This is a genomic window from Dysgonomonadaceae bacterium zrk40 (assembly GCA_016916535.1).
GTDB lineage: Bacteria > Bacteroidota > Bacteroidia > Bacteroidales > Dysgonomonadaceae > Proteiniphilum.
In genome coordinates, this window is record CP070276.1 from 57,672 (window position 1) to 115,342 (window position 57,671).

Annotated in this window: 49 protein-coding genes, 1 tRNA gene and 1 riboswitch; of the genes, 32 read left to right on the top strand and 18 right to left on the bottom strand. The window is 50.0% G+C overall.

What is annotated here, in order from left to right; all coding sequences use genetic code 11:
- Positions 1-34 precede the first annotated feature (34 nt).
- The 8 genes from JS578_00285 to tdh all read left to right on the top strand — a co-directional run bounded on the left by JS578_00285 (position 35) and on the right by tdh (position 10,949).
- Positions 35-1,417, top strand: a complete 1,383-nt coding sequence (locus JS578_00285) for an MFS transporter (protein ID QRX63741.1) — start codon at positions 35-37, stop codon at positions 1,415-1,417.
- 97 nt (positions 1,418-1,514) lie between these two features.
- Positions 1,515-3,497, top strand: coding sequence for a glucosamine-6-phosphate deaminase (locus JS578_00290; GenBank protein QRX63742.1), 1,983 nt, complete (start codon positions 1,515-1,517; stop codon positions 3,495-3,497).
- Between the two features lie 128 nt (positions 3,498-3,625).
- Positions 3,626-4,015 (top strand): hypothetical protein, encoded by a 390-nt coding sequence (locus JS578_00295; GenBank protein QRX63743.1) that lies wholly within the window; start codon positions 3,626-3,628, stop codon positions 4,013-4,015.
- 121 nt (positions 4,016-4,136) lie between these two features.
- The gene (locus JS578_00300) at positions 4,137-6,110 is read left to right on the top strand and encodes an LptF/LptG family permease (protein ID QRX63744.1); all 1,974 of its coding nucleotides are present in this window, start codon (positions 4,137-4,139) and stop codon (positions 6,108-6,110) included.
- Positions 6,111-7,331, top strand: a complete 1,221-nt coding sequence (locus tag JS578_00305) for a bifunctional 3,4-dihydroxy-2-butanone-4-phosphate synthase/GTP cyclohydrolase II (GenBank protein ID QRX63745.1) — start codon at positions 6,111-6,113, stop codon at positions 7,329-7,331. It begins immediately after the preceding gene.
- A gap of 57 nt (positions 7,332-7,388) precedes the next feature.
- Positions 7,389-8,645 carry a DNA recombination protein RmuC gene (rmuC, locus tag JS578_00310; protein QRX63746.1) on the top strand — a complete coding sequence of 419 codons (1,257 nt, stop codon included), beginning with the start codon at positions 7,389-7,391 and terminating at the stop codon, positions 8,643-8,645.
- A 62-nt stretch (positions 8,646-8,707) separates the two neighbouring features.
- Positions 8,708-9,895: a glycine C-acetyltransferase gene (kbl, locus tag JS578_00315; protein ID QRX63747.1), complete on the top strand. Its 1,188-nt coding sequence runs from the start codon at positions 8,708-8,710 to the stop codon at positions 9,893-9,895.
- A gap of 28 nt (positions 9,896-9,923) precedes the next feature.
- Positions 9,924-10,949 carry an L-threonine 3-dehydrogenase gene (tdh, locus tag JS578_00320; GenBank protein QRX63748.1) on the top strand — a complete coding sequence of 342 codons (1,026 nt, stop codon included), beginning with the start codon at positions 9,924-9,926 and terminating at the stop codon, positions 10,947-10,949.
- A 4-nt stretch (positions 10,950-10,953) separates the two neighbouring features.
- Here the strand turns inward: tdh and JS578_00325 are convergent, their stop codons facing one another.
- Positions 10,954-11,778 carry a DUF4230 domain-containing protein gene (locus JS578_00325; protein QRX63749.1) on the bottom strand — a complete coding sequence of 275 codons (825 nt, stop codon included), beginning with the start codon at positions 11,776-11,778 and terminating at the stop codon, positions 10,954-10,956.
- Positions 11,779-11,919: 141 nt separating this feature from the next.
- On the opposite strand from JS578_00325, the gene JS578_00330 reads away from it, so the two are divergent.
- Positions 11,920-12,408, top strand: a complete 489-nt coding sequence (locus JS578_00330) for a histidine phosphatase family protein (protein QRX63750.1) — start codon at positions 11,920-11,922, stop codon at positions 12,406-12,408.
- A gap of 24 nt (positions 12,409-12,432) precedes the next feature.
- Here the strand turns inward: JS578_00330 and JS578_00335 are convergent, their stop codons facing one another.
- Positions 12,433-13,617 carry a putative sulfate exporter family transporter gene (locus tag JS578_00335; protein QRX63751.1) on the bottom strand — a complete coding sequence of 395 codons (1,185 nt, stop codon included), beginning with the start codon at positions 13,615-13,617 and terminating at the stop codon, positions 12,433-12,435.
- Positions 13,618-13,887: 270 nt separating this feature from the next.
- Here JS578_00335 and JS578_00340 point away from each other — a divergent pair, with 270 nt between their 5' ends.
- The 3 genes from JS578_00340 to JS578_00350 are packed head-to-tail and all read left to right on the top strand — an operon-like array spanning position 13,888 to position 18,497.
- Positions 13,888-16,671, top strand: a complete 2,784-nt coding sequence (locus JS578_00340; protein QRX63752.1) for a TonB-dependent receptor — start codon at positions 13,888-13,890, stop codon at positions 16,669-16,671.
- A 31-nt stretch (positions 16,672-16,702) separates the two neighbouring features.
- The gene (locus tag JS578_00345; GenBank protein ID QRX63753.1) at positions 16,703-17,809 is read left to right on the top strand and encodes a histidine kinase; all 1,107 of its coding nucleotides are present in this window, start codon (positions 16,703-16,705) and stop codon (positions 17,807-17,809) included.
- On the top strand, positions 17,784-18,497 hold the full coding sequence (locus tag JS578_00350) for a response regulator transcription factor (protein ID QRX63754.1): 714 nt from the start codon (positions 17,784-17,786) through the stop codon (positions 18,495-18,497). The genes JS578_00345 and JS578_00350 overlap by 26 nt, the downstream gene beginning before the upstream one ends.
- A gap of 108 nt (positions 18,498-18,605) precedes the next feature.
- Here the strand turns inward: JS578_00350 and JS578_00355 are convergent, their stop codons facing one another.
- Entirely contained in the window at positions 18,606-19,079 is a 474-nt protein-coding gene (locus tag JS578_00355) for a DNA starvation/stationary phase protection protein (protein ID QRX63755.1), read from the bottom strand.
- 145 nt (positions 19,080-19,224) lie between these two features.
- Positions 19,225-21,444 (bottom strand): patatin-like phospholipase family protein, encoded by a 2,220-nt coding sequence (locus tag JS578_00360; GenBank protein QRX63756.1) that lies wholly within the window; start codon positions 21,442-21,444, stop codon positions 19,225-19,227.
- A gap of 158 nt (positions 21,445-21,602) precedes the next feature.
- Between JS578_00360 and JS578_00365 the strand changes: the two genes are divergently transcribed.
- The 3 genes from JS578_00365 to JS578_00375 are packed head-to-tail and all read left to right on the top strand — an operon-like array spanning position 21,603 to position 24,503.
- A complete protein-coding gene (locus JS578_00365; protein QRX63757.1) occupies positions 21,603-22,535 on the top strand; it encodes an aldo/keto reductase in 933 nt (310 codons plus the stop codon).
- Positions 22,536-22,560: 25 nt separating this feature from the next.
- Positions 22,561-23,577 carry a zinc-binding alcohol dehydrogenase family protein gene (locus JS578_00370; protein QRX63758.1) on the top strand — a complete coding sequence of 339 codons (1,017 nt, stop codon included), beginning with the start codon at positions 22,561-22,563 and terminating at the stop codon, positions 23,575-23,577.
- On the top strand, positions 23,574-24,503 hold the full coding sequence (locus JS578_00375; protein QRX63759.1) for an amidohydrolase: 930 nt from the start codon (positions 23,574-23,576) through the stop codon (positions 24,501-24,503). Before JS578_00370 ends, JS578_00375 begins: the two co-directional genes overlap by 4 nt.
- Positions 24,504-24,526: 23 nt before the next feature.
- Here the strand turns inward: JS578_00375 and JS578_00380 are convergent, their stop codons facing one another.
- Together JS578_00380 and JS578_00385 are read right to left on the bottom strand one after the other, a co-directional pair.
- Positions 24,527-25,555 (bottom strand): LLM class flavin-dependent oxidoreductase, encoded by a 1,029-nt coding sequence (locus tag JS578_00380; GenBank protein ID QRX63760.1) that lies wholly within the window; start codon positions 25,553-25,555, stop codon positions 24,527-24,529.
- A gap of 336 nt (positions 25,556-25,891) precedes the next feature.
- A tRNA-Val gene (locus tag JS578_00385) sits at positions 25,892-25,966 on the bottom strand.
- Between the two features lie 280 nt (positions 25,967-26,246).
- On the opposite strand from JS578_00385, the gene purB reads away from it, so the two are divergent.
- From purB to JS578_00410, 5 genes are all read left to right on the top strand, one after another.
- Positions 26,247-27,590 (top strand): adenylosuccinate lyase, encoded by a 1,344-nt coding sequence (gene purB, locus JS578_00390; GenBank protein QRX63761.1) that lies wholly within the window; start codon positions 26,247-26,249, stop codon positions 27,588-27,590.
- 181 nt (positions 27,591-27,771) lie between these two features.
- Positions 27,772-29,007: an RNA-binding S4 domain-containing protein gene (locus JS578_00395; protein ID QRX63762.1), complete on the top strand. Its 1,236-nt coding sequence runs from the start codon at positions 27,772-27,774 to the stop codon at positions 29,005-29,007.
- A gap of 94 nt (positions 29,008-29,101) precedes the next feature.
- A complete protein-coding gene (asnS, locus tag JS578_00400; GenBank protein ID QRX63763.1) occupies positions 29,102-30,499 on the top strand; it encodes an asparagine--tRNA ligase in 1,398 nt (465 codons plus the stop codon).
- A 16-nt stretch (positions 30,500-30,515) separates the two neighbouring features.
- Positions 30,516-32,303 carry an elongation factor 4 gene (lepA, locus tag JS578_00405; protein ID QRX63764.1) on the top strand — a complete coding sequence of 596 codons (1,788 nt, stop codon included), beginning with the start codon at positions 30,516-30,518 and terminating at the stop codon, positions 32,301-32,303.
- 47 nt (positions 32,304-32,350) lie between these two features.
- Entirely contained in the window at positions 32,351-32,761 is a 411-nt protein-coding gene (locus JS578_00410; GenBank protein QRX63765.1) for a hypothetical protein, read from the top strand.
- A gap of 118 nt (positions 32,762-32,879) precedes the next feature.
- Here JS578_00410 and JS578_00415 read toward each other — a convergent pair whose 3' ends face one another.
- The 4 genes from JS578_00415 to JS578_00430 form a co-directional block, all read right to left on the bottom strand.
- On the bottom strand, positions 32,880-33,962 hold the full coding sequence (locus JS578_00415) for a hypothetical protein (protein QRX63766.1): 1,083 nt from the start codon (positions 33,960-33,962) through the stop codon (positions 32,880-32,882).
- 13 nt (positions 33,963-33,975) lie between these two features.
- Complete coding sequence (locus JS578_00420; GenBank protein ID QRX63767.1) at positions 33,976-35,970, bottom strand: TonB-dependent receptor; 1,995 nt, start codon at positions 35,968-35,970, stop codon at positions 33,976-33,978.
- A 136-nt stretch (positions 35,971-36,106) separates the two neighbouring features.
- Positions 36,107-36,313: riboswitch (cobalamin riboswitch) on the bottom strand.
- A gap of 34 nt (positions 36,314-36,347) precedes the next feature.
- Complete coding sequence (locus JS578_00425) at positions 36,348-36,821, bottom strand: hypothetical protein (protein ID QRX63768.1); 474 nt, start codon at positions 36,819-36,821, stop codon at positions 36,348-36,350.
- 142 nt (positions 36,822-36,963) lie between these two features.
- Entirely contained in the window at positions 36,964-37,776 is an 813-nt protein-coding gene (locus JS578_00430) for a hypothetical protein (protein ID QRX63769.1), read from the bottom strand.
- Positions 37,777-38,002: 226 nt separating this feature from the next.
- Between JS578_00430 and JS578_00435 the strand changes: the two genes are divergently transcribed.
- The 7 genes from JS578_00435 (at position 38,003) to folK (ending at position 43,891) form a co-directional block, all read left to right on the top strand.
- Complete coding sequence (locus JS578_00435) at positions 38,003-39,439, top strand: HD domain-containing protein (protein QRX63770.1); 1,437 nt, start codon at positions 38,003-38,005, stop codon at positions 39,437-39,439.
- A 110-nt stretch (positions 39,440-39,549) separates the two neighbouring features.
- Positions 39,550-40,428: a cell division protein FtsX gene (locus JS578_00440; GenBank protein QRX63771.1), complete on the top strand. Its 879-nt coding sequence runs from the start codon at positions 39,550-39,552 to the stop codon at positions 40,426-40,428.
- 12 nt (positions 40,429-40,440) lie between these two features.
- Entirely contained in the window at positions 40,441-40,680 is a 240-nt protein-coding gene (locus JS578_00445; GenBank protein ID QRX63772.1) for a DUF3098 domain-containing protein, read from the top strand.
- A gap of 41 nt (positions 40,681-40,721) precedes the next feature.
- Positions 40,722-41,603 (top strand): undecaprenyl-diphosphate phosphatase, encoded by an 882-nt coding sequence (locus tag JS578_00450; GenBank protein QRX63773.1) that lies wholly within the window; start codon positions 40,722-40,724, stop codon positions 41,601-41,603.
- Between the two features lie 4 nt (positions 41,604-41,607).
- Positions 41,608-42,324 carry a tRNA pseudouridine(55) synthase TruB gene (truB, locus tag JS578_00455; protein QRX63774.1) on the top strand — a complete coding sequence of 239 codons (717 nt, stop codon included), beginning with the start codon at positions 41,608-41,610 and terminating at the stop codon, positions 42,322-42,324.
- A 9-nt stretch (positions 42,325-42,333) separates the two neighbouring features.
- Positions 42,334-43,386 (top strand): tRNA preQ1(34) S-adenosylmethionine ribosyltransferase-isomerase QueA, encoded by a 1,053-nt coding sequence (gene queA / locus JS578_00460; protein QRX63775.1) that lies wholly within the window; start codon positions 42,334-42,336, stop codon positions 43,384-43,386.
- Position 43,387: 1 nt separating this feature from the next.
- Positions 43,388-43,891, top strand: a complete 504-nt coding sequence (folK, locus tag JS578_00465) for a 2-amino-4-hydroxy-6-hydroxymethyldihydropteridine diphosphokinase (GenBank protein QRX63776.1) — start codon at positions 43,388-43,390, stop codon at positions 43,889-43,891.
- Here the strand turns inward: folK and JS578_00470 are convergent.
- The gene (locus JS578_00470; GenBank protein ID QRX63777.1) at positions 43,885-44,733 is read right to left on the bottom strand and encodes a pirin family protein; all 849 of its coding nucleotides are present in this window, start codon (positions 44,731-44,733) and stop codon (positions 43,885-43,887) included. The genes folK and JS578_00470 overlap by 7 nt on opposite strands.
- A gap of 169 nt (positions 44,734-44,902) precedes the next feature.
- On the opposite strand from JS578_00470, the gene JS578_00475 reads away from it, so the two are divergent.
- The 4 genes from JS578_00475 to JS578_00490 all read left to right on the top strand — a co-directional run bounded on the left by JS578_00475 (position 44,903) and on the right by JS578_00490 (position 49,098).
- On the top strand, positions 44,903-45,775 hold the full coding sequence (locus JS578_00475; protein ID QRX63778.1) for a patatin-like phospholipase family protein: 873 nt from the start codon (positions 44,903-44,905) through the stop codon (positions 45,773-45,775).
- Positions 45,776-45,785: 10 nt separating this feature from the next.
- Complete coding sequence (locus tag JS578_00480) at positions 45,786-47,480, top strand: alpha-amylase family protein (GenBank protein ID QRX63779.1); 1,695 nt, start codon at positions 45,786-45,788, stop codon at positions 47,478-47,480.
- Positions 47,481-47,588: 108 nt separating this feature from the next.
- Positions 47,589-48,524: a ribose-phosphate pyrophosphokinase gene (locus JS578_00485; GenBank protein QRX63780.1), complete on the top strand. Its 936-nt coding sequence runs from the start codon at positions 47,589-47,591 to the stop codon at positions 48,522-48,524.
- A 166-nt stretch (positions 48,525-48,690) separates the two neighbouring features.
- On the top strand, positions 48,691-49,098 hold the full coding sequence (locus tag JS578_00490) for a DUF4332 domain-containing protein (GenBank protein ID QRX63781.1): 408 nt from the start codon (positions 48,691-48,693) through the stop codon (positions 49,096-49,098).
- A 68-nt stretch (positions 49,099-49,166) separates the two neighbouring features.
- Here the strand turns inward: JS578_00490 and JS578_00495 are convergent, their stop codons facing one another.
- On the bottom strand, positions 49,167-49,679 hold the full coding sequence (locus JS578_00495; protein ID QRX63782.1) for a low molecular weight phosphotyrosine protein phosphatase: 513 nt from the start codon (positions 49,677-49,679) through the stop codon (positions 49,167-49,169).
- Positions 49,680-49,885: 206 nt separating this feature from the next.
- Here JS578_00495 and JS578_00500 point away from each other — a divergent pair, with 206 nt between their 5' ends.
- Positions 49,886-50,395, top strand: coding sequence for a YbaN family protein (locus JS578_00500; GenBank protein QRX63783.1), 510 nt, complete (start codon positions 49,886-49,888; stop codon positions 50,393-50,395).
- Between the two features lie 11 nt (positions 50,396-50,406).
- Here JS578_00500 and JS578_00505 read toward each other — a convergent pair whose 3' ends face one another.
- From JS578_00505 to JS578_00530, 6 genes are all read right to left on the bottom strand, one after another.
- A complete protein-coding gene (locus JS578_00505; GenBank protein ID QRX63784.1) occupies positions 50,407-51,630 on the bottom strand; it encodes an HD domain-containing protein in 1,224 nt (407 codons plus the stop codon).
- A 192-nt stretch (positions 51,631-51,822) separates the two neighbouring features.
- The gene (gene pyrF, locus JS578_00510) at positions 51,823-52,650 is read right to left on the bottom strand and encodes an orotidine-5'-phosphate decarboxylase (protein ID QRX63785.1); all 828 of its coding nucleotides are present in this window, start codon (positions 52,648-52,650) and stop codon (positions 51,823-51,825) included.
- Positions 52,651-52,653: 3 nt separating this feature from the next.
- Positions 52,654-54,402 (bottom strand): hypothetical protein, encoded by a 1,749-nt coding sequence (locus JS578_00515; protein QRX63786.1) that lies wholly within the window; start codon positions 54,400-54,402, stop codon positions 52,654-52,656.
- A gap of 7 nt (positions 54,403-54,409) precedes the next feature.
- The gene (locus tag JS578_00520) at positions 54,410-55,126 is read right to left on the bottom strand and encodes a hypothetical protein (GenBank protein ID QRX63787.1); all 717 of its coding nucleotides are present in this window, start codon (positions 55,124-55,126) and stop codon (positions 54,410-54,412) included.
- Between the two features lie 18 nt (positions 55,127-55,144).
- Complete coding sequence (gene prfA / locus JS578_00525; protein QRX63788.1) at positions 55,145-56,230, bottom strand: peptide chain release factor 1; 1,086 nt, start codon at positions 56,228-56,230, stop codon at positions 55,145-55,147.
- A 34-nt stretch (positions 56,231-56,264) separates the two neighbouring features.
- Entirely contained in the window at positions 56,265-57,434 is a 1,170-nt protein-coding gene (locus JS578_00530) for a phosphoribosylformylglycinamidine cyclo-ligase (protein ID QRX63789.1), read from the bottom strand.
- Between the last annotated feature and the right edge of the window lie 237 nt (positions 57,435-57,671).

The window sequence follows — 57,671 nt, forward strand, 5'->3', positions numbered from 1 at the left end:
AATCATGGACACCTAACTAATAATATCCCCGCCGATGGTTAAATTTACAAAACCTTTCTGGGTAGCCAACTTCGTGGAGCTGCTCGAACGACTGGCCTATTATGCCGTATTCATCGTCATCACCCTCTACCTCTCCAACGTGTGGGGTTTCTCCGATATCGAAGCAGGAGTCATCGCCGGTATCTTCTCGGCCATGCTTTACCTGTTGCCTCTCTTTGCCGGTGCCTATGCCGATAAGATTGGCTTTCGCTCTGCCATCATTTTAGCATTCGCACTGCTCACCGTGGGCTACGCCGGACTGGGCATCCTGCCCACCATGCTGGAAAGCGCAGGGCTGGTGAATTATGAGATGACCACCACCTACACGGGGCTGCAGGAGAGTTATCTCCGCTGGTCGATCATCGCACCCCTGGTATTGGTGGTGATTGGCGGGGCTTTCATCAAGTCGGTCATCTCCGGCACGGTAGCACGCGAAACCACTCCCGAGAACAGAGCACGTGGTTACTCCCTCTTTTACATGATGGTGAACATCGGCGCCTTCACCGGTAAGACGGTGGTGGACCCACTCAGAAGAAGCATGGGCGACCAGGGACTGGTTTACCTCAATTATTTTTCTGCAGCGATGACCCTCCTGGCGCTGATCGCCGTTTACCTTTTTTACAAGTCCACTAAAACAGAAGGCAAGGGCAAGAGCTTCCTGGAGATAGGCCGCTCCATGGGCAAAGTGTTGCTCAACGGGCGACTGATGCTGCTGATTATCATCGTGAGCGGCTTCTGGATGATACAGAGTCAGATGTACGCTACCATGCCCAAGTATGTGATCCGCATGATCGGCGAGAGCGCCTCCCCCGGATGGTACGCCAACGTGAATCCTCTGGTGGTCTTCCTGACGGTCAACTTTGTCACTTCGCTGATGAAGAAACGGAGCGCCATCACCTCCATGATGATTGGCATGATTATCATCCCCTTTTCGGCACTGTTGATGTCGCTCGGATCACAGGTGGGTGAGGCATACATCCTGGGGTTGCATCCCGTGGCCTTTATGATGATCGTTGGCATCGCCTTTCAGGCACTGGCGGAGTGCTTCATCTCACCCCGCTACCTGGAGTATTTCTCCTTGCAGGCTCCTACCGGAGAAGAGGGACTCTACCTGGGCTTCAGCCATCTTCACTCCTTTTTCTCCTTCCTCTTCGCCTTCGGACTCTCCGGCTTTCTGCTCGACAGGTACTGCCCTGATCCAAGGCTTTTCATGAATGAGGCGGGTGTCGTGGACAGCGTTGCTTATGCCGCTGCTACAGAACACGCCCATTACATTTGGTACGTCTTCGTGGGGATCGGGGCCATTTCGGCTATCGCCCTCTTCTTCTATGCCCGCATCACCAGGAACATGGACCGGAAAAAGGAGGCAGCAGCCTGATCAATATTTTAGATAAAAAGGATTCCTGTAGGGAAACAACTCTCCCTGCAGGGTGTTAATGAAACAGTAGAATCAATCATTATAAAAATTAAAAATCATGAGACTGGATTTAAGTTCGCATATTACGCTTGATCGCGTTCCAAAAAAATATTACAAGCCTGAGAACGATTTTGAGGAGTATAACCTCTCACGGTATGAAAAACTGGCCATTGAAATTTATGAGGAGCCGCAGTGGGCTGCCATGAATGTTGCCGAGGAGATCGTCCGTGAGATGTTGCAAAAACAGCAGGAAGGGAAGCCATTTGTGCTGGGCATCAGCGGTGGGGCATCGCCGATACCAGTCTACGAAGAACTGGTGAGACATCACAAGGAAAAGGGAGTAAGCTTCCGCAACCTGGTGGTGTTCAACTCTTACGAGTTTTACCCGGTGCTCGATTTCGCTTTTAGCAACCTGCAGATGTTGAAAGAGGTGTTTCTTGATCACATCGACATGGAACCTGCCAATATCTTCTCTCCCGATGCCACCGCCGAGAAGGATTTGATCGGTGAAAAGTGTGAGGAGTATGAGGAGAGACTCCGGCAAAAGGGAGGGCTCGATTACCTGTTGCTGGGACTTGGCAGCAAGGGAAATGTAGGCTTTAATATGCCCGGCAGCAGCCTCCACTCGCAGACACGCTTGGTGATGCTTGATGGTGACTCCCGTAAGGACATCGCTCGCAACTTCGGTTCGCTCGACAAGGTTCCGGTGAGCGCCATCACCATGGGACTCTCTGATATGATGAACGCCCGCAAGATTGCACTGATTGCCTGGAACGAACAGAAGGCAGAGAGCATAAGCCACATTGTGGAGGGACCCGTGAGCGACATGGTGCCGGGGTCCATATTGCAGACACACCCTGAGACTAAGGTTTATGTGGACCTGGCAGCGGCTTCAGCGCTGACACGCATCAGCCGTCCCTGGCTGGTGACCAACTGCGAGTGGACCAGTAAGCTGATCCGCCGCGCCATTGTTTGGCTCTGTGAGGTGGTGGACAAACCAATCCTGAAACTCACCAACAAGGACTACAATGACAACGGCTTGAGTGAGCTGATTACCCTCTACGGCTCGGCATACAATGTCAACATTAAGATATTCAACGACCTGCAGCATACCATCACCGGCTGGCCGGGGGGTAAGCCCGATGCCGACGACACCTACCGCCCCGAACGGGCCAAGCCCTATCCCAAGCGGGTGATCATTTTCAGTCCCCATCCCGATGACGATGTGATCTCAATGGGTGGTACCTTCCAGCGACTTGTGAGCCAGGGACATGAGGTTCACGTGGCCTACCAGACATCCGGCAACATCGCCGTGGGTGATGAAGAGGTGATTCGTTACATCTCCGTACTCAACAGCCTGCGCAAGAAGTTCACACCCGAGAACAGGGATCTGTTGGAGAAGTATGAAAGCATCCGCAACTATCTCTTGTATGAGAAGACCAACGAAGATTTTGATACCCCCGACGTCCTCTTCATCAAGGGACGGATCCGTCGTGAGGAGGCCCGTTCAGCCGATCGTTACGTGGGCCTTCCTGAAGAGAATGTTCATTTCCTGGACCTTCCCTTTTACGAGACCGGCAAGGTGAAGAAGAACCCCATCAGCGAGAAGGATGTGATGATTGTGAAGGATTTCATCGAGACCATTAAGCCTCATCAGATCTATGTGGCGGGTGATTTGGCCGATCCGCACGGCACTCATAAGGTTTGTCTCGACGCCATCCTTGCGTCCGTAGACATGATCAAGGAGGAGGAGTGGTTCAAGGATTGCCGCGTATGGATGTACCGTGGTGCATGGATGGAGTGGGAGATAGACCATATTGAGATGGCGGTGCCCCTTTCACCCGAGGAGTTACGCCAGAAACGCAACGCCATCCTCCGTCACCAGTCGCAGATGGAGAGTGCACCCTTCCTGGGCGATGATGAACGGCTCTTCTGGCAACGCTCTGAAGAACGCAACCGCACCACGGCCGATACCTACTGGAAGCTAGGATTGGCTTCTTACGAAGCCATTGAGGCTTTTGTGGAGTATCTCCCGGTGTGATGTACCGGTGAACGTTCCTTACCTCCCGGAGTGTGAGGCTACTCCCCGCCATTGCCTTTTTTATACATGCGTTTCTATGGTGATCCGGAAAAATGTTGTATATTGTGGCCCATATTTTAACAAGACTAATGGCGAAAGAGAAGTTTCATATCGAGTTCCTGATGGGAAACGCTACCCTGAATAGTTTATGGCGCATGATAAGCCAGATAGATGGTCTCTCGGAGTGGTTTGCCGATGAAGTGCTGATGGATGAAACGGAGACACGCTATACTTTCCTGTGGGGTAAATCGTCGAACGACGCACAGATCGTATACAGCAAACCCCAGTCACTCATCAGATATCACTGGTTAGACGAAGAGGATGAAAACATCTATTTCGAATTTATCCTGCGTAAGCTTGATCTATCCGGCGAGATGACACTCGAGATCACCGATTTCACCGAACCGAATGAAAAGGGAGATGCCATCACACTCTGGGAATCACAGGTAGAGCTGCTCAAAAGGCGCCTTGGCGTTTGATGTGACTCGTCATACCAAACGAGTTGCTTTAATCATCTTTACATTTTTGAAACCACAATTCTCCGTTTGATTTTACTATCTTTGTGATCAAAACTGACTGATCTCTTTTTGTGCGAAACGGATGAATAGATTTGCCCACATAAAACGATTGTACAGGTATATCCTGACCACTTTCATCCCGCTTTTCCTGATGACCTTCGTCATCTGCCTCTTCCTGGTGCTGATGCAGTTCCTGTGGAAGTATGTGGAGGACATGGTGGGCAAGGGACTGGAGCTGAATGTCATTGGGGAGATGTTTTTTTATGCTGCCCTCAACCTGATTCCATTGGCACTCCCACTGGCTATCCTGCTGGCATCGCTCATGGTTTTCGGGAACCTGGGGGAGAACCTGGAGCTGCTCGCCATCAAATCGGCCGGCATCCCCCTGCTCAAGACCATGAAGCCGCTCATCATCCTCATCGCTTTCATCAGCCTGGGTGCTTTCTTCTTCCAGAACAATGCACTCCCCAGGATACAGACCAAGTTTTACTCACTGCTGATATCGATCCGACAAGCTTCTCCCGAACTGGATGTGCCCGAAGGGGTCTTTTACAAGGAGATTGACGGATACAACCTATACGTGGGAAAGAAAGATCGCGAGACAGGCATGCTTCATGATGTGCTGATCTATGACGTGGCCAGCGGTTTCAACAACATGGCGGTGATTGTTTGTGACTCGGCACGGATGAGCATGACCGAGGACAAGACCATGCTCATTTTCACCATGTACAGCGGACAGCAGTTCCAGAACTTCACTGAGGGCTCTTCATCACGTTATCGTGCCGATTTTGTGCCCTATGCACGGGAGAATTTTGACACCAAGACCATGATGATCTCATACGATGCCAACTTCAACCGGATGGGGGAGGATGTAATCGAAGGCAGCTCTACAAGCAACTATGTATCGAAGAACCTTTCTGAGTTGAGTGTCTCGATCGACTCGATGACGGTGATTCTCGACAGTGTGAACCTGATGGATCGGAACCTGATGAAGAACTACTCCCATCTCTCTTTCAGGAACAGCTATCCCGCCAATCAGAAAGATTCGTTGATTTTGGCAGCACGCTCTTCAACAGTGGAGACAGAGGTGCCGCGACCCGATACCCTGCTCCAGTCGATGACGTTGAACAAACAATCTTCCGTATTGCAATCCGCCTTTCACAAAGCGGAAAACAACAGCAACGAGTTCCTCTTCCGCTCACTAAATAAGACTACTACCCGTAAAACCATCAACCGTCACTGGGTAGAGTGGCACCGCAAGTTCACCATCCCCTTTACCTGCCTCCTCTTCTTCTTCATCGGGGCTCCGCTGGGATCTATCGTCCGCAAAGGGGGACTGGGTACACCCATTGTCATTTCAGTGATCCTCTTCATCATCTACTACATCGTCGACAACGTCGGATACAAAATGACCCGCGACGGTGTCTGGGTGCATTGGTTCGGTATGTGGTTCAGTGCACTCACCTTGCTGCCCATCGGGGTCTTCCTTACCTACAAGGCAATGAACGACTCGGTAATCATGAATGCCGACACCTATACCCAGTTCTTCAAGAGACTCTTCTTTATACGCGAGAAACGATCCTATCCGGTGAAGAGCGTGGTGATAGACAAACCTAATTTCCCGGCCATCACAGCGATGATGGAAGAGATTTCCCGTGACACAAATCACATCCTGGAGAAATACAACGGCTTCTCATACAGGGATTATTGGAGCAATGAGGGCTATGAGCAGGAATTGCGTACCCTTAAAAGCAAGATGGAGATCACCCTCAACCAGGTATCCAATGCGCACGACCTCGACATCCTGGCGAAAGCAGAAGAGTTTCCCGTGCTGATCAGCAATTTAAGGATCTTTCGTCCCGGTTCGTTGCCGTCTCGCATTGCGATGTATTTCTTCCCGTTGGGTATCCTCCTGAGGCTACTCTCCTATCCCTTTGAAGTGCGCATCAGGAAAGACCTGAGAAGCATAGCCCAGCGCAGCGAAGAGCTGGCAGGGATCATTCGCAAGGATTATCCCCTGGTATACGAAAAAACCGCTCAAAACCAATTCATATAAATGGAACAAAAAATTATTCTGAACACCATTGAAGAAGCCATTGAGGAGATCCGCAAGGGCAACTTCATCATTGTGGTGGATGACGAGGACAGGGAGAACGAGGGGGACCTGGTGATCGCTGCCGAGTGCATCACTCCCGAAAAGATTAACTTCATGGAGACCCATGCGCGTGGTCTGATATGCGCACCTATCACCCGCGAACGTGCTGAGGAGCTCGATCTGCCCATGATGGTGTCGCATAACACATCTGTGCACTCAACCCCCTTCACCATATCCATCGACTTGCTCACGCACGGATGTACAACAGGTATTTCGGCTTACGACAGGGCACAGACCATTCTGGCGTTGACACGCCAGGAAACAGCCCCCGAGGACTTCGGTCGTCCCGGTCACATCTTCCCCCTGCGTGCTCAGACAAAAGGTGTGCTGCGCAGGTCTGGTCATACCGAGGCTACAATCGACTTTGCTCGCCTGGCAGGCCTCTATCCTGCGGGAGCACTCGCCGAAATAAAGAGGGAGGACGGCTCTATGGCACGGCTGCCTGAACTGATGGAGATGGCACGCAAGTTCAATCTGAAAATTGTCTCAGTGGCCGACCTCATCAAGTACCGCCTGAAGAGCGAGTCGCTTATCGAACGGGGGGAATCGGTACATCTGCCCACTGCCTATGGTGACTTCCGGATGATTGCCTTCCAGCAGATCTCGACCGGTCAGGAGCATGTGGCACTTATCAAGGGTGAGTGGGGTGACGATGAACCCCTGTTAGTGCGGGTACACTCATCCTGCATGACAGGTGACATCTTCGGCTCAATGCGCTGTGAGTGTGGCGAGCAACTTCACAAGGCATTGCAATTGATAGAGAAAGAGGGTAAGGGTGTACTGGTCTACCTCAACCAGGAGGGCCGCGGCATTGGTCTCATGGCCAAGGCGGCGGCGTACAAACTGCAGGAGGAAGGCCTCGACACCGTTGATGCCAACCTGCACCTCGGTTATCAGGCCGACGAACGGGACTATGGTGTGGGTGCTCAGATCCTGCGGAGCCTGGGGGTATCCAAGATGCGACTGATGAGCAACAACCCCACCAAGCGTATTGGCCTGGAAGCCTATGGCCTTGAGGTGGTGGAGAACGTGCCACTGGAGATCGAGCCAAATGCTTACAACCACTTTTACATGGAGACCAAGAAAAAGCGGATGGGTCACCAGCTCAAAAGCTTTAAGTAGCATCTGTAACAGCTCGTTGTGTTGCAGTGAAATGAAAACAAAGGTCGAAAACTGTCTATGGAACTTCTTTATCTGCTGATTGGTTTCGTGGTGGGAGGCCTGATCGCTTGGATCATGGGAACCCTCTTCATGCGGACGAAGATGATCCCGAAGGGCGATCATGCGGCACTGGAGGAGAAAAACCAGTCGCTGCACCGCTCACTGGCAACTGTCACTGCCGAAAACAGGGCTATGATGGAAAAGATGGATGGACAGAAGAGTGAGATCGAAGCCCTCCACAAGCAGTTTAACCTGGAGTTTGAACAGATCGCTAACAGGATCCTGGAGGAGAAGAGCGAACGATTCACCCGTCATAACAGAGAGAGCATCAACATCATCCTAAAGCCATTGGAGGAGAATATTGACCGCTTCCGCAAAAAGGTGGAGGAGGTCTATATCACCGAGTCCAAGGAGCGTTTCTCGCTGGGCGAGGAGGTGAAAAAGCTGCGGGAGCTGAACGACCGGCTCAGCACCGAAGCTGTAAACCTGACAAACGCTCTCAAGGGGAACAGCAAGACGCAGGGAGACTGGGGACAGATGATTCTGGAGAACATCTTGGAGCGCTCCGGCCTGGTGAAAGGGCGTGAGTACTTCGTACAGGAGTATTTGCGCGATGCAGATGGCAACACACTTACCAATGAGCAAGGGAACCGAATGCAGCCGGATGTGATCATCGTCTACCCCGACGAACGGCGGGTGATCATCGATGCCAAGATGTCGCTTACCGCCTATGCCAACTACGTGGGGAGCGACGACCCTTCGGAGCAGAAGCGACTGATTGGCGATCACCTGCGCTCCGTGCGGCGCCACATAGAGGAGCTGAGTCGCAAGAGCTACCAGGAGTACGCCGTATCGCTCGACTTCGTGATGATGTTCATCCCCAACGAGCCGGCATACCTGCTGGCACTGCAACATGAGGAGTCGCTGTGGCAGTACGCCTACGAAAGGAAGATCCTGCTGATCAGTCCCACCAACCTGATCGCCGCCCTCAAGCTGATCGCTGATCTCTGGAAAAGGGAGTATCAGAACCGCAATGCCATCGAGATTGCCGAGCGGGGTGCCGCCCTCTATGATAAATTCGTAAACTTTGTCGGCTCCCTCACCGAGATAGATACACATCTCGAGCGGGCACGACGAAGCTACGACAACGCCTATGGTCAGCTCACGTCGGGTAGGGGAAACCTGATAGGTCAGGCGGAGAAGCTGCGTGAACTGGGTGTCAAGACAAAAAAATCACTTCCTTCATCCCTCACAGATGAGGCTGAGGATGTTTAAATGAATAAAACCAACAGCTGAATGCTGCATGCTGACAGCTGTATGCTAAAAATTAAAAAACCATGTACGGAAAAATGCAACAACACCTCCAGGCTGAATTGAAGGCCATCGAGGAGGCAGGACTCTACAAAAGGGAGCGGATCATAGTCACCCCACAGCGGGCGGAGATTAGGGTACAGTCGGGACAGGAGGTCCTTAACTTCTGCGCCAACAACTATCTGGGTCTTTCCGACCACCCACGACTCATCAATGCAGCGACAAAAGCACTGGAAGAACGCGGCTATGGCATGTCGTCGGTACGCTTCATTTGCGGTACACAGGATTATCACAAGCAACTGGAAGAGACCATCAGCCGCTTCTTCGGCACCGACGATACCATCCTCTACGCCGCTTGTTTCGACGCCAACGGAGGCCTCTTTGAGCCGCTTTTCACCGATGAGGATGCTATCATATCGGATGCCCTCAACCACGCCTCCATCATCGACGGCGTACGCCTCTGCAAAGCGAAGCGCTACCGCTACGCCAATGCAGATATGGAAGATCTGGAGGCAAAACTACAGGAGTCACAGGCACAGCGTTTCCGCATCATCGTCACCGACGGTGTCTTCTCCATGGATGGCAACGTGGCGCCGCTCGACCGGATCATGGAGCTGGCCGTACAATATGATGCGCTGGTGATGGTGGATGAAAGCCACTCAGCCGGCGTGGTAGGCAGGACCGGCAAAGGGGTGACGGAACTTTACAACCTGCAGGGTGAGGTGGACATCATCACCGGTACGCTGGGTAAGGCTTTTGGTGGCGCCATCGGTGGATTCACCACCGGACGGCAGGAGATCATCGACATGCTGCGGCAGCGGTCACGTCCCTACCTCTTTTCCAATTCCATCCCCCCCCTGGTGGCAGCGGCCGGCACCGAGGCATTCCGCTTGCTACAGGAGTCGAATGAGCTGCAGGACAAGCTGCATGAGAACGTGGACTATTTCGTCAGTCGCATGAAAGAGGCAGGCTTCGACATCAAGCCAACACAATCTGCCATTTGTGCCGTGATGCTCTACGATGCTAAGTTGTCGCAGCAGTTCGCTGCCGACCTGCTGGAGGAGGGAATCTACGTCACCGGCTTCTATTACCCCGTGGTACCGAAAGAGCAGGCACGCATTCGTGTGCAACTCTCCGCCGGCCATAAACGTGAACACCTCGACAGAGCCATCGCCGCCTTCACCAAGGTAGGAAAGAATTTAGGAATCATATAACAACCCCTTACAACTGACAACTGACAATATGAAAGCACTCGTTAAATTGCGTCCCGAGAAGGGCATCTGGATGGAAGAAGTTCCCGTTCCCTCAATAGGGGTGAATGATGTACTGATCAAGATTAAAAAGACATCAATCTGTGGTACCGATCTGCACATATACAAATGGGACGATTGGTCGCAGAAAACCATCAAGACACCCATGACGATTGGCCACGAGTATGTGGGCGAGATAGTGGACATGGGTAGCGGTGTTACGAACCTTAAGGTGGGAGACCGCGTGACGGGCGAGGGTCACATCGCCTGCGGTCACTGTCGCAACTGCCGTCGCGGCAAGCTGCACGTCTGCGAGAACACCATCGGTGTGGGGGTAAATCGTGACGGTGCCTTCGCGGAGTATCTCTCCTTGCCGGCTGCCAACGTGGTGAAGCTCGACCCGCGCATCCCCGATGAGATTGCTTCCATCATGGATCCCTTTGGCAATGCCACCCATACGGCGCTCTCCTTTCCGCTGATCGCCGAAGATGTACTGATCACCGGCGCGGGACTGATCGGCAGCATGGCCACTGCCATCTGCCGTTTCGCAGGGGCACGCTACATTGTGGTGAGCGACCTGAGTGATTACCGCCTAGAAATCGCCCGCAAGATGGGAGCCACCCTCACGGTGAATCCCTCAAAGGGAGAGACCATTGCACAGGCAGTGACGCAACTGGGCATGCGTGGTTTCGACGTGGGGCTGGAGATGTCGGGGTCACCTGCCGGCTTCCGCGAGATGATTGACAACATGTACAACGGATCCAAAATCTCACTGCTGGGTATCCTTCCCAACAACACACAAGTTGACTGGAACGAGATCATCTTCAAGGCGCTCACCCTGAAAGGCATTTACGGACGGGAGATGTGGGAGACATGGTACCAGATGGAACAGATGATCGTTTCCGGTATCGACCTCACCCCCATCATCACCCATCGTTTCCATGTTGAGGAGTTCCAGAAAGGGTTTGATGTGATGGAGAGCGGTCAATGTGGCAAGGTGCTGCTCAGCTGGGAGTAATTAATCAATACTTTAACAGATCGCTTGCCTTGTCGATCAGATGGTTTATTTTCTGCATGGGTGTGCTACCCTCTTGCTGTGGGAGCAGTGCAACCTCCTCTTCGGCTTTCGGTTCCAGCGGCTCGGGGTAAGCATACTCATCGATTAACGACATGTTTTCCAGCTGCCAATGGTTGGCACTGACCACTTCACCGAGCAGCAGCTTCATCTGGTCGGCGGCGATCTTCATCAAACCGCTTTTGAGGGCAGCCTTTTTCACCTGCTCCTTGGCCAATTCCTGTATCTTCTGCAGGTCGCTTCGACCGATGAAGTTGAAAAGATCATCTTCAAAGTAGTAGTAGTTGAAATCGGTCTCCACTGAGAAGATCTCTGGCTTCGGGAACTCCAGCAAACGCACCCGCTTCTGCTCTTCATCAATTTCCCAGCGGCACTTCTTCACGTCGTAGCCGATCAGCACCCGTGCACGTACAATTACCAGTGCCTTTTTGGTGGAGGGAATGAATTTTAGCAGTTTCTTGGTATTCTCGTAGTTGTAGATTTCGTTGAGCTGACCTTCCGCCAGCACGATCTTGAAGACACGCTTCACACCCTCCACCACCGTGTGTGACTCGCTGCGCACGCCCGAGGATGCTCTTCTTGCATTTCGCAACTGTACCCACAAGTAGGTGATAATTCCGCCCGCCAGGAGGCCTGTGACCAATAGGCCGGTCACGTTCGGAGCTGCCGTACGACTGGTCGGTGTAAAGGATCGGTAAAGGTAAGCCGCAATCAACAGCAGTAGCAATGCAGCGATAATAATGACTGCTGTCTTAGCGATTTTTTTGGTCATAGGGCAGTGGTTTGTTATAAAACGCAAAAAGAGGAGGAAAGGTTTGTTTTTTACTCATATTTTCTGTTCATGCATGAATGAGTCTACAGGGTATCTGAAATATTATCTGTAATTTTGTGCACTTAAAACGTCACCAACGAGATGAAGACACTTATTATACTGCGACACGGCAAAGCCGAACAAGATACAATGGCCAAGGATGATTACGACAGGATACTCACAGAACGGGGGCGAAAGAATGCCCGGGATATGGGTGACTATATCGCAAACCGTTTTGGTAAACCCGACCTCATTCTCGCCTCATCAGCCAGAAGAGCTCACGAAACAGCCATCCAGGCAGCACAAGGCCTTACATATTCCGAAGAGATGATTCAAACCGATCAGAACCTCTATTTTGCACCTGCCGCCTGGATCCTCAACAACCTCTCCAAGTTGCCCGACAGCGTGGAGAGCTGTCTCTACGTGGGTCACAATCCAGGTGTGACCGAGCTGATCAACGATCTGGGGGTACGCCTCGACAACCTCCCCACCGCTTCTGCCGTCTGCTTCGAGTTTCAACTCGATGCGTGGGTGGAGATCACACCGGAAAAAGCCAATTTCCGTTGGATCAAGCTGGCGCGCGAACTTTAAACTTACTGCTGCCGGGAGAGTTGCTTATAAGGAGCTGAACAACAGCCATGTGATCAGCAGAGTGAGCAGTATGTTAAAGGTTTGTGCTGTCAGGAACGACCAGATGTATTTGGTATTCTCTTTCTTGAAGATATAACGGAAATCGGTCTCCAGGCCGATGCTGACGAAAGCCAGCGAGAAGAGAAGTTCCCGTGCTCCCTTATTGGCCACTTTCGACAAAGCCTTACCTGTTTCCAGATCGAAAGCAAAACTGAACACCAATGATGCTGCCATGAAACCGAGCACGAACTTTGGGAAACGCTCCCAGAGAACACTCCCCGAAGGGCGGATGTCACTGTTGGTTCCCTTGTAGGACCAGTAGATGGAGATGGCAAAGGCAGCCACTCCCAGCAGCACGTTCTGTGCCGACTTGATGATCACACTGTATTTCTCAGCAGTTTCACCAATGAACTTACCGGAGGCTACTACCGCTGCGGTGGTGTCGATGGTGCCACCCAGCCATGCACCCGCCACCTCCTGACTCAGACCAATTATTTGAGCCAGCCAGGGGAGTAGATACATCATCGGGATGGCGATGATCAGTACCAGTGAGATGACGAACGAGAGCTTCTTGGGATCTCCCTTCATAGCACCGCTGGTGGCCACTGCCGCCGAGACACCACAGATGGAGACCGCGCTTGAGAGTAGAATCGACATCTCCTTGTCGATGCGAAAGAGGCGGGTTGCAATCCAGAAGCTGAAGTACCAGACTGAGAGCACCACGATCACCGCCTGCACCATGCCAAGAGATCCGGCCACCATGATTTGTTGAAAGAAGATGGAACTACCCAGGATCACCAGTCCCGCTTTGATGTAGTATTCACTGCGGGCCGCCGGTGCCAGCCATTTGGGCAAGCCGATGGTGTTGCGGATCAGCAGTCCGATGATTACGGCAAAGAAGACCGATTCAAAGCCGGTGCTCTTGATGAAGGGGATGCCGGTAAGGCTTCGTGAAAGCCATGCCAATAGAAAGATGACACCGAAAGAGAGCAGGAACTGTCCCCTGTCGCGGTTGCCCATGAAACGGTACCCCAGCCAGGCCAGCAATGCAACTATAACCGATACGGCAGCATAGTGCTGCATCACCGATGGGATAAGAATCACAAATAACAGTATCACTCCACCGATGATGGTGGCTACCCAATCTTCATTTTTTAATGATTTCAACATAAAAGGTCGGTTTACTTACCCGAGGCGGGTAACGAATTTCTTACATGATCTTTTGAATGATTGACAAAAGTAAAAAAAAATTATGAAATAGAGATAAATGTTCTTTTCGATTCCCCTCTTCTTTGTCATTGCTCCTCAAAAGAGAGTGTTTTGTCGATAAAACCGCGTTGTTCATCTATTTCATTTGCCGTTGACCCTTGCAGGAACTATTTTTGTGGAGTGTTTCTAAATTTATTTCAATTACGAATCAAACAATCTGTTAAAGACAAAATGAAAAAAATATCGCTCTTACTGATTGCCATCGTTGGTACATTGCTTACATTAAATGCTCAGACTGCAACAACCAACAATATCTCCGGAAGACTTATCGACAGGGATACCGAAGAACCGGTATCGCTCGCCAACGTGCGCATTCTGAAACAAGCCGACAGCACTTTTGTCACCGGCAAGGCAACCGACGAAAATGGTCGTTTCTCGATTCCCGTGAGCCGGGGAAGTTATATTGTACAGGTTTCATACATTGGTTATCTCGAACAATTCCGAAATGTTGAGGTGAATGCGCAACAACCCAATGTGAGGCTGGGAGACATCCTATTAGGCAGCGACAACATCCTGCTCTCCGAGACAGTGGTGACTGCCAAGGCGGCAGAGATTGCCGTGAGGGGTGATACCCTGGAATACAATGCCGACTCCTACAAGGTGACCGAGAGTGCGGTTGTGGAGGATCTGCTCAAGAAGATGCCCGGCGTGGAGATCGATGCAGAGGGTAAAATCACCGTCAACGGTAAGGAAATTACCAAGATCCTGGTAGATGGAGAGGAGTTCTTCAGTGATGACCCGAAGGTGGCGTCGAAGAACCTGCCGGCAAGGATGGTCGACAAGCTGCAGGTGCTCGAGCGTAGAACGGAGCAGGCACAAATGACCGGTTTCGACGATGGTGAAGAGGAGAATGTCATCAACCTCACCGTGCGTCCCGGCATGAAAGAGGGACTCTTCGGCAACGCTTTCGCCGGCTATGGCAGCCAGGAGCGCTACGAGGGCAACGCCATGGTCAACTACATGAAGGACAAAGATCAGTATACCTTTTTGGGTGGCATCAACAACACCAACAACGCCGGTTTCTCAGATCTCTCCAGCGCCATGTTCGGCAGCATGGGTGGCGGTGGCCGTAGAGGCGGTTTTGGAGGCAGCAGCGGTATCTCCACCTCCGGGAACACCGGCGGCAACTTCAGCAAGCAGTTCACACCCGAGCTGAAGCTGGGTGGCAACGTCCGCTACGGATTCACTGATACCAACGTCAACTCGGATGTCTTCACCCAACACATCCTCAGTGCAGGCAATACCCTGGAGGATGAACGCAACCGTTCAAACAGCATCAGCCAGAACTTCGGGGCTGACCTCCGCCTGGAGTGGGAGCCCGACTCGGCTACACGTATCATCTTCCGTCCTGCTTTCTCCTATTATACCAATGAACGCAACGAGATGGGTGAATTTTATACCGAGAACGAATTATCGGGAGATACCATCAACTATGGTGACTCCGACTACTTTTCAGAGGGAACCGGCAAGAACTATTCATTCAACCTCGATGCCAGCCGTGAGCTGGGAAAGGAAGGGAGGATCCTGAGTGTGCAAGTGAGAGCACAGGGCGGTGACTCTGAGAACGACGGAACAAGTCTCTCGGGGACCTTTTACAACGGCACACGTCCCGACGACCTGATTGACCAACGTTTCACCAACATCAGTGAGAACCGTTCATTGAGGGGGTATCTCTCCTATGTGGAACCGTTGGGCGAGAGTCATTATCTTCAACTAGCCTATCAGTATCGTACAAACAACTCCGATTCAGACAGGGACACCCGTACCAAGGATGACGCCGGTAACTACACCGTGCTCGACACAGTCTACAGCAAGCGATTGGAGAACAACTTTGTGAGTCAGGAGATCGAAGCCAACTTCAAGGGGGTGAGAGAGAAATATGACTACATGTTCGGTTTCTCCATACAACCCTCCTCCTCACGCAGCAAAACATTCGTGGGTAGTAACATGATCTACGAAGGTGAGCAGAAGGTGGTCAACTACTCACCCATGGCACAGCTCAACTATCGCTGGAGCCGTACCAAAAACCTGCGGCTGCGTTATTTTGGTGATACTGATCAGCCCTCAATCGCACAACTCTCACCCGTGGTGGATGTGAGCAATCCGCTCAACATCAGTTACGGTAATCCGGACCTGAAACCATCCTTTGAGCATCGCCTCAACATCCGTTATCAGTGGTCCAACCCGGAGAAGGCCAGCTCGTTTAACACCTTCGTCAATGGTGGTTATATGACAAACGACATCGTCACCTCTTCCTTCACCGATATCTCCACCGGTCGCCGGGAGACCACCTACCGCAATGTGGAGGGCAACTGGAACGTGAACGGGCGTATGATGTTCAACGTGCCGCTGAAGAACATAAAGTTTTCAATTTTCTCCATGTCGTTCGCCAGCTATAGCAACACAAACGGATTTAGCAACAACGAGAAGAACACCAACAAGCGGATGTCGCTGATGGAGATGCTGGGACTCAACTATCGTTCCGATCAGTTTGATTTTGCCGTGCGGGGGAATGTGAACTACAACAACGTGACCAACAGTCTGGAGGGTCAGCAGAACCAGAACTATCTCAACTACGGGGGGAATGCCTCAACCACCATTTACCTGCCATGGGATATAAGCCTGGAGAGCGATATCAACTACTCCACCAACTCGGGTTATACCGATGGCTTCGAACAGAACGAGTGGCTCTGGAATGCCTCACTGCAGAAAACAGTCTTCAAACAAAAGAACGGCACCATACGTTTTAAAATTTACGACATCTTGCAACAACGCACCAACATCAGCCGTAGTGTGACCTCTAACTATATCCGTGACACCACGACCAACACGCTGACCAGTTACTTCATGGTGCACTTCGTCTATCGGTTCAACATCTTCAAGGGGGGTGCCACCGCACAGGATATGATGCCGCAGAGAGGTAGAGGTTACGGTGGTGGTCGTGGCAGAATGTAACAAGGTTATTCAATTTGAGTAAAAAAATGAAATGGGACAGGATTTGAAACAAAAAACAAGGGGCAGTTGGAACAACCTGTTTGTGCACCTGTTGCTATGGGGGGTGATTTTCATCCTCCCATACTTTTTTATTGATTCGGAACGCATCTTCACCTGGCGTCCGTTCCTGCGTTCCATACCTGAGATGGTTGGTTTTCTGATGGTTTTTTACATAAACTTCTTTCTCCTGATAGAGAAGTTGCTCTTTAAAGGCAGGAACAAGGCGTTCATACTGTGGAACATCGTACTGATCATTGCCGTCTCATTCATCATGCACTATACACGCGAACTGATGGAGTTCCTGTGGCCTTACCTGCGACCCCGCTGGCGCGGTCGACCCAATGGGAACAATTTTTTCCCGCTGTTGTTTTTACTGCGCAACTCCACCTCGCTCTTCATGATGATGGGGTTGAGTGTGGCTCTGAAGATGACGGTACGATGGCTCCAGGTGGAGAACGAACGCAAGGAGTTGGCGAAGGCCAAGTCGGAGGCGGAGTTGCAGAACCTGAAGAATCAGATCAATCCCCACTTCCTGCTCAACACACTAAACAACATCTACGCACTGATAGAGTTTAACCCACCCAAGGCTCAGCAGGCGGTGATGGACCTGAGCAAACTGCTGCGGCACTTGCTCTATGACAACAACCAGGCTTTTGTTCCATTGAAACAGGAGGCTGATTTCATGCGCAACTACATCGAACTGATGCGCATCCGCCTGGCCGATCATGTGAAGTTGACCACCCGCTTTGATTATTCTGACAGCAGCAACACCCTTATTTCTCCGCTAATTTTTATATCTTTGATGGAGAATGCGTTCAAGCACGGCATAAGCGGTGAGCATGACTCCTTCATCGAGATCTCGTTAAAGGAGCATCCCGACGGGAAGGTGGAGTTTGTGACCCGTAACAGCTACTTCCCAAAAAGTGGTTCTGACAAGAGCGGCAGCGGCATCGGTCTGGATCTGGTGAAACGAAAACTGGAACTGCTCTATCCCGATAGCTATCTGTGGCATACCACCGTGGAGGATGATGTCTATTCAACCGTGCTGGTGATCGACACAAAAAAACGAAAGGATGATACTGAACTGCTGGATCGTTGATGATGAACCACTGGCGTTGTCCCTCCTCGAATCATACGTGGAAAGGACTACCTTTCTGCGTCTCACCGGGAAATACAGTAACGCCCTCACGGCTATGAAGCGTATTGAGGGTGAGAAGGTGGATCTTCTTTTCCTTGATATTCAGATGCCGGAGGTGAACGGGATGGAGTTTGCCCGCATCATTGGCAGCCACACCCGGATCATCTTCACCACCGCTTTTAGTGAATATGCCCTTGAGGGGTATAAGGTGAGTGCCATCGACTATCTGCTGAAACCATTCTCCTTCACCGAATTCCACGCCGCCGCCAAGAAGGCACTCAACTGGTTTGAGATGACTGAGCAGAAGCCTGCTGCGGAGTATCGGCAGGAGAAAGTAGGTCTCTTCGTGAAATCGGAGTACAAGCTGATTCACCTCTTATATGATGACCTACTCTATATTGAAGGGTTGAAAGATTATGTGAAGATCTATACCGAGCAGGATCCCAAACCGATCCTCTCGCTCATGAGCCTCAAGTCGCTCGAAGAGGAGCTGCCTGTCGATCGTTTCATGCGGGTGCATCGTTCCTACATTATCCACACGAACAAGATCAGCAGCATCAACAAGAACAGGATCATCATCGGTAAAAAACAGATCCCGATAGGGGAGACCTACCGCCGACAGTTTAACTTGATGATCGGAAACAGGTGAGTTGCATCCTGAATGAGTAAAGATATTCCAGGCGTGTCCTAACAATGAGAAAGCCGTTCCTGCCATAGTGGCGGAACGGCTTTCAGTATCTTTAGCAGGGATGCTCTTTTATGAAAGAGTAGCAGTAAGCATCCAGACCGTTTTTTCCTGAGCGGAGATGAAATCACCCATCAGGGCTACCGTGCCCTCATCGTCACCTTCAGAAGCGGTCTCAAGCACCTTGCGCTCCAGTGAGATCAACACCTTCAGGTTGTCGAGAATCAGCTTGAGGATCTCCTTGTGGTCGCTTACCACCTCTGTTTCCTTGATGGCAGATGCTTTCAGGTAGTCGCTGAAATTGTGTGCAGGGACACCACCCAGCATCAGGATCCGTTCAGCTATTTCATCTACCTTCTCAGCTGCGTCATCGTAGTATTCTTCAAAACGGGCATGTGCTCCAAAGAACATTACACCTTTCACGTTCCAGTGAAAACCGCGCAGGTTGGTGTAGTAGACCTGGAAGCTGGCCAGCAGCTCCTGAAGTCCGTCAACTGTCTTTTTTACATTCTTGGGGTCTAAACCTAAATAATCCAATGTTTTCATAATTTAATTCTTTTTTTGTGATTGTTCTGATTGATTTTTCTGATACAAATATAACGATTATTTACATAGGTTCAAAATATGAGGCGCACTATCATTCATAGATTTTAATTATGCAATTGAGGACTGGATGCAGTTTAGGGTCTCATCAGAAATGATATCCGAAGCTTACATAGGGGTGGAATTTTCGTGAGAGACCGGAGTAACCCAGTTCCAACCTTAACGGTCCGGCAATGGAGAGAAATGAGTAACCCGCATTGAATCCCCAGTAATCATCTCCCTTGTATAGATTGTAGAGATGATTGTTGTGTAGGGTGTAATTGAGGTTGGCGTAGAGGTAATTGTTTTGCCTGAATTGGTGGTATATCATCGCATCGGCTGTAACCACCATGTTTTCCAGTAACTCCATTCCTGCAGAACCCTGAAGTGCTATTTGCTGGGGCAGGTAGTGCCCGTCTCTTCTTCCCCCCACGAAATTGCGGTAGATAAACGGAACACTGTCGTTCATCACATACCGCGCGGAGATGCGAGGTGTGAGAAATGTCTTTTCACTCAGTGGCAATGGCTTAGCGAAATTCATGTTGAGCACGCTGAGTGGCAGATTCTCCTTCATTTGCACAAAGTTATCGGTGTGAAGTGAATAGCGAAAGGAGAAGTATTGTCCCGATGAGGGGAAATAGATGCTGTTCAGGTTGTCATATATCCCATTGATCATGTAATTGATGTAGAGGTGGTCTTCAATACCCTGCGAATTTGGAATCTCATTTCGTTCCAGGAGGTTGGAAAAATCGAAATATTCAAATCCGGCACCCAGGTGTAACTGAACGTTGCCAAAATAGAACTCCGAGAAGTTGAGATCCAGGGCATTGCGCATAATCTCAAACTGGTGGGAGAGACGGCCCCGGTTGTAGATGCTGAGGTTGTTGTTGCTGATTCGGTAACTGATGCCACCTCTGTAGAAAAGATTGTTGTTGACGGTGTAGTTGATTTGCAGGTAGGGATTGCGACTGAGTCGCGTGGTGATGTCGATCATTGAATTATAAGATTCACTCAGCCTGACGGTTGTGTTTGCCAGGATAGCTGCCATATCACTGGTGTCGAAGTGAATCCCCAGGTTAAGGGTGTTATATTCTTTCGGCTCCACCAGAAAGACCAAATTAAAGGGTGGATTACCATCGAGACGATAGGTTACACGGGAAAAGAGGCCGGCACCGAAAATGCGGGCTGTCATTGCATCCAGTTCTTTACGGGTGACCTTTTCAATCTGTTCAGGCAAAAGCTGCAATATCCGCTTCTCATCTCGAGCAGAGACACCTTCAACGCTAACTTGATCGACCAGCAGGGTGTCAAGATTGATGTAAGGATTTTGTCGTTTTCTTACCGTGGAATCATCTCCGGTAATCCCCAGCGATGCTTTCAGTGTCATGAGGGCTTCCCATTGTTCCATGGCAGCCTGCTCACCACGTGCGATCAATGAGTCGATTGCCGGCTTCTGAAAATCCATTAATCCGTAAGGATGCACATCGGGCGTGATCAGGATATCGGTATCATCGATATTCTGCAACTTTTTTTCTTTTCCCACAAAGTTGGTGAGCTGCTCTGCAATCTCTGTGATGTTGCCCCGGTTCTGCTCTTTTTCTTTTTCATCAGGGGGAATAATTACTCCTATCACAATGTCCGCCCCCATGCGCCTGGCCAGATCAACCGGATAGTTGTTGATCAGTCCCCCGTCAATCAACAGCATGCTGTCTTTCTCTACCGGTGTGAAAACTCCCGGTATGGCCATGCTGGCTCTGATGGCTTCAGGTAAGATTCCCTTCCGGAAGACAACCTCCTTGCCGGTGCGTGCATCGGCAGCCACACATCCGAAGGGGGTGGGGAGATCATCGAAATCCATCTCGTGTTGAAAACCGATGGTGAGGTTCAGAAAAAGACTGTATAGATTTTGTCCCGAGAAGACGCCACGCGGCAGGCTTACATTACCGCTTCTTTCCCTGATGTTCAAGCTGTATGGGAGGGAGACAATGAATTCGTTCCGTCTGTCTCTCTGCGTTGCCAGGAGGTTCTCCCGGTTGATGTTGTCGCTCATCAGGTAGTTCCACTCTTGCAGTTGTATGAGCGAGTCAATCATCTCTGCATCATAACCCACGGCATAGATACCGCCCACAACAGCTCCCATGCTGGTACCTGCAATGTAGTCGATTGGGATGCCGGCACGTTCCAGCACCTTGAGGACCCCCACATGTACAAATCCTTTGGCTGATCCTCCACTGAGCACCACTGCCACTTTCTTGCGGGGGTGCTCTTTTGCCTGCATCATGGATGTGAAACAGAACAACATCATCAACAGGAAAACAACTTTTTTCATTGACCTATGAATTGAAACATGACAATGCAAATATAGCAAATTTTAATTAAAAATGGATGTCGAACATAACGATGAGTATTTAGGATGTTGATTGTCTGAAAAAATTTCTACTTTTGTTCATTGTACTCCTGCTTTGTGGCAGATAGAAAGTCTGAAATATGAAAAAAAGAGAAATCGGAAACACCGGTATGATGGTGACACCCCTGAGCTTTGGAGCCTCCTCACTGGGGGGGGTGTTTCACTCCCTGAAAGAGGAGGAAGGTATCGAAGCGGTGCTGATAGCGTTGGAACATGGGATCAATTTCATCGATGTGTCGCCTTACTACGGGCATCTCAAAGCGGAGAAAGTGCTGGGAAAGGCTTTACAAAGAGCGGACCGGAAGAGTTATTACCTCTCCACAAAGGTGGGACGCTACGGCAATGAGGGGGTGAATGAGTGGGACTACTCAGCACGAAGGGCTGAGGAGAGTCTCTATGAGAGCATGGAACGGCTGCAAGTCGATTACATTGACCTGATCAACGTACATGACATTGAATTTGCCGATCTTGATCAGGTCTGCAATGAAACACTGCCTAAATTGGTAGAGTTACGGGAGAAAGGTGTGGTAGGGCATGTCGGGATCACCAACCTGACACTCCGCCATTTCGTCTATGTGATTGATCATGTGCCACCGGGCACAGTGGAGTCGATCCTCTCCTTCTGTCACTATACACTCAACGATGATTCCCTGGGTGATTATCTCGGCTATTTTGCACAGCATGGGGTGGGTGTGATCAACGCCTCTCCTTTCTCCATGGGGTTGCTGACAGAGCGGGGTGCCCCTGAGTGGCATCCGGCACCGGAGCCATTGAAAATGCTCTGCCGGAAGGCGGCCGACTACTGCCGGGAGAGAGGTGAAAGCATTGAAAAGCTGGCCATCCAATATGCCGTATCGAATCCGCAGATTGCCACCACACTTTTCAGCACCACCCGCAGCGCATCGGTGATGCAGAACCTGCGATGGATGGAGGAGCCTCTCAACGAGGAGTTGCTGGCCGATGTAAGGAGAATTTTGGAGCCCCGTTTCAGGGACACCTGGCTGAACAGTTAATCATGAAATTTTTGGAACAATCACAATGAAAGCAGTAAAGATATCAGCTGTCGGGCAGGCTGCCCCGGAGGAAAAAGAGAGGCCGGTGGCACAACCGGGTGAGGTGTTGTTGAAAGTGGTCTACGCCGGATTCTGCGGATCGGACCTGAACACCTACCTGGGGATGAATCCGATGGTGCGCATGCCGGTGATCCCCGGTCATGAAATCAGTGCCGTGGTAGAGCAGGTGACAGAGGGTGTTCCGGCGAACATAAGGGTAGGGATGCGCTGTACGGTGAATCCTTACACCAGCTGCGGCAACTGTCCCTCCTGTCGCAACGGACGTCCCAACGCCTGTCAGTTTAACCAGACCTTGGGTGTACAGCGCGATGGTGCCATGTGCGAACAGATTGTTGTACCCTGGCAGAAGGTGATCACCGCTGACAACCTTAATGCCCGGGAGCTGGTGCTGGTGGAACCACTGAGTGTTGGTTTTCATGCCGTAGCGCGGGGCGCTGTCACCGACCTGGATGTGGTGATGGTGATTGGTTGCGGGATGATCGGCACCGGGGCAATCATCCGCGCGGCACTGCGGGGTGCACGGGTGATCGCGGTGGACCTGGACCATCAGAAGCTGGAGTTGGCGAAGCAGCTGGGTGCGACAGATACAATCCACTCCAAAGAGGAGGATCTGCATACTCGCCTGATGGAGTTGACAGGTGGGATGGGTCCCGACGTGGTGATTGAGGCGGTGGGCTCCCCCTCCACCTATCGCATGGCGATCGACGAGGTGGCGTTCACCGGTCGGGTGGTTTGTATCGGCTACGCCAAGTCGGAGGTCTCCTTCGAAACCAAATATTTCGTCTCAAAAGAGCTGGACATCAGGGGCTCACGCAATGCGCTGCCGGAAGATTTCCGCGCCGTGATCGCTTACATCCGGCGCAACCGGCTTCCCGCATCGCTGATCACAGCGGTCTATCCTCCGGAGGCGGCGGGAGAGGCATTGCAATATTGGTCTGAGAACCGCGAAAGAGTAATCAAAATCATCCTCGCATTCGAATGAAAGCAGATTATCCCATTATCGATGCCCACGCCCATCTGTGGCTCAGGCAGGATACAGAAGTGGAGGGGCAGAAGATTGAGACCCTCACCAACGGGCGTTCCCTTTTCATGGGTGAGATCCGGCAGATGGTGCCGCCCTTTATCCTGGATGGTCGCAACACCGCTGAGATCTTCTTGTCGAACATGGATTATGCCCGGGTGTCGGCAGCTGTGATCACGCAGGAGTATATCGATGGGCTGCAGAATGATTATCTGCTGGAGGTGCTGCAACGATACCCTGACCGCTTTCTCTGTTGCGGCATGGTGGATCTTCGCAGGGAGGGGTGGCGCAGGCATGCATCGGAGCTCTTCCAACAGGGATTCAGGGCGCTGAAGATTCCGGCAAACCGTTTGCTGATGTCCGACAGGAGGATATGGCTCACCACCGATGAGCTGATGGAGATTTTCGGAGAGATGGAGCGACAGGATTTGCTGCTCTCGATCGACCTGGCCGATGGTGCTGCCCAGGTGGCTGAGATGGAGGAGATCATTGCCACCTTTCCCCGGTTACGAATTGCGATTGGTCATTTCGGCATGGTGACCCGTCCCGGGTGGCAGGAACAGATCAAGCTGGCCCGTCACCCCAACGTGCGGATTGAATCGGGCGGAATCACCTGGCTGTTCCACGAAGAGTTTTATCCCTATCTGGGGGCTGTCAAGGCTATCAGGGAGGCGGCATCACTGGTCGGCATGGAAAAGCTGATGTGGGGTTCCGATTATCCGAGAACCATCACCGCCATCACCTACAGGATGTCATACGATTTCGTGCTCCGATCCGCACTGCTCACCGATGAGGAGAAGAAAATGTTCCTCAGCAGCAATGCCCGCCGGTTCTATGGTTTCAGCAATCTGAGAGAGTTGCCCTACATTAAAAACATGTCTGAATAAGCACTACGTGAGAAGTGCAGCACCTACTTCCGTTCGCCGTTGAGCCCAAACTGGCGGGCCAGCAGGGTGTATGCTTTCCTGCGGGCGTTCATCTCCGGGTAGCCATCCAACATGATGATTTCTTCAGCCCCTGTTTTCGCAGCCCAAAGGTGGAGTTGATCAGCCACTTGCTCCGGTGTGCCAATCACGAACTTATTCATCTGCTGATCACGTATGGCTCTCTCCTGCAGCGTGTAGGGGTAGCTGTTCGCCTCTTCAAGGGTGGGGAAGAAGGTGAAGCGTTTACCGGTGGCAAGCATTGTCCACATCAGCAGGGAAGGGGCAGCCTGATAGTAGGCCTCCTCCTCTGTTTCAGCGGTGAAAACACTGATGGAGAGTATTGCCTTCGGTTGGCCGTAATATTTTGAGGGGCGAAACTGCTGCCGGTAGAGCTGCATCACCGGTACCGCCATCTCGGGGTTGATCTGTGCGGCAAAGACGAATGCCAACCCCTTTTGGATGGCATACTGAACTCCTCCCGTGCTGGATCCCAGCATATAGAACTGCGGTACCAGCGAAGAGTCGGGATTGGCAACAATCCTGGCGAATTCATGTTCTTCCGGCAGGTCATGACCGAAGAAACCCAAGAGCTCGTTCAACTGACGGGGAAAGGTGTCTTCGCGCAACACCTCCCAGGAACGACGCAGTGCATATGCTGTTCTGCCGTCGGTGCCGGGGGCACGTCCAATGCCCAGGTCGATACGTCCCGGGTGCAGCGCCTCCAGCATAGAGAAGCGTTCCGCCACACTCAACGAGCTGTGGTTGGGGAGCATCACTCCTCCGCTACCCACCCTTATCCGGCTAGTCATCGAAGCAACATGTGCCATGATGATTTCAGGGAACATGCTCATCAGCGAAGCGCTGTTATGGTGTTCGGCGAACCAGTAACGGTGGTACCCCAGCTGTTCCGCCAGGATGGCGATCTCGGTGGAGTTGTGCAGCACCTCACCGGCAGAGCGGTTACTTTCTGAATAATAAGCCAGGTCGAGGATGGAAAATTTCAAGTCGTTCATATGGAATGGTTGTTCCTGTGAGTAACCATCTCGTCGGATGCTTTGTTCAACTGATCTTCTCTACAGGGCTTCACATGACACACAATTTCACCTTTATTTGGTCGTAACTGATTCTTTACTGCTTCTAATCTATTAGAACGAGATTAGAACCATATTAGAACCATATTAGAACGAGATTAGAACCAATACCGTACTTAAACTGAAGGAAATGGAAGAAAACGATTCAAATGGGGATACGCCATGACTCGTTTCACAATAAAGATGGGAGTTCAAACAGGTAGCATACCTAAAAAAGAAAAACACTCACCGAAATGAATCGATAAGTGTTTTATTTTGTGGGCGTTGACGGATTCGAACCGCCGACCCTCTGCTTGTAAGGCAGATGCTCTGAACCAGCTGAGCTAAACGCCCGAAAATGTTCTTTTCCTTTGCTGTACTCCGCTCCCGGAGGATGCTCTCTGAAAAAGTGATGCAAAGATAGACTCTTTTTGTTTTCCCGCAAAATATTTTGCAAATAATTTTATAAATATTTTTTCAACTCTGTAATTATCCCTATTTTTGTACCGTAATCATAGGGAGTTATATTCTTACGGGAAAATTCAACATCGATATGACTGAGATGAAACTTGCGGAAAGTGATTTTCCGTAACTCGGTACCCGATTTCTTAATCCGCATTGCGCAACAACTACAATGGAGCTAAACCAACTGACAGCCATTTCCCCCGTCGACGGACGCTATAGAACCAAAACCGGTGATCTGAGTGCCTATTTTTCGGAATATGCACTGATCAGGTATCGTGTGAAGGTAGAGATCGAATATTTCATCGCCTTGTGTGAAGCAGGCATTGAACCACTCAACAGGGTTGACAAGAGCCTGTTCAGTGAATTACAGCAACTATATCACAACTTCTCCGTGAAAGATGCTGAGCGGGTGAAGGAAATTGAGCAAGTGACCAATCATGACGTGAAGGCTGTTGAGTACTTCCTGAAAGAAGCGTTCGACCGGCTGGGGCTTGACATTTACAAGGAATTCATTCATTTCGGACTCACCTCGCAGGATATCAACAACACCGCCACGCCTATGATGTGGCAGGAGGCGTTGCAGGAGGTTTACATCCCCGAGCTGGAGAAGCTGATCGCGCAGATCGGATCACTGGCAGAGGAGTGGGCCGACATCCCGATGCTTGCCCGCACACATGGTCAGCCGGCATCACCCACAAGGCTGGGCAAGGAGATAATGGTATTTGCCTACCGGCTCAACAATCAGTTGGAAGTGCTGAAGCACATCCCTGCAAAAGCCAAGTTCGGCGGTGCCACGGGAAACTTTAACGCCCACCATGTGGCTTATCCACATACCGACTGGAAACGTTTTGCAGAAAGATTCCTGCAGGAGAAGCTGCATCTGGCAAGGGAAGAGTACACCACCCAGATATCGAACTACGACGCACTGGCGGCTTCGTTCGATGCACTGAAACGAATCCATACCATCTTGATCGACTTCAACCGCGACATGTGGCAATATATCTCAATGGAGTACTTCAAACAGAAGATCAAAGAGGGTGAGGTAGGCTCATCGGCCATGCCGCACAAGGTGAACCCGATCGACTTTGAGAATGCCGAGGGGAACCTGGGAATAGCCAACACACTGCTCGAACACCTGGCGGCCAAGCTGCCCATTTCACGTCTTCAGAGGGATCTGACAGACTCAACCGTGATACGAAACATTGGCATCCCCCTTGCACATGGATTAATTGCCCTCAAAAGCACAACAAAAGGGATAGGTAAACTGTTATTACACAGAGAGGCGATTGACCAGGATCTGGAGAAGAGCTGGGCAGTGGTTGCCGAAGCGATCCAGACCATCCTGAGAAGAGAGGGATACCATAAACCGTATGAGGCATTGAAAGCGCTTACACGAACAAACAGTGAGATTACGAAAAAGAGTATCTCGGAGTTCATTGGGACATTGGATGTAAACGAGAAAATAAAAGAGGAATTAAGAGCCATCACACCCCAAAATTACACTGGTATCTGAAAAGAGAATCCCCTTCCGGGAAACATGCTGATGAAGATCACAGAAAAGGCGTACTGAACGCATCGAGTTTGGAAATTCCATCTCTCTTGTGCCTGAATGGTAAAGAGATGGAAGTTTTAGGAAGAAAAATTAAAACCGTGAGGTTTCAACTGTAATCACAAACAAAGCAACGACAACAACAATGACAACAAACAACGAAGAATCGCGCCCCAAACGGCAATTTTTTAGCGCGAACAATGAGAGACACGCTTCACCGAATCGCAATTATGGCAATGAGCGGAGACCAAATCAGGAAGGATCCCGTTCAACCGGCAGGCCTTACAACAAACCCTACGACAGGCAGTCTTCAGACAGGCCCTACGATCGTCAATCCTCTGACAGGTCATACGATCGCCAATCCTCCGACAGGAATTACAATCGTCAACCGTCAGAGAGATCTTACAACCGCAACTGGGAAGATGCGCCACAGGGAAACAGTTACGGCAATCAGGAAGGTGCACCCAGAAAACGTCGCCCCAGAGTGGGAGAGCGTCCGGCTCCTCAGAGGAGGGGTCCGGGAGGTCCTCAGCAAGGCAATCGCAGTTGGGGAGGCCCCTCTCAGCAACGGAACGATCAGAGCACCATGGGCCCGGGCGGCAAGAGGCTGAAGAAGAAAAAACCATTCAAGCAGATCAAGTACAAGGAGAGTGCTGACCCCAACGCACCCATTCGCCTGAACAAATACCTTGCCAACGCCGGGATATGCTCCCGCCGTGAAGCCGATGAGTTCATCACCGCCGGTGTGGTGAAGGTGAATGGGGAGGTGGTGACCGAACTGGGTACCAAGATAACCCGTGCCGATGAGGTGATGTTCCACAACCAGCCGGTGCGACTGGAGAGCAAGGTCTATGTACTGCTGAACAAACCGAAAGGATTTGTCACCACCACCGACGACCCGGAAAACCGCAAGACGGTGATGGAACTGGTGAAGAGTGCCTGCTCCGAGCGTATTTACCCTGTAGGGCGTCTCGACAGGGCTACCACGGGAGTGCTGCTGCTCACCAACGATGGTGACCTGGCATCCAAATTAACACATCCGAAGTATGAGAAACGGAAGATCTACCAGGTGTGGCTCGACAAACCGGTAGTCATGGAACACATGCAGGCCATCGCCGACGGAATAGAACTGGAGGATGGCGAGATTCATGCCGATGCCATCAGCTACGTGACCGAGGAGGATCTCACCCAAGTAGGCATCGAGATACACTCGGGCAAGAACCGTGTGGTGCGCCGTATGTTCGAGAAGCTGGGTTACCGCGTACTGAAGCTCGACAGGGTTTATTTCGCAGGTCTCACCAAGAAAAAACTCTCGCGCGGCAAGTGGCGTTACCTCTCGGAACAGGAAGTGAACATGCTCCGCATGGGTGCCTTCGATTAACATTGTAACAATTTTTTTCCTCCGTCATCGCACGGAGGGAACTTTTTATAAACAGTACAAGTATAGATTCTCTCGTTGAGAGATAGAACCAGTTATGAAGCAAATCAAACGAACAAAAATCTCGGAAGCACTCCAATTGAAAAGCTTCGGAGACGAGGTGAACGTAAAGGGGTGGGTACGCACCCGAAGGGGAAACAAGAATGTGGGTTTCGTCGCACTGAATGACGGATCGACCATCAATAACATACAGATTGTGATTGACATCGCGCAATTTGGTGAAGAGTTTCTTAAGCCCATCACCACCGGTGCCTGTATCAATGTGAACGGCCGACTGGTGGAGTCGCAGGGACAGGGTCAGACCGTGGAGATCCAGGCCACAGAGGTGGAGATCTACGGCGGGGCTGATCCTACTGTGTATCCGCTGCAGAAGAAGGGACACTCGCTGGAATTCCTGCGTGAGATCGCTCACCTGCGCCCCCGCACCAACACCTTCGGTGCCATTTACCGTATGCGTCACCACATGTCATATGCCATCCACAAGTTCTACAACGACCGGGGTTTTTATTATTTCCATACCCCCATCATCACTGCTTCGGATGCAGAAGGAGCCGGCTCAATGTTCAATGTGACCACGCTCGATGCAGCCAACCCGCCACGCAATGAGGAGGGAAAAGTAGACTACTCGGAGGATTTCTTCGGGATGCAGACCAACCTCACCGTTTCGGGACAACTGGAGGGTGAGCTGGGAGCGATGGCACTGGGTGCCATCTACACCTTCGGACCCACCTTTCGTGCCGAGAACTCCAATACACCGCGCCACCTGGCCGAGTTTTGGATGATTGAACCGGAGGTTGCCTTCTATGACAACAACGACAACATGGATCTTGCGGAGGATTTCCTGAAGTACCTGATCGGGTATGCATTGGAGCACTGCAGCGAGGACATCGCATTCCTGGCCAAGATGTATGACAACGAGCTGGTAGACCGGCTGAAGTTCGTGGTGGAGAACGATTTCGTGCGACTCACCTACACTGAGGGGGTGAAGATCCTTGAGGAATCGGGAGAAAAATTTGAGTTCCCCGTTTACTGGGGTGCCGACCTGCAGTCCGAGCATGAACGCTATCTCGTTGAGAAGCACTTCAAGCGTCCGGTGATTCTGACCGATTACCCGCGCGAGATCAAGTCGTTTTACATGAAGCAGAACGATGACGGCAAGACCGTACGCGCCATGGACGTGCTCTTCCCAAAGATCGGCGAGATCATTGGCGGATCGGAGCGTGAAGCGGACTACGACAAGCTGATGAAACGAATCGAAGAGACCGGCATGCATACCGATCCCATATGGTGGTACCTTGAGACGCGCAAGTTCGGCACAGCCCCGCACGCTGGCTTCGGTCTGGGCTTCGAGCGACTGATGCTCTTCGTCACAGGGATGACCAACATTCGTGACGTGATACCTTTCCCTCGCACACCAAACAACGCGGAATTTTAAGATTGAGAGAATATAGATGAATAAGATACGCAACTTTTGCATCATTGCCCACATTGACCATGGTAAGAGCACCCTGGCCGACCGCCTGCTGGAGTTCACCAAAACGGTGGAAGGAAAAGACCTGCAGGCGCAGGTGCTCGACAGCATGGATCTGGAGCGGGAACGAGGCATCACCATCAAGAGTCACGCCATCGAGATGGCCTATCAGTATGAGGGGGAGAACTACACCCTCAATCTGATTGACACCCCGGGACATGTGGACTTCTCATACGAGGTGTCGCGCTCCATCGCCGCCTGCGAGGGAGCCTTGCTGGTGGTGGACGCCGCTCAAGGGATTCAGGCACAGACCATCTCGAATGTCTACATGGCCATCGAGCATGACCTGGAGATCATCCCGGTACTCAACAAGGTGGATCTGGAGAGCGCCATGCCCGACGAGGTGGAAGACCAGATCGTGGACCTGCTGGGCTGTAAGCGCGAGGAGGTGATCCGTGCCAGCGGCAAGACAGGCATCGGCATCGAGGCGATCCTTAAAGCGATCATCGAGCGGGTACCCGCGCCAGTGGGTGATCCGGAGGCACCGCTGCAGGCGTTGATCTTCGACTCTGTGTTCAATCCCTTCCGCGGCATCATCGCCTACTTCAAGATCGTGAACGGCTCCATCCGCAAGGGCGACCTGGTGAAGTTCATCAACACCGGCAAGGAATATGAGGCCGATGAGGTGGGGATCCTGCGTCTTTCCATGGTGCCCCGCGATGTGGTGCACTGTGGTGATGTAGGGTACATAATCTCCGGGATCAAAACCTCTAAGGAGGTGAAGGTAGGTGATACCATCACCCACGTGAAGCGGCCTGCCAGTAAGGCTATTGCCGGCTTCGAAGAGGTGAAGCCGATGGTCTTCGCGGGGGTATACCCGATAGAGAGTGAAGATTTTGAGAACCTGCGTGCCTCGCTCGAAAAGCTGCAACTCAATGACGCCTCACTTACCTTTCAACCGGAGTCGTCCGTAGCCTTGGGCTTTGGCTTTCGCTGCGGCTTCCTGGGATTGCTTCACATGGAGATTATTCAGGAGCGGCTGGAACGTGAGTTCAACATGGACGTGATCACCACCGTGCCCAACGTATCGTACAAAGTGTACGACAAGAAGGGGGAGATGAAGGAAGTACACAACCCCAGCGGGTTGCCCGATCCAACGCTGATTGAGCGGATCGAAGAGCCTTTCATCCGTGCTTCGGTGATTACCAGCACCGCCTATATCGGTTCCATCATGACGCTCTGCCTTGGTAAGCGGGGAGTGCTGATCAAGCAGGAGTATATCTCTGGCGACCGGGTGGAGATCATTTACGACCTGCCGCTGGGCGAGATTGTGATTGACTTCTACGATAAGTTGAAGAGCATCTCAAAGGGGTATGCCTCATTCGACTACCACATGCATGACTTCCGGCCCTCCAGGCTGGTGAAGATGGATATCCTGCTCAACGGTGAGCCGGTGGATGCCCTCTCCACGTTGACTCACAACGACAATGCACAGGCATTCGGACGACGCATGTGCGAGAAGCTTAAGGAGCTGATTCCACGCCAGCAGTTCGACATTGCAATCCAGGCTGCCATCGGTGCCAAGATCATCGCCCGTGAGACGGTGAAGGCGGTACGCAAGGATGTGACCGCCAAGTGTTACGGCGGGGACATCTCCCGAAAACGAAAGCTGCTGGAGAAACAGAAGGAGGGCAAGAAGCGTATGAAGCAGGTGGGCAACGTAGAGGTGCCGCAGAAAGCGTTCCTGGCGGTACTGAAGTTGGATTAGAACAGCTTACTGATCCCAGCATATAACCAACTAAAAATATCAAAACGATGAAGACAAGATTTTTTCTGATGTTGCTGTTCGTTGCGGGAAGCGTTTCGCTGGCGCGGGCACAGTATGTGAATGAGACACCAATCGGGTCGCTGGATGCCGACTATATCCGTATCTGGTCTGACTCGGGACCACTGCTCAGTTCGAAGGTGACGGTACGTGTCGACTGGGGACAAGGGGGGCGTATCCCCCAGATCACTGACGACCGCCGCAGGGTGGTCTCCTTCAACGGGATGATCGCTGTGCTGAATATGCTCAGCAAGGAGGGATTCGAACTGATGGAGATCGTGAGGGATGCAAAAGAGGAAAACGAGTTTTTCTACCTGCGAAGAAAAGAGGGATTTGTCCCTTTTTCCGGTGACAGTGAAGGTGGAGCAGTGGAGTATGATCCTGTGACACACAGTCGGTAATCGCGACTGTAACAAAAAACAAAAGGCACGCCAATCACTTGGAATGCCTTTCTGATCAAAATAATAATAAAGTAGAGAGAAGGCTGCTGACAGCAAAACTGTCACGCAGCTTTTTTTGTTATTGCCACACTACGACCGAGGGGTTGATGCCAGTGGCCGTAAGCCTGAATTTCATCTTTCCGGTCTTGTCAAAACAGTAGAGATCGCCCGGATGGACATAGTCGGTGGATGCCACGAAGAGATCACCACTCACGGGATCGACAGTCACATTGTTCATGATTGGAATCTCAGTACCATCGCTGATGAAGCTGTTGGTGATGACTCTCTCCTCAAGGCAATCGTAGACCACTATACTGTTGGGAACACCATAGGAACCGGTGATGATATAGGCTTTGTTGTCACTGATCACAAACTTTTGCGGAGATGTGATGCCTTCAACAGTCTCAGCAGTGTTGCTACCTGAGCGAATGATCTTGAAAGCGCCGGGCTCATCTCCGTAGTTGCCTGTTACCGAGAGATAGATGTCTCCCTGGCTGTCGGTTTGTACTGCTCCCGGGTTGGTGCCCACCACGATTTTTTTCTCTTCTGTAAAACTGGAGAGATCGATCACCGAGAGGGTGTTGTCATACCCATTTTCCCAGTTCAATCCCCCCGAGTTTGCCACGTAGATCTTGTTGTTTTTGATGGCTATTCCTTCCGGATCCATTCCTACTTCTACAGATCCATCCACTGTGAGGGAGACCGTATCGATACGGGTAACGGTGTCATCGAAAGAGGTGACATATACTTTCCCTCCATGGGTGGCGATTCGTCGTGGCTCTTTGCTTGCACCGCTAGCGGTTTCCATTTTAATCTGTTGAATTGAAATGCCTGATGCAGCTTCGATAACCTCTACGGTTCCCGACTTATTAACCGCAATGTAGATCTTCGACCCGTATTGTACCATGTCGTTTGCCACATCCCCCAATCCCCGTTTATTCTTATTCCGGAAATAATCCTTCGTGATAGCATCTTCCTGCAGGTTATACTGCGTCAGGGTGGCATCATTCATCCCCATACTTCCCTCATTGAGAATCAGCAGCGATGTTGCCTCTTCAGGGGTCTTATCTCCTTCACCGGCCGGATTGTCGTTCTCGTCGCAACTCGATATCAAAAGAGTTGTCAGGAGCATCACAAAAAATAAAAGTCTGTTTTTGTTCATTTCATTGAATTATTTAAAAGTGAATAGATAGTGTCAATCGGAAGGATCGGCCGGGCATAGGATAGTTGCGGACGATTTCGTAGTTCTTGTTTGTCAGATTCAGCACTTCTCCTACCAGCATAAGCCTCCCCAGGGATGTGTTGAAGGATTTCTGAAGGGAGATGCTGTGATCGGCATACCTCTCCATTCGATAGGCAGCATCGTTATAGCCGTTGCTGTAGCGTTTGCCCGACCAAATCAGGGTGTAGGCAACCTGCAATTGTTTAATCTCCAGGGCCATTCGGGAAGACCCCGAGTGGTGGGGGGTATAGGGGAGTTGATGTCCAAAGCTCACCTGTTGGCGGTCCGTGTGGTCGATAGCTGTCTGCCAGGTGTAACTGCTCCCGGCATGGAGCATCATCTCGTCGGTCACAGCTGTCGAGCCCTCCAACGAAAGGTCAATACCGTTAATGATCACTTTGCCAACGTTTACCATTGCCCACTGGTGCAAGTTGCGGGTGGGGTAGGCTACTATCTTGTTTTCTACCCGGTTGTGATAGGTATCAGCCGTAATTGTAAACTGCTGCAACAGCTCATCGTTGGTGGTGCCGAAGGTGAGTCCGATGTTGAACTGCTCTGCATCTTCCGGCTGCAAGTTCCGCACTCCCACCTGCGGAAAGTAGAGATCGTTGAAGGTGGGCAACCGGAAGCTCTTCTTATAAAAGGCACGCATACGTAAATCATGCGTGTGGAAAGGCTTGAAAGATACACTCAGGTAGGGTGAAAATCGGGTGCGATTGGTGCCTGCTACACCATTGTCGGCGGACTCGAATGTCTGCGTGTGAAGTAGGCTGGCAGTAGCAAGCAATTGTTCACTGACCCACTTTGTGGCAATTACTGTATGGGAAGTAAGTCGGGTGGGAATAACAAATCCCTTTCGGTTAGCATGCATGGTGGCCGATATCAGGTCGGTGGAGGCAGAAAAGGAGAGGTTGGGAAAAGCACGGTAGAGTGCTGATAGAGAGCCGTAATGCTCATTTTGTGTGAAGACATCCTCAACTTTTCCAGATACACCCAGGTAGGTGGGATCAAGGTAACGCAGGTAGCCCCGCTGGTACTTACCGTTGGTCTGAAACAACCACTTGCTGGAGAAGGTATGCTCGAAATGTCCCTGCAGAAAGAAGTTCCTGTCCCACAATCGTTGACCGGCATCATGGAGTGTGTTATAGTAGATGGTGGCTCCCGGAAGACCTCGTTCTGAACTGAAATAGTAGAGATGTAAATCACCCCGGCTGCTGGCAGAGAATTTGGCATGCAGAGACCCTTCCAGGCGCAGGTTTTCCACATCGCTGTTGATGCGACGCTCCCGGGAAGTACTGTCACCTGCAGAAGTGCCGTAACTTAGCAAATAGGGATAATCTCCGCGGGAACTCATCCACTCACCGCTGAAGGTGGCACTTACCCTCTCCGAAAGCTTACTGTTAATAAGAAGGGAGGGGTTATAGAGTCCATAAGAACCACCACGCAGAGATACCTTACCATTCAACCATTCGTTCCCGTTAAAACGGGGTTCAGAGGTGATGATCTCCAATACCGAAGCGGAAACAAAGGAGCGTGCAGGCCGAAAGATACGATCATCTTGCCCGTTGTGGAGGGTCACCCTATCTACGTTCTCGAGCGAAAAGCGACCGATGTCGATCTGCCCCGTCTGCTGATCTGAGAGGGTAATTCCGTTGTAACTTACTGCCGTGTGGTGTGCCCCAAGACTCCGTACAGAGATCGTTTTCAGTCCCCCAATGCCGCCATAATCGCGGATGGTGACTCCCGGAAGATACTTCACCGCATCAGAAAGCTGAAGGGCATTAAGTTGTCCTATTTGTTCCCCTGTAAGGATATACCGGGGTGCAGTTGCCCGGATCTCGCGGTCACTGAAGCGCTCGGTAACCACCACTTCAGGAAGACCGATTGTGTCGGAAACCGTCTGTCCAATAGCACTAATGGGCAGTACACAAATAGCTGTACTTGCCAACAAACAAACAGATTGAAAAAGAGATCTCATCTATACCGAATATTATTCCGGTAAAGCCTGTTGAAAATGAAACACGTAGTTAAAAAATGATTCTCTTGCGTGTTGTTTTCAAGCTTTATTCCCCGAAAGCCATGTAACTGTTTTATGAACCATTGGCAGGTCTTCTGACTTACTCCCGTGTCTGAACGCCTTCCCATCCCGCAGGGGGACAGTGGCAATTTAGGTTTTTGTTCAGCACGTAAGTGGAGCTTACAGCAGCGGGTCTGTTCAGGATTTGCACCTGATTCCCTTTTCATTTCGATGCGGGAAACCGCACCGGAACACCAAGATTTCTGTGGACAAAGATAGAGATTATTTTGATAATCCCCGAAAATAAATCAATAATTAATGATTGTTCCCTTGTAAAAACCGTTTACACAACGATTGTCGTTGAGCGCCAGAGAGAACTTCAAATCGCAGCTACCTGCACCGTCGAGCACTTTGAACTGCACATTGGCACTCTGAAACCCAACTCTACCTGCTCGACTGCCTGCAAAGGGCATATCGTGAATGGCACCGTTCACCGACCAGTCGCCGCGTGAAAGCGGAATGGTGAATAGCGTATCGGTATAGCTTGCTGGAAAAGTAAGTTCAATAAAATGACGACTGGAAGCAGCATCACTGCCCGAATATAGTTTGAAGACAAAATCATCACCCGAGCGGGTTGATTCAATCTCCCTGATCGCTAATCTGTCCCCTTCAAAAGTAAAATAGTTGTTGCTGTCAGCCCCTACATTTTCACCCAGGTTATCGCAACCTGAAAGTAGTGCTGCTATAGCCAAAACCAATGTACCAAATATGATTTTCCTCATGTTGTAACTGTTTGAATTTGTTTTATATAATAATTATTTGTTTGTCTCATTTATATTAATTGCCAGGCGTATAGGATTGTTCACCACAAAACATTAATAAACCTTAACAAGGACACATTTCCCTTTATCAGGATGATTTCCTTCAATTGGCCGGAAGTTCTGTTGGTTTATCGTTACGGCTCTCGAGATAGCGGATCAGTACTTCACTCCTTTCTTTCTCAAACTTCAGCTGCTCTATGTCGAGCAGCAGCGTGGAGAGTTCGAAGGAGCGACTAATCCCCTTTTTTGCGGCATCGATGAGCGGAACCTTCACCGTTCGTTTGCCGATGAAATGAACTGTAAGGGGTTGGTCGTGATAGGTGTGAATGTATCCTGCCACACCCTTCTCATCGCCCCCCGTGAAGCGTACAATCTCATAGTTTTTGTCGAGAGTGTTGAACCGATAATTGAAGCCGTCGGCAGTGACACTGCCACTTTCGGAAAAGCTGCCGTCAGCAGCTGTTACCCTGATCCGGTTATGATTAATGGCAGTTCCGGAGAGCACACTCTCGATAAAGAGAGTCCCATTCTCTCGTACACCTGAACGGAGGCCGTTCCTGTCGAGTGATGAGTGATGCGGATAGATCTTGGGATAATACTCACCAAATTCCTGATACCGGTTGTCTCTGACATAATCAAAATTGTTGAGCAGTTGGCTGAGTGCAGTATAGTTCACACGCAGCAGCGAGTCGCAGTAGCTGATGTTTCGCCGGTTCTCTGCCATGCGAATCTCCTGCATCAGTTTGAAACCGGCATCAATCTCATCAAAAGCTTCGGGAAAAAGCACTTTTATGCTGTCAATCTTCATCTTGGCAAGCGCATAATTCCCCTTTTCGAAAGCATTTCCCGCTTCTTTCAGATAATCTCTGGCGCCACTGTCACTGCCTCCGCAGGAGAGCATGAAAAGCAGTATCATCCAGAGTGAAATCAAACGAAGTGAGTTACGCATATCGGAAAAACAAAATCAACTGATAAAAATAACCTGTTTAACAACGGTTTCACCCGCAAAAGTACAAATATATTCGGTATAAAAATGGCTTTAAAAGACAATTATTGTAATTTTGCAAATCGTAACAAAATATCAGCGATGCAAAATGACAACCTGCACCGGAGCTGATTGAATAGACTAAAGTCCATTAAACATGAACATTTCCACGGAAGATATAAAGGCACATATTGATACCCCACTATTCAGGTTGATCTCTCGCACTGCCGATGAGATGCAGTTGGGATGTTACTTGATTGGCGGGTATGTGCGTGATTTCTTCCTCTATCGTCCCTCGAATGATATCGATGTGGTTGCCATCGGAAAAGGTATTGACCTGGCAACTGCAGTCGCGCTCAAGCTGGGCAGGGAAGCGCACCTAACTCTTTTTAAAAACTTCGGTACAGCACAGATCAAATACAAAGAATTTGAGATTGAATTTGTGGGTGCCCGAAAGGAGTCATACCGGAGCGATTCACGCAAGCCCATCGTGGAGGACGGCACATTGGAGGATGATCAGCGGCGACGCGACTTTACCATAAACGCAATGGCTTTCTGCCTGAACAATAATCGCTTCGGGGAGTTTCTGGATCCCTTTGGGGGCATGCAGGACCTGGAGGATCTGATTATCCGTACGCCACTCGACCCCGACATTACCTTCAGTGATGACCCACTGCGAATGATGCGTGCTGTTCGTTTTGCTGCTCAGCTGGGTTTTGACATACACCCCGATAGCTTCGACGCCATTGATCGCAACAAGGAACGTATCTCCATCGTTTCCATGGAACGAATCACCGATGAGTTGAACAAGATCATTCTCTCACCCAAGCCCTCTGTCGGTTTCATCCTGCTCGAAAAAACAGGGCTTCTGGAGATACTCTTTCCGGAGTTCACAGCATTGAAGGGTGTAGAGACCAAAGAGGGGATAGGGCACAAGGACAATTTTTATCACACGCTCTCCGTGTTGGACAACATTGCCCGTGAAACAGATGATCTCTGGTTACGGTGGGCAGCAATAATGCACGACATCGCCAAGCCGGTGACCAAGCGTTGGGACCCCAAGTTGGGATGGACTTTTCACAACCATAACTTCATTGGCGAGAAGATGGTCCCCCATATTTTCCGGAGGATGAAGTTGCCCCAGAATGAGAAGATGAAGTATGTGCAGAAGCTGGTCTCCCTCCACATGCGACCTATGCAGCTGGTAGAGGATGAGGTTACCGACTCGGCTGTGCGGCGATTGCTCTTCGATGCCGGTGACGACATTGAACACCTGATGACTCTTTGTGAAGCTGATATTACTTCTAAGAACCCAGTCAAGGTACGTCGTTTTGTGTCCAACTTCAAAATCTTACGTCGTAAGCTTCGTGAAATTGAGGAGAAAGACCGGGTTCGTAACTTCCAGCCACCTGTCGATGGCAATGAGATCATGACGCTATTTGGCCTTCCCGAATGCAGGGAGGTAGGTATCCTGAAGGCGGCTATTAAAGATGCTATCCTCGACGGGATAATTCCCAACGAGCATGATGATGCATATCGTTATATGATGGCACGTGCCCAGGAGATGGGGCTCAAACCGGTGAAAGAGGGTTGAAAATAAAACCGTTTACCACTTGTTTTCTGCAAGATTTTGTATTACTTTGCAACTTAATTTGGAATAGACTGTTTTAACACCTATCACGCCTTTCGATTATCGAAGCGCCTATGTCAAACAAGAAAAAAGTATCTGTTATCCGTTTTTTAAATGCGAAGATCACCTCCACCATCAGCATTACACTGGTGCTGGTACTGTTGGGTGTGACCTTGCTAATCCTGTTCACCGGCAACAGCCTCTCGAAACAGGTTAAAGAGAACATGAGTTTCAATGTAATGCTCTCTGCCGGTATCAGTGAATCTCAGATCACCAACATACGACGCAATCTCGATGCGCAACCCTTTGTGCGATCTTCGCGTTTCATCAGTAAGGAGGAGGCCAAAGAGCAGCTGATCAAGGAGCTGGGTGATGATCCAGAAGAGTTGCTTGGCTACAACCCCGCTCTCGATTGCATTGAGATCTTCCTACACTCAGAGTATGCCAACAGTGACAGCATTGCCGTAATCAACAACGTTATCCGTGAGGAGAGCAATGTCACCGATTTGCTATACCAGCAGGAAGCAATAGACCTGATAAACAACAACCTGTCGAAAGTGATGTCGGTGTTGCTGGTGCTCGCCTTGGTGCTGCTTTTCATCTCTTTCACGTTGATTCGCAACACCATCCGGCTCAGTGTTTACTCTAAGCGGTTCATCATTCACACCATGAAACTGGTGGGTGCTACCGGTAGTTTCATTCGTAAACCATTTGTGGTAAACAACATCTATACCGGTATCATTTCCGGCATCCTCGCGGATGGTATCATCTTGGTACTGATCAGCTATTTCAACAGGGAGTACGCAACTATTCAACCCATCATCTCCAATGCCGATCTGGGAATCATATTCACGGCGGTTGTCCTGATGGGAGTTCTGATTTCCACACTTGCCACTCTGTTCGCCGTGAACAGATACCTGAAGATGCGTTCCGATCAGCTTTATTATGTATAAACAACGAAAGAAATGTCTCAGAAGAACTTAGCGTTAAGCAAAACAAACCTGATTATTTGCGGCATAGCTGTCCTGCTAATCATTGCCGGACTACTGCTAATGACAGGACCTTCCACCACCGAGAGCGGTTTTGAACCGGATATATTTAGCGTGAGAAGGATCAGGGTGGCACCAGTGGTTGCCCTTTCAGGCTTTGTCCTGATGATAGTTGGAATTCTCTATCCGTCCAACAAAGGGAAAAAAGAGGAATAGTAAACCGTTCGTGACGGTAAACAGCTGATAACAAAATTTTCATGACGTTTATTGAAGCAATTATCATTGCCATCGTTGAGGGACTGACTGAGTTTCTCCCTGTCTCTTCAACTGGACATATGATTATCACCCAATCGTTGCTCGGTATGGAGAGCAGTGAATTTGTGAAAGCCTACACCGTAATCATTCAGTTTGGGGCGATTCTCTCAGTTGTGGTACTCTACTGGAAGCGTTTTTTTCGACTCAATCACACTGAGAGACCACAAGAGGGGATCCAGGACACACCCTCTTCCAAACAAAGAATTGTTCAATCCGGGAAGAACTTTCTGTACAAATATGATTTTTACTGGAAACTTTTCATCGCGGTCCTGCCGGCAGGTGTTATTGGACTGCTGATGGGTGACCTGATTGACAGCATGCTCGAGAGCGTAACCGTGGTGGCAGTAATGCTGGTGATCGGAGGTGTTTTCATGCTCTTTGTGGACCGCTGGTTCAACCGTCCCGTGGCTGACCAGTCGATGAGCTGGCAGAGGGCACTCAAGATCGGTTTCTTCCAGTGCATAGCCATGATACCCGGGGTGTCCCGTTCAATGGCTACCATCGTGGGTGGAATGGGAACAGGACTCAATCGCAAGAATGCCGCCGAGTTCTCATTCTTCCTGGCTGTGCCCACAATGGCTGCGGCAGCAGGCTACAAACTCTACCAGCTTTTAAAAGACCCTGTTCAAATGGATATGCTTTCCGATCACTTCTTACTGCTGTTCATCGGCAATCTGGTGGCATTCCTGGTGGCAATGCTGGCCATTCGCTTTTTCATTGATTTTCTTACCAGGTATGGCTTCAAAGCCTTCGGCTACTATCGTATCATTGTGGGAGGAATCCTACTCATCCTGATCGTGGCAGGTGTGAATGTAAGCATGTGACAATATGACTGATTTTATTGAAGGTGCTGTCTTATATATTGATAAACCGTTGCATTGGAGCTCCTTCCGTGTGGTGCGAGTAGTAAGAGCCAAATTGTGTCAGAAACTGGGCCTCAAAAAACTAAAAGTGGGACATGCCGGAACGCTCGATCCCCTCGCTACCGGGGTGATGACCCTCTGTACCGGCCGGATGACCAAGCAGATTGATCGATTACAGGCAGAAACAAAAGAGTACCTGGCAACTATTCGCTTGGGGGCAACAACACCCTCATTTGATATTGAAACCGCAGTAGATGGTGAATATCCTACCGATCACATCACCCCACAACTGGTGGAAGAGGCACTCGCCCGATTCACAGGTGAGATCATGCAAATACCCCCAATGTTCTCTGCCGTGAAGGTGGATGGCAAGAGAGCATATGAACTAGCCCGCAAAAATGAAGATATTGAACTTAAACCCAAATTATTGGTTATAGATAGTATCGAGCTGATGACATGCAATTTGCCCGATATCACCATCCGGGTGATATGCAGCAAAGGCACCTACATAAGAGCATTGGCCCGGGACATCGGTGAGGCGCTGCATTCGGGTGCACATCTCACTGCCCTTACCCGTACAAGGGTAGGGGAGGTGACCCTGGATCAATGTCTGAAGATGGAGGAGGTAGACCTTTTTCTGGATCAACAGATTGGCAGAAGCGTTACAGAGAGCAAACAGTAGATATAACATATGAAACTTTCACAATTCAAATTTAACCTGCCGGAAGAGCTTATTGCGAAGCATCCGTCAGTACATCGTGATGAAGCCCGCTTGATGGTTTTGCATCGAAAATCCGGCATAATAGAACACAAAGTGTTTAAGGATGTGCTGGACTATTTTCAAGCCAAGGATTTCTTCATCTTCAACGACACCAGGGTCTTTCCTGCAAGACTCTTTGGAAACAAAGAGAAGACAGGAGCTAAGATAGAGGTGTTCCTGCTGCGGGAGTTGAACCCCGATCAGCATCTTTGGGATGTGTTGGTAAACCCGGCACGTAAAATTCGCATTGGCAACAAACTCTATTTTGGCGAAAACGAGGAACTGGTAGCAGAGGTGATCGACAACACCACCTCCCGTGGCCGTACGCTCAGGTTTCTTTACGACGGGCCTTACGATGAGTTCAAACAGCAACTCTTTGCCATTGGCGAGACACCCATTCCTGAATATATGGAGCGGAATGCCGAACCTGATGATGTAGAAAGATACCAGAACATTTTTGCCCGTAACGAGGGGGCAGTTGTGGCTCCCGCTGCCGGACTTCATTTTAGTCGTGAATTGATGAAGCGAATGGAAATCAGGGATGTCAATTTTGGATTTCTAACCCTCCATAATGGACTGGGTGCTTACCGCATGATCGATGTGGAAGATCTCACCAAACACAAGATGGAGTCGGAACAGATGATCATTTCAGAAGAGCTTTGCAAACAGGTGAACAACGCCAAGGATGAAGGACACAACATCTGCGCGGTGGGTACTTCTGTACTGCGTGCCCTGGAGACGACAGTGAGCACTGACGGTCATATTAAGCCCAGAGAGGGATGGACCAATAAGTTCATCTTCCCTCCTTACGAGTTTACCCTTGCCAACAGCCTGATTACCAATTTTCACCTGCCATATTCAACCTTGCTGATGATGGCTACCGCCTTTGGCGGTTACGAAGTTGTGATGGCTGCATATGAAGAAGCGGTGAAAGAGAAGTATCGCTTTGGAGCCTATGGAGACGCCATGCTGATCATAGACTGAGATGAATGTATCGGATACCGGCACAGTCTCCCTGATTTTGGCGCTGGGATCAAATCTGGGTGACAGGGAGCATCAGATCCATACAGCTCTCCGGAAAATAGAAGCGCGGATTGGGAGAATCATTTCCCTATCCGCGCTTTATCATACCCGGCCTGAAGGTTTTGACTCACCCAACGAATTTGTGAACTGTGTTTGCGAAGTAGATAGCAGGTTAGACATATATACTATATTCGCAATCACTCAAAATATTGAAGTAGAGCTTGGTAGGGTTAAAAAAAGTGTGAATGGCAGCTACGCAGATCGCCTTATCGACATTGACCTGATCATGGCAGGTGATATGATCCTTGACACTCCGTTGCTCACGCTGCCGCACCCCCGATTTCATCGGCGTGACTTCGTACTCACACCACTGTGCGAGATAGCCCCCGACCTGGTACATCCGGTATTGGGTAAGACCATTCGTCAGTTAAAAGATGAGTTGCCGTTAGAGGAAACAGATCAGTGAGGCTCGTGCTTGATAAAAGTGCCTCTATCCAGTTCATCAAAGGCTTCCATCAGTTCCTGTCTGGTGTTCATCACCACGGGACCGCCCCAGGCAATCGGTTCATTGAGTGATTCACCTGAGAGCAATAACATTCTCAGCCCCTCTGCTCCTGCCCGGAAGATCAATTGATCACCCTTGCTGAACAACAACGCCGTGTGAGACTCAATTGCATCAGATGACTCACCTGTTGTACCGCTGCCGCTAACAACATAGACAAACAGGTTCTCGGAGGGCAGGGTAGGGATCACCATTGACAACCCGGGATGGATCTCAACATCGAGGTAGAGCACCTTCACATAAGAGGCCTCAATGGCTCCTGCTCTTCCAAGGTAATTGCCTGAGATGATTCGAATCACTCCATTTTCATCTTTCACCACCGGAACCATGTCGGCCGTGATGTCGCGGTACTGTGGTTCGGTCATCTTATCCTTCTGCGGCAGGTTGACCCAAAGCTGCGCACCCAACATCCGCTCTGATGCAATGGGCATCTCCTGGTGAAGGATACCGCTTCCGGCGGTCATCCACTGGCACTCTCCCTCACCGATAGAGCCTTTATTGCCGAGGCTGTCTTCATGGTCCATCCTTCCCTTAATCAGGTATGTAACAGTCTCAATCCCTCTGTGTGGATGCCAAGGAAAACCCTTTATGTAATCTTCCGGATCATGTGAATCAAAGGCATCCATCATCAGGAATGGATCAAAATCACGAACATCGTGGAATCCAAATACCCTAACCAAACTCACTCCCGCCCCGTCTACCTGACGGCTTCCCCGAACTACTTTCTCAATTCTTCTTGTTTTCATTCCTGTGACCTGTCCATTTTAAAAAAATTTCATTGCAAGATAATACTTTTACCTATATTTGCAAAAATTGATTTAAATTGACCTTCTTAAACAACGGGTGATGCCGAGAATAGGAAAAAAAGTAGCATATTTGTAATCGAATATATACTTCTCTTTGTGGTTTCAAATTATGCCAATCTTCGGTAAAGGTTATGATTATTTTCTGGGATATGTCCTTAGCGGGGGGGGGGCCAAGGGCTTCGCACACCTCGGTACCCTGAAGGTGCTTGAACAGTATGGTCTTAAACCCGATGTGATTGCCGGCACCAGTGCCGGTGCGCTTGCCGGTGTATTTTATGCAGACGGCTTTCATTCCGATGAAATCGTAGATCTTTTTCGCAAGCATGAATTCCGTGAGTTTGTGTCACTCACCATTCCCCGTACCGGCTTCCTGAAAAGTACCGGGTTGCACACATTTCTGAAAAAGAACCTTCGTGCAAAAAGTTTCGAGGATCTGCAACTCCCTTTCTATGCGATTGCTACAGACTGGGAGAAGGCGCGTACCGTTGCTTTTTCACAAGGAGATAATCTTGTTGATGCGGTAGTTGCCTCTTGTTCGGTGCCCATCGTCTTCAGTCCTCAGTTGATCGATGGCGTTCCCTACGTGGACGGGGGAATCCTGAAAAACTTCCCGGTAACGGTGATCAGGAAGATGTGCCGTTATGTAGTGGGCATCAACGTATCACTGATGATTCCCAAGTCAGAGAAGGAATCGATTCGCACCATGGTGGAACGCACCTTCAACCTGATGTCCAATTCAAACACGTTGATGGATAAAACAAAATGTGACATTCTGATTGAGACGAACGGACTTGAAAAGGTATCGATGTTCGATATGCACAGCCAGAATCAAATCATGGAAGTTGGGTATCAAGCCGCGGCCAATACAATGGCAGAAAAAAGATCACTGGAAATTGTGAGGAGATGTCAACGACATGCCTTGCTCGAACAGAAGGTTAAAACCCGACTGGATAAGATGACCTTTGGAAAGGCAATTAAATAATACTTATGAAATGAGAGAAAAGCTGTTCATTTACCAAATGATGCCCCGTCTGTTTAGCAATAGAAACGGCACAAACCGATACAACGGCTCTCTGGATGAAAATGGTTGTGGCAAATTTAACGATATCAGTCAATCCCTTCTAAGCCGCTTCAGAAATGATGGTTACACGCATATCTGGTACATTGGGGTACCGGCACATGCATCGGCAACAGATTATACAGCTTATGGCATTCCGAAGCAATACCCCGAGATCATAAAAGGCAAGGCCGGTTCTCCTTACGCCATAAGAGACTACTATGATGTGGATCCTGACCTTGCAATAGATGTATCCCGACGGATGGAGGAGTTTGAAGCACTGGTTGATCGTACCCACGAAGCAGGGTTGAAGGTGATCATCGACTTCATTCCCAACCATGTGGCACGCAACTATTGCTCGGTCGCAAGGCCCTCCGGTGTCAAAGATTTTGGTGAAGATGACGATGATTCAGTTGCTTTCTCACCCCAAAATAATTTTTATTACCTCCCCGGAGAGTCGCTGAGGATACAGCTACCCTCGGAAAAAAAAGCCGATTTCAATTTTCGTGAATCGCCTGCACGTGCCACCGGTAACGATTGCTTCACCCATATGCCAACTATCTACGACTGGTATGAGACGATAAAGCTCAACTACGGGGTAGATTATCTCAACGGGAAACAGGCTTATTTTGATCCACTGCCCGATACATGGCTTAAGATGAGGGATATCCTCCTTTACTGGGCATCGAAGAATGTGGATGGCTTCCGTTGTGATATGGCAGAGATGGTACCCCTCTCATTCTGGCAGTGGGTCATTCCGCAGGTGAAGGAGCATTATCCCCACATCATCTTCCTGGCTGAAATATACAACCCGTCTGCATATCGTGATTTCCTGGGTGAAAATCTTTTCGACTACCTATACGACAAGGTGGGCCTTTATGATGTCCTGCGCGAGGTCTCCTGTGGCTACAGACCTTCGTCAGACATTACCTTTGCCCTGAACAACGTGGGTGACATTCAGCATAGAATGCTCACCTTCCTGGAGAACCACGATGAACAGCGACTGGCATCCGATTATTTCCTGAAAGAGGCTTACAAAGGTAAGGCTGCGATGATTGTCACCGCAGCAATCAACAGGAACCCGGTGATGGTTTACAACGGCCAGGAGCTGGGCGAGAGAGGGATGGACCATGAAGGATTCAGCGGAGTGAACGGACGCACTACCATTTTCGACTATTGGTCGCCCGACACATTGCGGCGGTGGAACAACAACGGACAGTGGAACAGTCAGCTGTTAACGCCAAAAGAGCGTGAATTGCAAGACTTCTACCGACGGCTCATCACTCTTTGCAACAAGGAGGAGGCGTTCTCTGCAGGCCTCTTTTACGACCTGATGCCGTCCAATTATGAGAATCAGGATTTCGACTCCACCAAGTTGTTTGCCTTTCTACGTGGAAATGAGAGTGAATTGATGCTGGTGGTGACCAACTTCGACCAAAAGCCAAGAGAATGCACCCTGCATATTCCACAACATGCCTACTCCTTTTTCGGAATAAAAGCGAGCGATGAAGGAACGTTGACACCTTTGTTGGAAGAGAAAGGAGAGACGTTACTCTTCACGCAAGGGTTTCCTTATCATGTTCAGATAAATGGCTACAGCGGGGAAATATACCGCATCACTTTTTTGTGATTTATTCCTTTATTGTTGTTTGTTTTTGTACTTTTGTCTTATCATTCAAACATCACCGGTAGTAGGATCACACTAAGCGATCAGAACCTAATTTGAAAACAACAGAGCATGCAGGAAAGACCATTTAAAATCTTTTCGGGAACAAAATCACGTTATTTTGCCGAGAAGGTGTGCAATAGCCTGGGGTGCCCCCTGGGTAACATGATTATTGAACACTTCGCCGACGGTGAGTTTGCCGTATCCTATGAGGAATCGATCAGAGGCAAGCAGGTGTTTCTCATTCAATCTACATTTCCCAATTCCGACAACCTGATGGAGTTGTTGTTGATGATTGATGCCGCAAAACGAGCATCAGCAAAGTCGATTGTTGCAGTGATCCCCTACTTCGGATGGGCCCGGCAGGATCGTAAAGACAAACCACGCGTCAGTATCGGCGCGAAACTGATTGCCGATATGCTGGCCGCTGCCGGTATCAACCGGTTGATCACGATGGATTTACATGCCGATCAGATCCAGGGTTTCTTCAACGTCCCGGTTGACCACCTCTATGCCTCGGGCGTTTTCGTGGAGTATGTGAAGCAACTCGACCTGGCAAACATGGTGATCGCTACTCCCGACGTGGGAGGCACCAAACGGGCCAGTGCTTATTCCAAGTTCCTGGGATGTCCCATGGTGATTTGCTATAAGCTACGTAAAAAGGCTAATGAGATCTCCGATATGCAGATCATCGGTGATGTGAAGGGAATGGACGTTTTGCTCATCGATGACATTGTAGATACGGCGGGTACCATCACCAAGGCTGCCGACCTGATCATGGAACATGGTGCCAATTCGGTAAGGGCCATTGCCAGTCATGCCGTGATGTCCGATCCGGCTTCCACCAGGGTTGACCATTCCAAATTGAAAGAGATTATCTTCACGGACAGCATTCCCTATTCCAAAAAATCGGAAAAAGTGAAGATTCTCTCTGTGGCTGACATGTTTGCCGACTCCATCATGCGCGTCTGCAACAATGAGTCGATCAGTTCTCTCTACGTGGTTTGACCAACAGATCAGGCACAAACGGTTCTTCCTTACGGAGAAGATGAAAAAGGGAATTTTTCCCCACACGTTTGCAATTGACTTCTGCTCTCTATGATTGTTTCTTTAGAATGATTATATTTGGTATATTGTCAAAGTTATTGTTCAATTAACCTAAACATTTTTTGATATGGATTACAAAATTGAAGAGATTGAAGGGATTGGTCCCGTGTATGGTGAAAAATTAAAAGGAGCCGGCATCAACAAGGTTAGCCAGTTACTCGAGAAATGTGCTGCCAAGAAAGGGCGTACAGAGTTGGCAAAAGATACAGGTATCGATGAGAAATTGATCTTGAAGTGGACCAATCACGCCGATTTATTCCGCATCAATGGTATCGGACCCCAATTTTCGGAACTGCTTGAAGCTGCCGGAGTAGATACTGTCAAGGAGTTGCGCACCCGCAATGCTGAAAATCTCTATGCCAAAATTCAGGAGATTAACGAAGAGAAAGAACTTGTGCGCCGTTTGCCATCACTGAGCCAGGTGACTCAGATGATTGAAGATGCCGGCAAGTTGGAAGTACGGATGACCTACTAATCGAAACAGTCAGGTTTACACATCATAAAAAAAGGGGCTGAATCATGAATGATCAGCCCCTTTTTATTTTATATCAGGATATGTTCCTTTTTGATGGTGAGCAGCAATCCCTCGCAGGCATCTTCCAACAAATCGAGTACCAGTTCGAAGCCTGTAGCATCACCGTAATAGGGATCGGGAATATGGTCATGTAGCTTGCGGAATTGCACCAGATAATCGGTCATCAGATGTATCTTCTCGGCTTCCTCGCTGTTAGACGCCATGGCCCGCACTGTGCTGTAGTTGTTTTCATCCATCACTAGTATGTAATCGAAGGTGAAGAGATCCTTTTTCGTGAGTTTTCTTGAACGGCTGCAGATGTCATACCCTCTTTTCTCACCGTGAAATCGCATGCGTTCGTCGGGTAATTCCCCCTCGTGCCATCCAGAGGTGCCGGCAGAATCGACTTCAATCAGATCCTGAAGACCATTTTTCTCTACGAGACCCATCATGATTCCTTCTGCTGCAGGTGAACGGCAGATGTTTCCCAGACAAACAAAAAGCAACCGGATCTTCTTTTTCTTTCCTTCTGTAGGATTCATATGTTTAATAGAAGTTTACAGTTCAATAACCTTAACAATTTCTACAAAGATAATGGATTTCCAAAGAAGTCCAAAAAAAATAACAAGTAAGATCAAGCTATTGAGGGGGTAATCTCTGATCCTGTTTGCCTGTTTTGGGAATTTGGTTATCTTTGCACCCTTGCAGGCTCTCATTTTTTGAGTCGGCACCAGAGAGATTGAAGACAATGAACAGAAACGAAATAAAGGAAAAGGTTGCGCCACCGCAGGAGGCAGTAGCAACCATTCCCGAGAAAAAGGTTAAGCTGGAAATTGAGAAGAACAGGATACGGCGTGGCCTTTACCTTACAGGGGGAATCCTGGCACTGGCACTGGCCATCCTGGGCATCGCCGTGCCGGGGCTGCCGGTGACTCCACTGGCACTCTTGTCTGCCTTCCTCTTTGCCAAGAGTTCGGAGCGACTTTACAACTGGCTTCTGAACAACAGAATCCTGGGCCCCCGCATCAGGAATTTCCAACGTCGTAAAGGGGTTACCCGCAGGGGTAAGCTGGGGATCATGCTGTTTATGACAGTGATGGTGCTTTTTTCCTCCTTCGTGGTCATTCAAATCATTCCCATCCGAATTGTGATCCTCTCCATGGGGGTGATCGGCATGGTGGTGGTCTGGTTTTTTGTGCCTACTGCCCTCGATGATTCCCCACCCGTAGCGGATGAGGATGAAATAAGACAGAATTAATCGTCCGCGAACTAACCGCGCAGATAGGCAAAATAGTGCTTCACCACCTTCTTTGAGAGTAGTTCAATATTGAGCATATCCGAAGCGCGGGAGATATCTTTTACTGTGCCATCCTTGTAGAGAATATCGATGCTGTCATCTTTCTCACTGTACATATCGGTGGAGAGTTTGTCAGAAGAGATGAAACTGGCAGCTTCCTTTGGTGAAATACGGTACTTTTCAGCATATATTTTTATCAGTTTTTCTGCTCGCTCTTCGCCATAAGGCTGTTCAGAGATCTCAATCTTGAACAGGCGGCGGTTAACCATCGCTTCGCTCAACACCGACAGGACGGTGTCATGATGGGTACTCCACACTTTGAGTGCCGTCCAGATGTCATTGTCGTCGAGTTCCATGAAACGGAGCAATGCCTCGTCTTCACCTTTAAAGTCATCGAGGGTTGGATCATTCCGCAGGAAGTAGGAGAGGGCGGGAGAAGCAAACAGCTGTTCCCCCTCAGTGGAGAGCTGGCGTGCACGGCGCAACGTGTTGATCAACATTTTTTCCGCCGCCACGGCGGTCTTGTGTAAATATACCTGCCAGTACATCAAGCGTCGCGACATCAGGAAGTTCTCAATTGAGTAGATCCCTTTCGATTCCACCACCAGCCGATCATCCTTCAGGTTGAGCATCTTAATGATACGAGCCGAACCGATGTTGCCCTCGCTCACACCCGTAAAAAAGCTATCGCGCCGCAGGTAGTCGAGCCGGTCCACATCAAGCTGACCGCTCACCAGTTGGTGCAAGTATCCCTTGGGATGGCGGTCGGTGAAGATTTCAATGGCGGTCTGAAGTGCACCCTGCAACTCCCGGTTCATCTGCTCCATCATCAACAGTGAGATTGCTTCATGATGCACGGTGGTAACCAGGGCGTGTTCCAAAACATGGGAGAAGGGTCCATGGCCGATGTCGTGCAGCAAGATGGCCGCCAGCGCCCCATTGTACTCCTCTTCCGTGATGGAGTGTCCTTTCTCTCGGAGAGTCTTCAGTGCCTCATCCATAAGGTACATCGCTCCGATGGAGTGGTGGAAACGGGTATGCTGTGCCCCCGGATAGACGAAGGGCGCCAACCCCAACTGACGAATACGGTTTAACCGCTGCAGGTTAGGATGGCATATCAACTCATAGACAAAGTCGTTCGGGATACTGATGAATCCGAAAACCGGGTCGTTGATGATTTTTCGCTTCAGGGACATGATACCGGGGGTGTTATGCTTCTTATTTTCGCTTTAATTGAATCGTAACTGACTCTAATCAGCGCCTAATCTATTAGAACCATATTAGAACCATATTAGAACCATATTAGAACGAGATTAGAACCAGATTAGAACCAGATATGGACTATCTCCCTACGAAACGGAGGTATAAAGTAGCAATAAATTGTTGAATCAACCCAAATATTTCTCCAACATCAATTGCATCTCTTGTTGCAACTTTCTTGACTCGTTGGCGGCTGCAGATGCAAAATCCTCATCGTTGCCGGCATAGATGATGTTTCGGGATGAGTTCACCAAAAGACCGCACTGTTGGTTCATGCCGTAACGACACACCTCTTCCAGTGAACCACCCTGCGCCCCCACACCGGGGACCAGCAGGAAATGGTCGGGCACAATCTTACGCACCTCTTCAAACAGCTTGCCCTGTGTGGCACCCACCACGTACATCATCTGATCGGATGAAGCCCATTCTTGTGAGCGGGAGAGCACCTTCTCAAAGAGCGGTTTCCCTACACGGTCCTCCGTCAGCTGGAAATCGAGTGAGCCCTTGTTGCTGGTGAGTGCCAGCAGGATCACCCATCGTTGAGGATAAATCAGGAAGGGCTTGACACTGTCCTCACCCATGTAAGGGGCTACGGTGACGGCATCCACCTTCATCCGGTCGAAGAAGGTGCGGGCATACATCTCGCTGGTGTTGCCGATATCGCCGCGCTTGGCATCGGCAATGATGAACTGCTGCGGGTAACGTTGCCTGATGTAAGCCACCGTCTTCTCCAGCGCGAGCCAACCCTGCACCCCCTGGCTTTCATAAAAAGCCACGTTGGGCTTGTAGGCCACGCAATAGGGGGCGGTGGCATCCACGATTGCCTTGTTGAAGGCGTAGAGCGGATCATCGCTCTCCAGCAGGTGCTCCGGTATCTTGTTGATGTCACTGTCAAGTCCCACGCAAAGAAACGATTGTTTCTTTTCTATCTGATCAAAAAGTTGTTGGCGGTTCATTTATCATTTGTTGGTTATGTTTACTAATTCCAGGTGCCAGGCATCGGTAGGCAGGTCATGGCTATCGATGTTCTTCACCAACAGGAGTTGGTTTCCGTTGTTGGAGGTAAAGAGGTAATGGGCCATGGTTTTATAGTATTCTGCTTTGCCAGTCACGTTGAAGACGTAGTCGTTCAATGTGATGGTGCGCTGGCGGTTGTAGTTGCGGTCGTCGAACGCTACCACGATATTACGACCCAGCGATACGAGCGATGCGTAAGCACCCCATATCACTGAGCGCTCCTTGTTATGATCGAAAGAGCTAAAGTAATAAAAATATTCGTACCCGCTGTCATAGGGAATCAATTTACCGGACTCCCTGATCTCTTCTCCGGTTGATTCATCCGGAGTATGATAGACCTTCCCGTCGTTGGTGCTAAAGAGCAGCTGCTGATCTTCTGAGGTCCAGTACCTGGCCCCGAACCCGGTATGCCAGTAGCTGAGAAGCCTGGGCATAGCGGGATTAGCAATATCGACCAAATAGACCCCGTTGGGGGAGGTTGCTTTCCTGGAGAGCAGCAATGTTGGTTTGCCTTTTAATTTCAGTAGCACATCACCTTCAAACCTGTTCTGCCATAAACCGGCAGAGTGGTTGATCACTTCTGCTGTCTTTCTCTCCACAGAGTAGAGCTCATTGTTTGTATCGGAGAAATAGTAGCGCCCGTTTTCACCATCGGTGATATCGGTGACGATGAAATCGGTGACAAAGCTCTCCTGTCGCTGCAGGGTGGAGAGTTGAAAGCTCTCTATACGGTCGTTCATCCCCACCAGTATCAACTGATTATCTGAAGAGAGTTGTATTGAACTTGGATTTCTCTCCAGGCTGATCACCTGTTTCTCTTTCCGATCCAGCTGGTATGTGATTAACTGTGCCGGGGTCTGGGTGATGAGTATGGCGCAATTGGTCAGCTTGTCAAATTCGGCATCGATCACCTTTCCATCGAGCGGGATCATGGAGTCCGGGTTTTTAAACGAACGGACCACAACCTTAACCGTGATCAGCAACCTGGGATTATCCGGGTCATTCGTCTCCAGGATGATCTCACCTTCATGCGTTCCCGCAGGTAGCTGTTCCCTGTCGGGGATGATGCTGAAAGATGTCTGGCTGAATGGAGGCAGTACGCGGGTACTATCCGGTTGGAATGAGTCTTCATAAACCGACTGTTGCGAAAGTCTGATCCAATCAGGTTTGGCAATGAGGCGGTAAAAGAGATAGCCGTCGGCCTGGTTGGTGAGTGTGAAATCCTTCCCGATGCTCACTGAGTCGAGGTCGATCAGTTGCGGAGTGAGTGCTGCATGCGGGATGCCGGGATTGTAATGCATCACAGGGATGGAGAGAAGTCCGAATCCGTCGATCTCCAGTACGATCGTGCCAAGATCCAGCGGTTCGAGACGAACAGTGGATTCAAAGGGATCCACCTTGATGTCGAAGGTGAGCTTTCCCGATCCATCGATCTCCCCGTGCAGCGATGCGAAGTGAAGGATGCGTGGGTACTGTCCCACTTTATAATGGCTCACCTTGTATCGGTTGACGTCCAGGTCGGCAAGGGTGAGGGTCACCTCGGTAAATTGCGGGGTGGGATACACGAAGAGGGTGCCATCGAGGATATAGGAGTCTGTTCCCTTACTGTTCTCTTCCAGGAAAGAGTCGTCACAGGCCGTGAAAAGGGTCAGCAGTGAAAGAATCAATAGGATGGAGATGGTCTGTTTCATGGCATCATCATTGGATATAGTAACGCAATCCGACGGTAAGATGGATGTTGGAGGCATTGTATTGCTCATCCTTGTCCAGCTTCTGTTCACGGGTGTGGGTGCCATCGGTGATCTTCACCTTCCGGAAGGTGCCGCTGAAAGTGCCGAGGGTGACCCCCAGCCCCAGGTTGGGATGGAACCGGTAATCGGTGCCAATCTCAACGTTCATCGCAAAATTGCCACCGGTGATCAGCAGCTGCTGCCCGATCATGGAGAGCTCACTGCGCAGAAAGGCATAGCCGGCACTCAGGGAGGAGGTTAGACCGATCCTCTTTCTTTTTCCTACAGCGGAGTAACCACCAATGGAGAGACCGACGAAGTTGAGATAATCGCTCTCGCGCAAATCGGTCACGATAAAATGAATCTCATCTCCCGGATCGACCACCACCTCTGCGGCTTCACCCGATGTGTGGTGGAAGATGTACTTGATGCCTATTCCATACTGATCCTTTATCAGGTAATGGATGTCACCATTCAAATTTTTGGCACGTCGAAGTGACTGGTAGAGCTGATCAGTCTTGGCGGTGGTGATCACTCCCTCAATCTCAGAGCCGCTTTCAGCAAAGAGAACTCCTACCCCTCCCGATGCAGAAAAACGAAGAGTGGGGGTGCGCATCGCCACTTGTGCTGTGGCAACAACAATCGTCATCCACAGCAACACTGTAAACCATAATTTTTGATTCATGAATCGTACGCATTATATTCAGAGATTGGCCTCTTTCATTCTTTCTGCATTCTCACTGATCATCAGTTGGTCTATCACCCCCTGGATATCGCCCTCCATGAAGGCGGAGAGGTTGTAGAGGGTGTAGTTGATGCGGTGGTCGGTGATGCGTCCCTGCGGATAATTGTAGGTGCGGATCTTCGCTGAGCGGTCGCCCGTGGAGACCATCGTTTTGCGACGCGAAGCGATGTCTCCCTGTCGTTTAGAGAGCTCGATGTCATAGAGCTTCGCACGCAGCATCTGCATGGCTAGCTCTCTGTTCTGGAGTTGTGAGCGGGCTTGCTGACAGACTACCACAATGCCGCTGGGCCTGTGGGTAAGCTGTACCTTTGTCTCCACTTTGTTGACGTTCTGACCGCCTGCACCACTGGAGCGTGCGGTGTGGAAATCGATGTCGGCGGGATTGAGCTCCAGGTCGAATTCCTCCGCTTCGGGCAGCACCGCAACGGTGGCTGCCGAGGTATGTACCCGCCCCTGTGTTTCTGTCTGGGGTACCCGCTGCACGCGGTGCACACCCGATTCATACTTGAGAGTGCCGTACACATCGCTGCCGGTGACGGTGAAGATGATTTCCTTGAAGCCTCCGGAAGTACCCTCTGTGAGACTGGTCACCTCAGTTTTCCAACCTTTGCTTTCACAATATTTGCTGTACATCTTGAATAGGTCACCGGCGAAGATGGCTGCCTCATCTCCACCTGTACCGCCACGGATCTCCATGATCACGTTCTTGGCATCTTCGGGGTCAGCCGGTATCAGAAGCAGTTTGATCTGTTCCTCCAGTGCCGGAAGCATCTCCGTGTTGGCAGACAACTCTTCATTGGCCATCTGTCGCAGGTCGCTGTCCGACTCACTGTCAAGAATCTGACGTGCCTCCTCTATACCGGCAAGCGCCGTCTTGTAGCGGTTGCGCACCTCCACGATTTTCTGCAGGTCGCTGTACTCCTTGTTGAGTTTCACGAAGCGGTTCATATCGGCAATCACCGAGGGGTCGGTGATCAGGGTGGAGACCTCTTCGAATCGGGCTACCAGGTGTTGCAGCTTGTCTAGCAAAGAATGTTCTGACATATCTGTTTGTATCTAACTCTTGGGGGATGACTTCTCAGTAGACAAAGCGTCCCTTTTCACTTTCTATCACCAGTTCTCTTTTCTCCGATGATTCTACACGTCCAACGACCTGAGCATCGATCGCGAAGGAACGGGAGATATCGATCACCTGTTGTACGTATGCTTCCGGCAGGTAGATCTCCATCCTGTGTCCCATGTTGAACACCTTGTACATCTCTTTCCAACTGGTTCCGGAGTGTTGTTGTATCAATTCAAAGAGGGGAGGAATCGGGAATAAATTGTTTTTCAAAACCTTAAGTCCTTCACCCAGGAAATGAAGAATCTTTGTCTGGGCACCACCGGAACAGTGTACCATTCCGTGGATATTACCTTTTAATTGATTGATTATATGTGATATAACTGGGGCGTAGGTGCGGGTGGGGGAGAGTACCAGTTTTCCTGCATCGATGCCGAGTCCTTCAATCTTATCGGTTAGATGCATGCCTCCTGAGTAGACTAAATCAGCAGGAATGGAACTGTCATAACTCTCCGGATATTTCTGAGCCAGATAATTGGCAAAAAGATCGTGACGGGCGGATGTGAGACCGTTACTACCCATACCGCCGTTGTAGGAATTCTCGTAGGTGGCTTGTCCCGAAGAGGAGAGTCCAACAATCACGTCACCTGCCTGAATGTTGGCATTGTCGATAACGTCCGAACGTTTCATGCGGCAGCTCACGGTGCTGTCCACGATGATGGTGCGCACCAGGTCTCCCACATCTGCCGTTTCACCCCCAGTAGGATAGATATGAACTCCCAGAGAGGCGAGCTCTTCGCATAACTCGTTGGTAGCGTTGATGATGGCTGCTATTACCTCACCGGGAATCAGTTTTTTGTTGCGCCCAATGGTAGATGACAACAGGATGTTGTCAGTGGCCCCCACACAGAGCAGGTCATCCACATTCATGATCAGTGCATCTTGCGCAATTCCTTTCCAGACTGACAGATCACCTGTTTCACGCCAATAGATGTAAGCCAGTGAAGATTTGGTGCCGGCTCCATCGGCATGCATGATGTTGCAGTAATCTGGATCATTTCCCAGATAATCGGGTACTATTTTGCAGAATGCTTTCGGAAAAAGTCCTTTGTCGATATTTTTGATCGCGTTGTGGACATCTTCCTTGGAGGCGGATACACCACGCTGATCGTAACGTTGATTGCTCATCAGATGCTTCTTTCTTATGTTTGTGCAAAGATAATAAATATAGCGTTGCTGTGAGAGCTTCAATGCATTTTATGGAGCTATTATAAAGTGAGATTATATACCTATAATAACAATTATGTTTAATATAAAACTGGAATATCTGTCTCAAGTATCCCCTCCTTCATATTTCAATACTCCTAACGTGTTATAAATAAAAAAAGAGTGACTCGGTAAAAAGTCACTCTTTTTTATCTAATT

Bases quoted from the DNA above. Each gene is read 5' to 3' on its own strand.
- JS578_00285 (QRX63741.1), top strand. From the start codon at position 35: ATGGTTAAATTTACAAAACCTTTCTGGGTAGCCAACTTCGTGGAGCTG.
- JS578_00290 (QRX63742.1), top strand. From the start codon at position 1,515: ATGAGACTGGATTTAAGTTCGCATATTACGCTTGATCGCGTTCCAAAA.
- JS578_00295 (QRX63743.1), top strand. From the start codon at position 3,626: ATGGCGAAAGAGAAGTTTCATATCGAGTTCCTGATGGGAAACGCTACC.
- JS578_00300 (QRX63744.1), top strand. From the start codon at position 4,137: ATGAATAGATTTGCCCACATAAAACGATTGTACAGGTATATCCTGACC.
- JS578_00305 (QRX63745.1), top strand. From the start codon at position 6,111: ATGGAACAAAAAATTATTCTGAACACCATTGAAGAAGCCATTGAGGAG.
- rmuC (QRX63746.1), top strand. From the start codon at position 7,389: ATGGAACTTCTTTATCTGCTGATTGGTTTCGTGGTGGGAGGCCTGATC.
- kbl (QRX63747.1), top strand. From the start codon at position 8,708: ATGTACGGAAAAATGCAACAACACCTCCAGGCTGAATTGAAGGCCATC.
- tdh (QRX63748.1), top strand. From the start codon at position 9,924: ATGAAAGCACTCGTTAAATTGCGTCCCGAGAAGGGCATCTGGATGGAA.
- JS578_00325 (QRX63749.1), bottom strand. From the start codon at position 11,778: ATGACCAAAAAAATCGCTAAGACAGCAGTCATTATTATCGCTGCATTG.
- JS578_00330 (QRX63750.1), top strand. From the start codon at position 11,920: ATGAAGACACTTATTATACTGCGACACGGCAAAGCCGAACAAGATACA.
- JS578_00335 (QRX63751.1), bottom strand. From the start codon at position 13,617: ATGTTGAAATCATTAAAAAATGAAGATTGGGTAGCCACCATCATCGGT.
- JS578_00340 (QRX63752.1), top strand. From the start codon at position 13,888: ATGAAAAAAATATCGCTCTTACTGATTGCCATCGTTGGTACATTGCTT.
- JS578_00345 (QRX63753.1), top strand. From the start codon at position 16,703: ATGGGACAGGATTTGAAACAAAAAACAAGGGGCAGTTGGAACAACCTG.
- JS578_00350 (QRX63754.1), top strand. From the start codon at position 17,784: ATGATACTGAACTGCTGGATCGTTGATGATGAACCACTGGCGTTGTCC.
- JS578_00355 (QRX63755.1), bottom strand. From the start codon at position 19,079: ATGAAAACATTGGATTATTTAGGTTTAGACCCCAAGAATGTAAAAAAG.
- JS578_00360 (QRX63756.1), bottom strand. From the start codon at position 21,444: ATGAAAAAAGTTGTTTTCCTGTTGATGATGTTGTTCTGTTTCACATCC.
- JS578_00365 (QRX63757.1), top strand. From the start codon at position 21,603: ATGAAAAAAAGAGAAATCGGAAACACCGGTATGATGGTGACACCCCTG.
- JS578_00370 (QRX63758.1), top strand. From the start codon at position 22,561: ATGAAAGCAGTAAAGATATCAGCTGTCGGGCAGGCTGCCCCGGAGGAA.
- JS578_00375 (QRX63759.1), top strand. From the start codon at position 23,574: ATGAAAGCAGATTATCCCATTATCGATGCCCACGCCCATCTGTGGCTC.
- JS578_00380 (QRX63760.1), bottom strand. From the start codon at position 25,555: ATGAACGACTTGAAATTTTCCATCCTCGACCTGGCTTATTATTCAGAA.
- purB (QRX63761.1), top strand. From the start codon at position 26,247: ATGGAGCTAAACCAACTGACAGCCATTTCCCCCGTCGACGGACGCTAT.
- JS578_00395 (QRX63762.1), top strand. From the start codon at position 27,772: ATGACAACAAACAACGAAGAATCGCGCCCCAAACGGCAATTTTTTAGC.
- asnS (QRX63763.1), top strand. From the start codon at position 29,102: ATGAAGCAAATCAAACGAACAAAAATCTCGGAAGCACTCCAATTGAAA.
- lepA (QRX63764.1), top strand. From the start codon at position 30,516: ATGAATAAGATACGCAACTTTTGCATCATTGCCCACATTGACCATGGT.
- JS578_00410 (QRX63765.1), top strand. From the start codon at position 32,351: ATGAAGACAAGATTTTTTCTGATGTTGCTGTTCGTTGCGGGAAGCGTT.
- JS578_00415 (QRX63766.1), bottom strand. From the start codon at position 33,962: ATGAACAAAAACAGACTTTTATTTTTTGTGATGCTCCTGACAACTCTT.
- JS578_00425 (QRX63768.1), bottom strand. From the start codon at position 36,821: ATGAGGAAAATCATATTTGGTACATTGGTTTTGGCTATAGCAGCACTA.
- JS578_00430 (QRX63769.1), bottom strand. From the start codon at position 37,776: ATGATACTGCTTTTCATGCTCTCCTGCGGAGGCAGTGACAGTGGCGCC.
- JS578_00435 (QRX63770.1), top strand. From the start codon at position 38,003: ATGAACATTTCCACGGAAGATATAAAGGCACATATTGATACCCCACTA.
- JS578_00440 (QRX63771.1), top strand. From the start codon at position 39,550: ATGTCAAACAAGAAAAAAGTATCTGTTATCCGTTTTTTAAATGCGAAG.
- JS578_00445 (QRX63772.1), top strand. From the start codon at position 40,441: ATGTCTCAGAAGAACTTAGCGTTAAGCAAAACAAACCTGATTATTTGC.
- JS578_00450 (QRX63773.1), top strand. From the start codon at position 40,722: ATGACGTTTATTGAAGCAATTATCATTGCCATCGTTGAGGGACTGACT.
- truB (QRX63774.1), top strand. From the start codon at position 41,608: ATGACTGATTTTATTGAAGGTGCTGTCTTATATATTGATAAACCGTTG.
- queA (QRX63775.1), top strand. From the start codon at position 42,334: ATGAAACTTTCACAATTCAAATTTAACCTGCCGGAAGAGCTTATTGCG.
- folK (QRX63776.1), top strand. From the start codon at position 43,388: ATGAATGTATCGGATACCGGCACAGTCTCCCTGATTTTGGCGCTGGGA.
- JS578_00470 (QRX63777.1), bottom strand. From the start codon at position 44,733: ATGAAAACAAGAAGAATTGAGAAAGTAGTTCGGGGAAGCCGTCAGGTA.
- JS578_00475 (QRX63778.1), top strand. From the start codon at position 44,903: ATGCCAATCTTCGGTAAAGGTTATGATTATTTTCTGGGATATGTCCTT.
- JS578_00480 (QRX63779.1), top strand. From the start codon at position 45,786: ATGAGAGAAAAGCTGTTCATTTACCAAATGATGCCCCGTCTGTTTAGC.
- JS578_00485 (QRX63780.1), top strand. From the start codon at position 47,589: ATGCAGGAAAGACCATTTAAAATCTTTTCGGGAACAAAATCACGTTAT.
- JS578_00490 (QRX63781.1), top strand. From the start codon at position 48,691: ATGGATTACAAAATTGAAGAGATTGAAGGGATTGGTCCCGTGTATGGT.
- JS578_00495 (QRX63782.1), bottom strand. From the start codon at position 49,679: ATGAATCCTACAGAAGGAAAGAAAAAGAAGATCCGGTTGCTTTTTGTT.
- JS578_00500 (QRX63783.1), top strand. From the start codon at position 49,886: ATGAACAGAAACGAAATAAAGGAAAAGGTTGCGCCACCGCAGGAGGCA.
- JS578_00505 (QRX63784.1), bottom strand. From the start codon at position 51,630: ATGTCCCTGAAGCGAAAAATCATCAACGACCCGGTTTTCGGATTCATC.
- pyrF (QRX63785.1), bottom strand. From the start codon at position 52,650: ATGAACCGCCAACAACTTTTTGATCAGATAGAAAAGAAACAATCGTTT.
- JS578_00515 (QRX63786.1), bottom strand. From the start codon at position 54,402: ATGAAACAGACCATCTCCATCCTATTGATTCTTTCACTGCTGACCCTT.
- JS578_00520 (QRX63787.1), bottom strand. From the start codon at position 55,126: ATGAATCAAAAATTATGGTTTACAGTGTTGCTGTGGATGACGATTGTT.
- prfA (QRX63788.1), bottom strand. From the start codon at position 56,230: ATGTCAGAACATTCTTTGCTAGACAAGCTGCAACACCTGGTAGCCCGA.
- JS578_00530 (QRX63789.1), bottom strand. From the start codon at position 57,434: ATGAGCAATCAACGTTACGATCAGCGTGGTGTATCCGCCTCCAAGGAA.